Origin of the sequence: Nonomuraea sp. NPDC050643 (assembly GCF_040654715.1) — a bacterium.
Taxonomy (GTDB): Bacteria; Actinomycetota; Actinomycetes; order Streptosporangiales; family Streptosporangiaceae; genus Nonomuraea.
The window spans coordinates 1-57,671 of record NZ_JBFAIM010000080.1 but is presented as its reverse complement, the minus strand read 5'-3'; the positions used below and the strand labels follow the sequence as shown (position 1 = coordinate 57,671).

Below are 57,671 nucleotides of genomic sequence, written 5' to 3'. Positions count from 1 at the left end.
GAGGGCCGCGCCCAGGCTCACGCGGGCCCGCCCGGCCGTCAGCGTGGCCACCCAGTCGGTGAACGCGGCCACCTCGTCGTCCCCCACCGCGACGGCGAAGGTGACCTCGCCCGCGTACGTCACCTCGCGCACCGCGTGACGCGAGGCGCGCAGGTCGTTCTCCACCCGCCCGGCCTGGTCGTGCGCCACCGCGACGTGGACGAGCCTGGCCGGGACCATCCGCACCGGCTCGGCCCGGTCGAGGGTCTCGGTGACGGCGGAGCCGTAGGCGCGCACCAGCCCGCCCGCGCCCAGCAGGGTGCCGCCGAAATAGCGCGTCACCACCGCCACCACATCGCTGAACCCCCGCCCGACCAGCGCCTGCACCATGGGCGTGCCCGCGGTGCCGCCCGGCTCGCCGTCGTCGTCGCCCTTCTGGACGCGCTCCCCGATCACGTAGGCGGTGCAGTTGTGGGTGGCGCCCGGATGCTCGCGGCGGCGCCCGGCGATGAAGGCCGCCGCCTCCTCGACCGTGCGCGCCGGGGACAGGGCACAGATGAAGCGCGAACGCCGCGCCTCGGTCTCGTGCTCGACGACAGTGGTGAGAGTGAGGTACGGCGCAGGCACATTCGACAGGGTATGCCCTTGCCGCCGGAACTCTGGGAGCTACCATCTCGTCATTCCATAAGGACCTACGGGAGGGTCACATGGACACTGCGAACGACGTGATGCCCTATGTCACGGCAGCGATCAACGCGTACGGGGCCGGCGTTCTGGCCAAGACCAGCGAACTCGCGGCGAACACCGACGTGGCCCGCGGCTCGCGCATCCTGCAGCGGCTCTTCGGCCGCGGCGACACCTACTCCAGGCAGGTGATCGGGCGCGTGGCGGGCGCCAAGCCGGACGACGAGCCGAGCCGGGCCGAGCTGAGGCTGGCGATCGTGGCGGCGTTCCAGGCCGACCCCCACCTCAACCGCGAGGTGGCCGCGATGCTGCCGCGCGTGGCGGTGACCGCCTCGGGGGACCGCTCGGTGGCGGTGGGGGGTGACAACAGCGGCGTGATCATCACCGGGGACAACAACAGGGTCGAGTCGGCCCGCTGACTCCGGGCCCGGCGAATGCACGGGCGAACTGCACGGGGGGCCTTACATGGCTGTGCGGGACGCACATGCGGGCGGGGACGGGCCCGGCATACGGTTCACCGCATGAGCTATCGCGTCGCCATGGACATCGGCGGCACCTTCACCGACGTCGTCTGTTACGACGAGCGGTCGGGTGCCGTCACGGCCTCGAAGGCGCCCACGACTCCGGGGGATCTGGCCGAGGGCGTGTTCGCCGCGCTGGAGCGGGTCGTGGACGATCCCGCGGCCATCTCGTTCTTCGTGCACGGCACCACGCAGGGACTCAACGCGCTGCTGGAGCGCAAGGGCGCCCGCGTGCTGCTGCTGGCGAGCCGGGGCGGCCGGGACGTCTACCAGATCGCCAGGGGCAACCGGGATCGCATGTTCGACCTGCGCTACCGCAAGCCCGCGCCGCTGGTGCCGCGCCAGGACGTGATGGAGGCCGGCGGCCGGCTGGACTACCGGGGGCGGGAACTGACGCCGCTCGACGAGGAGTCGGTGCGGGCGGCGGCGCGGCGGGCGCGCGCGGAGGGCTTCGACGCGGTGGCCGTGTGCCTGCTGTTCGCCTTCGCCGACCCGGCGCACGAGATCAGGGCGGGCGAGATCCTGCGGGCCGAACTGGGCGATGACGTGCTGGTCGTGCTGTCGCACGAGGTGGCGCGGGAGTGGCGCGAGTTCGAACGGACCTCCTCGGCGGTGCTGGAGGCGTACACGGGGCCGGTGGTGCGCCGTTACCTGGCCCGGATCGAGCGGCGCTTCGCCGAGCGGGGGCTGGGCGTGCCGGTGCACGTGATGCAGTCGTCGGGCGGGCTGGTCAACGCCTCGTACGCGATGCGCAGGCCGCTGCAGACGCTGCTGTCGGGGCCGGTCGGCGGGACGATGGGCGGCGTGGCCGCGGCGCGGCTGCTGGGCCGGGACAACGTCATCTGCGTCGACATGGGCGGCACCTCGTTCGACGTGTCGCTCGTCGTGAACGGGCGGCCCGACGTCAGCGCCGAGGCGCGCATCGAGGGTCACCCGGTGCTGATGCCGATCGTGAACCTGCACACGATCGGCGCGGGCGGCGGCTCGATCGCCTACGCCGAGGCGGGCGCGCTGCGGGTGGGGCCCGAGTCGGCCGGGGCGGTGCCGGGGCCGGCCTGCTACGGCAGGGGCGGCACGCGGGCGACCGTCACCGACGCGAACGTGGTGCTGGGCCGGGTGGATCCGGCGTGGTTCGCGGGCGGGCTGATGACGCTGGACGCCGAGGCGGCCGGCGCGGCGGTGGCGGAGCTGGCCGAGGAGCTGGACCTCGATCCGCTGCTGCTGGCCGAGGGGATCTGCGACGTGGCCAACGCCAAGATGGCGCAGGCGATCCGCACGCTGACCGTGGAGCACGGGGTGGAGCCGCGGGAGTTCGCGCTGGTGGCGTTCGGGGGCGCGGGGGCGATGCACGCCGCGTTCATCGCCAGGGAGCTGGGGATCTCCGAGGTGGTCGTGCCGCGGTTCCCGGGGGCGTTCTCCGCGTGGGGGATGCTGGAGGCGGACGTGCGGCGGGATCTGACGCATCCGTACTTCCGGCCGCAGGGGGCGCTGGACGGCACCGACATGTCCGGAAATCTTCTGACACTTGAGCGTGAGTCGCTCGCCGCACTCTCCGGGCAGGGCGTGCCGGAGGAGCGGCGGCGGGTGGAGCACGCCGTGGACATGCGCTACGAGGGCCAGGACTACACGCTCACCATCCCGCTCCGCGACGCGGCCGAGCCGGCGGAGCCGGGGTTCCTCGCGGCCATCGGGGCCCGCTACGCCGAGGCGCACACGAGCCGCTACGGGCACGCCACGCCCGAGGCGCCGGTGGAGTTCGTGATGCTGCGCAGCACCGGGTTCGGCTCGTTCCCGCGGACCGCCGCCGCGGCCGTGGACGCCCCCGTGGAGGCGGCGCCGGACGTACGGGATGTGATCTTCGACGGAGAGGTGCACCGGACGCCCGTGCTGCGCCGCTCCGGTCTGGCCGGCGAGCTGGCCGGGCCCGCGATCGTGGTGGAGGAGACCGCGACCACGGTCGTCCCGCCCGGCTGCCTGGTCACCGTGGACGACAACGGCTTCCTCCTCCTGAAGGTGAACACGTGATCGACCCCGTCACCACCGAGATCATCCGGTGCGCCCTGCTGCAGGCCGCCGAGGACATGAACACCACCCTCATCCGCAGCTCCTACACCCCCGTCATCTACGAGGCCAAGGACTGCGCGGTCGCGCTGCTCGACCGCGACCACGACGTGCTGGGCCAGTCGTCGGGGCTGCCGATCTTCCTGGGCAACCTGGAGGTGTGCACCCGCGAGACCGAGCGCCTGTACGGGCGGGAGGTGTGGCGCGAGGGCGACGTGTGGGTGCTCAACGACTCCTACATCGGCGGCACCCACCTCAACGACGTCACCGTCTACGGGCCGATCTTCGTGGACGGCGAACTGACCGGGTTCGCGGCGTCGCGGGCGCACTGGCTGGACGTCGGCTCCAAGGACCCGGGCGGCTCGATGGACTCCACGTCGATCTTCCAGGAGGGCCTGCGGATGGGCCCGGTCAAGGTGTACGAGGGCGGCGCGCCCTGCCGCGACCTGCACGAGGTGATCGCCCGCAACGTCCGCTTCCCGCACGCCACGCTCGGCGACATGCGGGCCCAGGTGAGCTGCGCCATGACCGGCCAGCGCCGGCTCAAGGAGATCGTCTCCCGGTGGGGCCTGGAGACGGTCATGGCGGCCCGCGACCAGATCTTCGCCCAGACCGAGCGCATGGAGCGGGCGGCCATCGCGGCCGTCCCCGACGGCGTGTACGAGGCGTCCGGGTTCCTCGACAACGACGGCATCGACCTGGCCACGCCGCTGCCGGTGAAGGTGACGGTCGCGGTGTCGGGCGAGTCGATGCACGTCGACCTGACCGAGTGCGCCGACCAGGCGCTCGGCCCGGTCAACTGCGGGGCGGCGCAGGCGGTGGCCGCCGTGCGGGTCGGGTACAAGCTGCTCGTCTCCGGCGACGTGCCGCTGAACGGGGGCTCGTTCCGGCCGCTGACGGTCGAGACGCGCCCCGGCTCGATGCTGGCCGCCGAGTCGCCCGCGGCCTGCCAGTACTACTACTCGCATCTGGGGCTGCTCATCGATCTGGTGGTCAGGGCGCTGGCCCCGGTGCTGCCGGACAAGGCGGCGGCGGCCTCGTACGGGGACTCGATGATCGTGCAGTTCACCGGCACGGACCCGCGTACCGGCAAGCTGTACGTCTCCCAGGAGGCCACGGTCGGCGGCTGGGGCGCCTGGGAGGGCGGCGACGGCGAGACCTGCCTGATCAACAACGTCAACGGCGCGCTGCGGGACATGCCGATCGAGGTGCTGGAGACGCTGTTCCCGGTGCGCGTGACCCGCTACGAGATCCGCCCGGACACCGGCGGGGCCGGTCGGTGGCGAGGCGGCAACGGGGTGGTGCGCGAGTACGAGTTCTGCGGCGACACCTCGCTGTCGCTGTGGTTCGAACGCTCGGTCACCCCGGCGTGGGGCCTGGCGGGCGGCCTGGCGGGCGCTCCCCCGCGCGTCACGCTCAACCCGGGCACCGCGGACGAGCGGGAGATGCTCAAGGTCAACGCGCTGCCGGTCAGGGCCGGGGACGTGCTGCGCTGCGAGTCGGGCGGGGGCGGCGGCTACGGCCCCGCCGAGCACCGCTCCCCCGAGGCCACGGCCGCAGACCTGGTCCAGGGCATGATCACTCCCTGAGGGCGGCGGGGCGGCCGCGCAGCCGGTCCATCTCGCGCCATTCGGGGCGCAGGCCGGTCAGGCTCGTGGTGACGGCGTAGGCGGCCCCGCACGCCGGCAGCACCGGCGCCAGCCCGGCGGCCGTCACCACCACCCCCGCCAGCAGGCCGCCCAGCGGGATCCCGGCCCAGGCCAGCGAGGTCTGCAGGGCGCCCACCCGGCCCAGCAGACGCCGGGGCACCCGCTCGTACGTGATCGCCCCCAGGATCGGGTTCAGGAACCCGCCGGCGAACCCGCTCACCGCGAACACCGCCACGATCGCCCACAGCGGCAGGTCGGCCATCAGCACCAGGAACCGCGGCGGCCCGGCGATGAGGAACGCCACGAAGAACACCGGCCGGCGCCGCATCCGGTGCGCCACGGCCGCCGCGACCAGCCCGCCGCCGACCGCGGTCAGCCCCATCACGCTGCTGTTCAGCCCGAGCACGGCGGCCCCGTGGCCGGACTCCTTGGCCCACACCGGCGCGAGCACCTGGCTGAAGGCGGCGTCGAGCAGGTTCGTCACGCCGATCATGACGATCACGGTGAGCAGCAGCCGCTCGCCCCGCAGGAACGCCAGCCCCTGGCCGAACCGCCGCCAGTAGCCGTCGTTCTCCTCCTCCTGCCCATCCTCCAGCTCGGCGGCGCGGCGGCCCATGCCGCGCGGCAGCGCCCACGTGACGACCACGGAGCCGAGCGCGAAGCACACCGCGCTGACGCCCAGGCTCGCCATCGGCCCGAGCACCCCCACGGCCACGCCGCCGGCGGCCGGCCCCACCGTCTGCGCCAGCCGCTCGGTCACGCCCATGAGGCCGGTGGCCCGCTCCAGCGGCATCCGCGCCCGTTCGGCCGCCTCGGGGACCATGACCTCCTTCGCCAGGTCGCCGGGGCCGCGGGCGGCGCCGATCACCGCGACCAGGGGGACGAGCGCGCCCAGCGGCAGCAGGCCGAGCGCGTGCAGCAGGACCACGGTCCCGGCCGCCGCGGCGCTCACCACGTCGCAGGCCCACGAGATCCGGCGCGGCCCCGCACGGTCGATGATCGGCCCGGCCAGCGCCTTGACCAGCACGTACGGCGCCATCTCCGCGAACGCCACCAGCCCGGTCTGCGCCGCGCTGCCGGTGGACTCCAGCACGAACCAGGGCAGCGCGATGGCCGACACCCGTGTCCCGGTCAGCGACACCGCGATCGCGCCGAGCACGCCGGTCAGGGCGCGTGACATCACGGCTCCTCGGGCGGCTCGGGCAGGAGCTCGGTGATGAGCGAGACCCGTGCCGCGCCGTCGGGGGCCGGCTCGCCGGGCACGTCGCGCCGGTAGCGCGCGATCACCTCGCCCAGCTCCTCGCGCAGCCGCCGGCCCTCCTCCGGCGTCAGGCGCAGCGCGAAGGAGCTGAGGTCGAGCATGTCCCGCCACGCCTTGGGCATGGTCAGCATCTCGTTCAGCGCCCGCTGGGTGCGCATGTTGTAGAGGGCGGCGACCGACTGCATGTAGGCCAGCACCGCCTCCGGCTCGCTCTCGGTCAGCTCGTCGCCGGTCAGGCGGGTGGTGTGGTGCACCGAGCGCCACCAGCGCTCGCGCGCGTTGCCGCGCTCGGCGTCCTCCTCCACGAATCCGGCGGCGCCGAGCCTGCGCAGGTGGTAGCTGGCCGTGCCGGAGTTGACGCCGAGCCGCTCGGCCAGGCGGGTGGCGGTGGACGGGCCGTGCTTGCGCAGCAGATCGACGAGCTGCACACGGACGGGGTGGGCCAGGGCCCGCAGCCCTTTCGCGTCGAGGACGACGGTTCTGTCGGGTGGGGTCATGCCTCCGAGACTAAACTGCAAACAGTTCTTCGCAAAGACTTCTTCGCGAAGAACTGTTTGCAGTCCTGGCGTCACCCGATCGGCGAAGAAGATCCCGGATCGATCGCGGGTCGGCCACAATGATCACCACCGGACGGGGGCGCTCGGGGATTCACGCCCCCGTATCGATCCTTCTGACAAGGGGAATCACCATGCGTCAATTACGTGTGCGCCTGCTCGCCGGCGCCGCCCTCACCGCGGCGGTCATCGGGGGCGCCGTTCTCATGCCGGTGCCGCCCGCCGCCGCCTCCCGGGTGGAGGCCACCTGCGCCAACACGGCCGACGACGCCGGGACGCTGCAGGCGGCGATCGACTCCTCCAAGGAGGGCGACGAGATCGTCTTCAAGGGTCCGTGCCTGATCAACGCCACGATCAGCCTCGCGGACATGCGCACGTACCGGGGGGACTCCAAGGCCGGCACCGTGCTCAGGCAGGCCGACGGCGCGAACCTGCCCGCCGTGCTCGCCTCCGAGGGCTGGCTGAAGAACACCGACTCCAGCGGCGACACCATCCGCGTCGAGAAGCTCACCATCGACGGCAACCGCGACAACAACACCGGCACCGTCGGCCTGCTGCTGCGCTCGTGGAACACCCGCGTCTACGACCTGGACATCTACAGCACGCCGTCCGACGGCATCCGCATCAGCAACCCGTCGCGGAACGGCACGATGTTGCGGAACACGATGGTGAACAGCATCATCAGCGACGTCTACATCGAGGGCGCGGCCGAGGCCGGGCTGCGGGTGATCGACCCGGGCAACTCGGTCACCGACTGGACGTTCCAGCGCTCCTGGATCGGCTTCAGCGGCACGCACGCCATCCAGAGCGACAACGCGGCCGGGTGGACGTTCAGCGACCTGCACCTGTACGCGACGCCGAAGAACGCCATCGACGCGCGCCGCTGCTTCGGCACCTCGATCCACAACAACTACATCGAGGACTTCGGCGCCGAGAGCACCGCGGGCCAGACCTACTACGGCGTCCGCTGCGACCTGCAGGGCGAGGCCGGTACGACGATCACGGCCAACCGGATCCACAAGTTCCTGCCGCCGCCGAACGCGCTGGCCGAGCTGCGCGCGGCCCGCAGGCAGGGCTCGGCGCCGCCGGAGCGCAAGGCGGCCGTCACCGGGCCGCTGCCGGAGGACGTCGACTTCGTGTACCTGGCGCTGGACGCGGTCAACTACGGCAAGGGGCACGCGGCGATCAGCGGCAACACGATCCTCGGGCACGGCACCAAGCGTGAGACCGGCCTGCTGCTCGACAGGGGCGACGGGGACGGCGAGGCGATGTCCGTGGCCTCGACCGGCAACCTGATCGACGACGTCGGGGTGCCCCGCAGGATCGGCAAGGGAGTGCGGGTCACCCGGGGCCACTGATCCGGCGACCGCCCGTCCGGCCGGTGGCGGGACGGGCGGTGGCGGGGGCGCGGTCAGGTCTCCGAGGCCGGCCGGCCGTCGGGCAGCACGTCGCGCAGGAGGCGGCGGTGGCCCGGGCGGCGCTTCCACTCGCGCGGGTAGCCGAGGGAGACCTCCTCGAAGCGGATGCCGTCGTACCAGGTGACGCGGGGGATGTGCAGGTGCCCGTAGATCATGGCGGCCGTGGGGTGGCGGCGGTGCCAGTCGCGCGTGGCCGTGGTGCCGCACCACTGGGCGAACTCGGGGTAGCGCAGGATGTCGGTCGGCTCGCGGACGAGGGGGTAGTGGTTGACGAACACCAGTGGCACGTCGTCCAGCTCCGCCAGCCGCCGCTCCGTGAGCTCCACGCGGGCGCGGCACCAGGCGTCGCGGGTGGGGTAGGGGTCGGGGTGCAGCATGAACTCGTCGGTGCAGATCACGCCCGTGCTGTGGGCGTAGGCCAGGGCGCTCTCCTTGGTGTGGTGGCCCGCGGGGAGGAAGGTGTAGTCGTACAGGAGGAAGAGCGGGACGATCCTGACCGGGCCGCCCGCGCCCTGCCATAACGGGTAGTCGTCCTCCGGGGTGAGGACGCCCAGCTCCCGGCACAGGCGCACCAGATGCTCGTAGCGGGCCACGCCGCGCAGATCGGGCGTCTCATCCTTCATGCTCCACAGCTCGTGGTTGCCCGGCACCCAGACGACCCGCTCGAAGCGGGCTGCCAGCAGGCGCAGCGCCCAGGTGATGTCCGCCAGCCGCTCGCCGACGTCTCCCGCGACCAGCAGCCAGTCGCCGGGGGTGATCGGTTTGAGCTGCTCCACGATGGCCCTGTTCTCGGGGTGGGCGACGTGCAGGTCGCTGACCGCCAGCAGTCGGCTCTCGGGCAACGGGGTCTCCTTCCGGGCTTGATGACGAGCATGCCATGCGGGGCTCAGCGGAGCATCACGTGGCAGGCGAGCTGGAGGGCCAGGCGGGTGGCGGCGTCGTCGAGGTCGAAGCCGGTGGCCTTGACGCGGTCGAGGCGCGTGGTGATCGTGTTGCGGTGCACGCCCAGCCGTTCGGCCGCCTTCAGCGAGCCGCCCTCGTCGAGGACGGCGGCCAGCGTCTCCAGCAGCGTGCCGTCCCGGTCGATCGCCAGCAGCGGGCGCAGCACGACGGCGGCGGGCGCCCGCAGCACGCCCGTGGGCAGGGCGCCGAGCAGCTCGGCCGGGCCCATCCGGTCGGCGCGGGCCACCGTTCCCGCGCCCGCCACGTACGCCGCCGCCTCCGCCCCGAGCAGCGACTCCCCCACGGCCCGCACCCCCTCGACCGGTGCGCCCACGCCCGCGGCGCACCGCCACGGCATGGTCGGCAGGCAGCGCTCCAGGCGCTCGACCAGCTCGGCGGGCTCGAGCGACGACCAGCCCGCCCAGCCGCCGGCACGGGCGAGCACGGGGACGTGGCCGAGGGCGGCGATGATGAGCGCCTGCGCCGTCGAGGCGTCGCCGGGGTCCGTGACGGGACGGATCTGGTACGCGGTGAGCGGCCCGTCCACCGGCCACCCCAGCGCCACGGCGGCCACCCGTACTCCGCCGGCCGTCTCCTCCTCGCCGGGGGCCGGCTCGACGTCCGAGAACGAGGTGGAGGCTTCGGCCAGCACGCGTTCGGCCACGGAGGACCGCAGGGCGAAGTCGAGGCAGGCGCGCAGCCGCTCCCGGGCGGCCCAGGCGGTCAGCGGCGCCACCGCCAGGCCCAGCACCGTACGCACCACCGACGGCCACCCGGGCGAGCGCGACGAACCGGCGGCCACCAGCGTGCCCAGCACCCCGCCCTCCTGGTCGGGCACCTCCACCACCGCCGACCACCGCCCGCCCTTCCCCGACGACAGGCTCCACCCTTCGTCTGTCGACGACCCGGCACCCGCCGAAGCCCCGTCAACCGCTGAAGGCCCGTCAACCGCTGAAGGCCGATCGCCTGTGGCGTCGCGGCGGCCGGCCAGATGGCGGCCGTAGGGGTCGAGGAAGGCGACCGAGGTGCCCGGCAGCTCCGTGTTCAGCACCCCCAGCACCCGCCGCGCCGACAGGTCCGTCTCGGCGAGCCGGGTGGCGCAGCGGGCGACGAGCTGGGTGCGGGCCGCGTCCGGGCGGGAGGCGGCCGAGGCGACCCGGACCGCGACGATCAGCGGATCCTCGTCCACGAAGATCAGCGTGACGCCGAGCCGCTCCGCCAGCACCTCGCCGGAGCCCTCGCTCAGCCCGCCCGACGGCGCGATCACGCAGGCCGCCGCCTGCTCCCAGGCCCGGCGCATGGCCATCTCCACCGCCCACCCGCCGCCGGCCGCCGTCCCGGTCAGCACCACGGCGGTGTGCGGGGCCACCGTCCCGAACACCGCCGGCTCGTCCACGATCCGGACCCCGCGCACCGGGTTCTCGCCCGTGCCGTACATCCGCGCCCCGGCCAGCGGGCCCGCGTTGACCAGCTCGGCCACCGTGACCGGCGCCTCCCACGCCGGCGACCGCACCCCGCTCACAGCGGGAACCCGAACGCGCGCGGCCCGCCCAGGGCCAGGCCGCGCTCCGTGTGCCACACCGGCGCCGCCTTCACCACCATGATGTCCACCTCCAGGCCGGGCTCCGCCTTGTCGACGTCCACCACCATCCCGTCGCCGGTGGAGATCATGCAGATCTGGTCCGGCACCGTCGCCACCACCGCCCCGTCCGCCAGGGCCAGGACGATCTCGTTGTGCGCCTCCAGCCGCAGCAGCCGCCGCAGCCCGTCCGGCTCGCGCAGGACGATGCTCGACGGCAGTGACGGCAGCGCCAGGTCGGCGCCGTGCCCCGTGCTCCCCTCCACGGCCAGGATCTGCCCCCTGCACAGGGTCCGCACACCGTACGGCGCCGCCGCCGACCTCGGCGCCCCCGGTACGCCCGCCCGCATCAGCATGCTCACCGTCCCCGGCACCAGCGCCCGCGCCAGGTCCCGCGCCGCCATCGGATAGCACGCCGCCACCCCCCACCCTCCGACCGACAGCACCACGGGACGCAGCAGCTCCTCCACCCGCCCCGCCGCCGTCTCCAGCAGCACCAGCTCCCCCGACGCGCCCGCCAGCGCCAGCGGTACCGGGCTCAACCCGCCCAGCGTGTACGTCGTCTGCTCCACCAGCGGGAACACCCGCCCCGTGCCGTCCCCGTCGACCAGCGGCACCCCCAGCCCCGCCGCCGCGATGAACGGCACCAGCGCGTTCTCCGCCGCCAGGTTCAGCGCCACCACGGCCCCGGCCCGCTCCCCCAGCCTGCGCTCCAGCGCCCGCACGGCCCGCACCGGCTCGTCCCCGGCCGGCACCTGCTCGCTCAGCGCCGTCGTCGAGCCCGCCAGGGTGACCGCCACGCAGAGCGTCCCCGGCGCCAGGTCCCCGGCCGCCACCAGCTCGACGCCCTGGCCGGCGACCGACCGGGCCCAGTCCAGCGTCAGGTTGTACGACGACTCCGCGGCCCCCGTCGCGAACAACCGCGCCCCTGCCGAGAACAGCTCCAGCTCCTCCGCCCCGATCGACCCGCTCACGCCGTGTCCCCCTCCGCCGTCACCCGCACCCGGTACAGCCCGTCCGGCAGGTACGACAGCGGGTTCAGCGTGGTCTCCGCGATCCTGGCCGACCCCGGGGCGGCGCCCGCGCTGACCACCCGGGTGAGCGCCTCGTCCTTGGCGTCCCGCAGCACCCGGTCCAGCTCGGCCCGCCCCCGGGCCTGCACGATCCGCTCCACCCGCGCCTCCGGCCGGCCGAGCGCGGCCCCGTAGGCCGCCCAGTAGGCCGCCCAGTAAGCGGACCCGTAAGCGGACCCGTAAGCGGACCCGTAAGCGGACCCGTAAGCCGCCGGGACGTCATCGGGCACCGCGCCGGCGAGGGCCCGCCCGCGCGCCAGGCTGGCCGTGGCCCCGTGGTCGCAGGTCAGCGGGTACCTGCGGAAGTAGGTGGCCGACACCAGCCCGCTCCCCGACCTGGCGAAGTAGGCGGGCACCCCGGGCAGCTCTCTGGCCACCTCGTCCGCGATCCGCCCCGCCGCGGCCCCGAGTGCCGCGTTGCGGATCGCGTCCGCCTCCCGCTCCCGCAGCCCCGGCTGCCCGAACTCGTACGACAGCGTGATGCGCGCTCCCGGCACCTCGGCCGCGACGATCGCCGCCACCGCCAGCTCGTGCTCGGCCAGCATGGGCGACCCCGTGGCGGTCACGGCGAAGTCCGCGAGCCCGCACGTGGCCGCGAACCGCCGTACGGCCCCGGTGTCCAGCGGGGCCAGCGGCCGCCCGGTGACGCTGTGGCCGCCCCGCACGATGGTGGCCACCCCCGGGCGGACGACCGGTCGCAGCGCGTCGGGGCACGGGCCGCCGACGCGGATGGCGGCCACGGGGGCCGTGGGCGCCCCGGTCAGGTCGACCGCCACGCAGGCCCGCGCGGCCGTACGGGCGGCGCCCCGGGCCACCGGCCAGACCGGCACGCCGTCGCCGACCGCCACCAGCACCGGCGCGGGCTCTGCGAGGGCGACGCCGAGGATCACTCCAGTTCGCGCCCTTCGGTCTCCGGCAGCGGCACGGCCAGCAGCGCCGTCGCCACCATGAACGCGTTGATGATCAGCATGGTAGCCGTGAACCCGGTCGCGCCGGCCAGCAGCGCGCCCACCGCCGACGGCGCCGCCGTGGTGGCCACGAGCTGCGCGGCGGTGGCCCACGAGTAGCCGGTGCCGCGCAGGGCGGTCGGGTAGAACTCGCCGTTCCAGGTGTTCCAGACGCCCCACGCGCCCAGGCTGAAGAACGACAGGATGAAGTTGCCCAGGTAGAGGCCGGTCATCGAGTCGGCGGTGGCGAACCAGAGGCCGCCGACCGCCGCCGCGACGACGTACACGAGGAAGACCCTCTTGCGCCCGAACCGGCCGGTGAGCAGGGACGCGCTCACGTAGCCGGGGATCATCATGAGCGCGCTCAGCGCGGCGAAGCCGAGCGAGGCCGACAGCGTCAGGCCCTTGTCCTGCAGCAGCGTGGGCAGCCACGTCTGCAGGCCCCAGTAGCCCCAGTTGAAGACGAAGTTGAGCAGCAGCATGAGCACGGTGATCCGGGCCAGTCCGCCGCGGAACAGGTCGAGCGGCCGTCCGACCCGCTTGCTCGCCACCGTGTACGTGGCGTCGGCGTCCGGGCTGCCCAGCTCGCGCAGCACGGCCCGCGCCTCCTCCTGGCGGTCGCGGGCGGCCAGCCAGTACGGCGACTCCGGCACCCACGCCCTGATCGCGAACGCCCACAGCCCCGCCACCGCGCTGGCGATCACCACCACGTGCCAGCCGAGGTCGCCCAGCGTCACCGACGCCCCGATCGCGGCCAGCATGCCGATCGGCCACCCGATCGACAGGTACACCGCCGCCCGCCCGCGATGCCGGGTCGGCAGCAGTTCGAGGAAGTACGGGAACGTGATCGTGTACACGCCCGCCAGCGCCACCCCCGAGGCCACCCTCAGCGCCACCAGCACCGCCACGTGGGGCGCGAACGCCGAGGCGAACGCGATCACCCCGTACGCCAGCAACGACCAGAACGCGACCGGCTTGCGCCCGAAGCGGTCGGCCACCGGCCCCCACACCAGCACGCCCGGGATCATGCCGAACGCGACCGCCGACAGCACGACGCCGATGCCCGCCTCCCCGATCCCGAGCGCGCCGCCCAGGTCGCCGGAGACGTAGACGAGGGCGAGCTGCTCCCACGACTCGATGACGAACGCGACGAAGAGGGCGAGGGCGATGAGCACGTGCCTGCGGGTGAACGGCATGCGGTCGAACGCCGCCCCGATGGGCATCGTTCGCGAGTCGACGGCGGTCATGGTGGCTCCTCGGAGAGGGCGGAAGTTGGCCGCACCTTATGGCGCTCCTCCGGCGGCGCGTCTGTGCGGACCGCCCTGAACCGGCCCCTCACGCTGTGCCGACCGCCCTGACGCGCGGGCCGGGCCCACGCGGAGCGCCCTGGGGCACGCCCTGGCGTGCGCCCGCGGATCCCGCGGGGCGCACGCCCCGAGCACCTGTGACCGGCGCCCGTGACAGGCGCCCGGGTAATAACGGTCCCGGGGGTCTTCCCGGCCAGGCGTTCACGTGTTGAGCCACCGCCGCAGCGCCTTGACGGCCAGGAGGATGGCCGTCTTGTTCGCGTTCGTGTCGCGCAGCAGGTCGACCATGACGAAGTCGTGCACCATCCCGGCCAGCCGCACCGCGGTCACGTCGTTGCCGGTCTCGCGCAGGCGGCCCGCGTACGCCTCGCCCTCGTCGCGCAGCACGTCGGCCTCGCCGTTGATGACCAGCGCGGGCGGCAGGCCGCGCAGCTCCTCGTCCGTGGCCCGCAGGGGCGAGGCGTGGCTTTCGGCCCGCTGGGCGGGGTCGGTGGTGTACTGGTCCCAGAACCACTTCATGCCGTCGCGGTTGAGGTAGTAGCCGGTGGCGAAGCGCTGGTAGGAGCCGGTGTCGAAGGCCGCGTCGGTCACCGGGTAGAACAGGAGCTGGCCGCGCAGCCGGACGTCGCCGCGCTCCTTGGCCATGAGGGTCAGCACGATCGCCATGTTGCCGCCCACCGAGTCGCCGGCCACCACCGTCCGGCCGGGGTCGAGGCCCTTGTCGCGGCCGTGTTCCATGACCCACCGGGCGACGGCGTAGTTCTGCTCGATCTGGGTGGGATACCGGGCCTCGGGCGCGCGGTCGTACTCGGGGAAGACGACGGCGGCGCCGGTGCGCGTGGCCAGCTCGCGGACGAGCCGGTCGTGGGTGCGGGCCGAGCCGAAGACCCAGCCGGCGCCGTGGATGTAGAGGATCACCGGCAGGGTCGTCGTGGCGCCGTCGGGCTTGACGATGCGCACGCGTACGCTGCCGGTCGGGCCGCCCGGCACCTCGATCCACTCCTCGTCGATCTCCGGCTTGGGCACGTTCGGATCGGACTGGAGCTTCTCCAGCACCTCGCGGCCCTGCTCGGGCGGCAGTTCATAGATGAAGGGGTGTCCCGCGGTGGCGTCGGCGAACTGCTGGGCCGCCCGCTCCAGCACGACCTTCTCCATGGCACTCCTCCCCCGTTGCCCGCAGGGGTTCCTGCCCTCCCTATCACCCGGCTGACCAGGTCTTTCGTCAAATGTCGGCCAAGCTCACTCGCGTTCCAGCTCGTGCGTGAGCTGCTCCAGCTCCGCCCCGCCCGCCATGAGCGCGGTCAGCTCCTGGGTGGTGATGTCGGCCTTGGCGTACTCGCCCAGGGTCGTGCCGCGGTTGAGCAGCAGGAACCGGTCCCCGACCGGGTAGGCGTGATGGGGGTTGTGGGTGATGAAGATGACGCCGAGACCCCGGTCCCGGGCGCGGGCGATGTAGCGCAGCACCACCCCCGCCTGTTTGACCCCGAGGGCCGAGGTGGGCTCGTCGAGGATCAGCACGCGGGCGCCGAAGTAGACGGCCCTGGCGATCGCCACCGACTGCCGTTCGCCGCCCGACAGGGTGCCGACCGGCTGGTCCACGTCGCGGATGTCGATGCCCATGGCCCGCAGCTCCTCGCGGGCCACCCGCCGGGCCTTGGCCACGTCGAAGGCCTTCAGCCCCGGCAGCAGGCCCTTGCGGGGCTCGGAGCCGAGGAAGAAGTTCCGCCAGACGGACATGAGCGGGATCATCGCCAGGTCCTGGTAGACGGTGGCGATGCCACGGTCGAGCGCGTCCCTGGGGCTGCTGAGGCGCACCTCCTTGCCGTCCACCAGGTACGCGCCCGTGTCGTGCTGGTGCACCCCCGAAAGGATCTTGATGAGCGTGGACTTGCCCGCGCCGTTGTCGCCGAGCACGCAGGTGACCTGCCCGGCCGCGACGCCCATGGACACCTCGCGCAGCGCCAGCACCGAACCGAACGTCTTGCCGATGCCGCGGGTCTCGAGGATCAATGCTTCACCTCCTCGGCGTACCGCCTGACCAGGCGGTTGGCCAGCGTGGCCAGCAGCAGCATCCCGCCCAGGAAGAACTTGAACCAGTCGGCGTCCCAGCCCAGGAACACGATGCCCTTGTCGGCCATGCCGAAGATGACGGCTCCGATGGCGGCTCCGATGGCGGAGCCGTACCCGCCGGTGAGCAGGCAGCCGCCGATGACGGCGGCGATGATGTAGATGAACTCCTGGCCGATGCCGATGTTGGCCTGCACGGACGTGTAGCGCAGGGCCAGGATGGAGCCGACCAGCCAGGCGGCGACGGCCGTCGTCATGAACAGGGCGATCTTCGTACGGGCGGCGGGCACGCCCACCGCGCGGGCGGCCTGCTCGTTGCCACCCACCGCGAAGATCCAGTTCCCGGCCCTCGAGCGCATGAGCACCCAGGTGGCCACGGCGGTGACGAGGATCCACCACAGGATCGCCACCCGGAACGACGAGCCGCCGATCTCGATCGTCCCGGCGAAGATCGCGCTCGCGCCCTCGAACCCCTCGGCCCGACGCAGGCCGCTGACCTGCACGGTCCCGGTGATGGCCTTGGTGACGCCGAGGTTGAGGCCCTGCAGCATGAGGAACGTGCCCAGCGTGACGATGAAGCTGGGCAGCTTCGTGCGGGTGACGACGAGCCCGTTGGCGAACCCGACGGCCAGCGCGACCACCAGCCCGGCCGCCATCGCCAGCCACACGCTGAACCCGAAGCGGGTGGCCAGCGTGACGAGGATCAGCCCGCTGGTGCCGGTGAGCACGCCCGCCGACAGGTCGAACTCGCCGCCGATCATGAGCAGCGCGACCGCGACCGCCATGATGCCGAGCGTGGCGGCCGGGTCGAGCCAGTTGGCGATGCCGTCCATCGACCGGAAGACCGCCGACTGCGAGGCGAAGAAGGCGAACACGACCACGAGCCCGACCACCGCGCCGAGCTCGGGCCTGATCAGCAGACGGCGGGCCAGCCCGACGTTGGCCACCCGCTCGTCGGCCGCAACCGTCATCTGGTGCCCGCCTCGGCCAGCTTGGCCACCTGCTCGGCGTTGTCCTTGGTCACGAAGCCGGGCCCGGTGTTGACGGGCAGCCCGCCGCCGACGGTGTTGAGGTTGGCCTTGTACAGGTTGAGGAACGTGATCGGCAGGTAGCCCTGCAGGTACTGCTGCTGGTCCACGGCGAACAGCACCTCGCCGTCGTTGATCGCGGTCACCACGTCGGCCGACAGGTCGAACGTGGCCAGCTTGGCCTGCGAGCCGGCGTCCTTGATGGCGTCCCTGGCGGCGATCGCGACGGCCGGGTTGAGCGACAGCACGCCGTTGACCTGCTGGTCGGACTGGAGCTTGGCGGCGACCTTGGAGGTGACGTCGGCCAGGTTGCTCACGTCCACCTGCAGCCGCTCGACCGTGCCGCCCAGCGTCTGCTCGGCGCCCTTGCAGCGCTGGTCGAGGCCGACATTGCCGGCCTCGTGGATGACGCACAGGAGCTTGGTGACGCCGGCGGCCTTGAGCTGCTCGCCCGCGCCGCGCCCGGCCACGTCCTCCGACTGGCCGACGTGGGTGATGGCGCCGAACGCCTTGGAGGAGTCGGCGCCGGAGTTGATCGTCACGACCGGGATCTTCGCCGCGACGGCCTTGCCGATGGCCTCCTTCAGCGCGTCGGGGTTGGCCATGGAGACGACGATGCCGTCCACCTTCTCGGTGACGGCCTGGTCGATGAGCTGCGACTGCTTGGCCGGGTCGCCGTCTCCTTGGTAGGCGACCTGCGCGCCGTACTGCTTGCCCGCGGCCTCGGCGCCGTTCTTGACCACGTCCCAGAAGGAGTCGCCGGCCGCCCCGTGGGTGATGACCGAGAACCGGGCGCCGCTCCCCGCCGCGGGGGCCGCGGACGAGGCGGCGGGCGGGGCGCTCTCCGCGCTCTGCTGCCCGCCCGACGAGCAGCCGGTGACGGCCAGCGCACCCAGCAGAACCAGAACGATCGGGGTACGTCTCATAGGACACCTCCAAGACCAACGGGCTTGGCCTGGTTCTACCGCAATATCATCTGTTTGTATAGACATGCTGACTTATGCCCGGCACGTTCACCCCTCGTTCACAGCGAACGACGATCGTGAGGAGATGCCCGTGCGTGCCTTCTTATCCACCGTCCTCCTGCTTGTCACCCCCCTCGCGCCGGTGTCCGGCGTCGCGACCGTCACGGCCGCCGCCGAGACACCGCCCCTGTACGACGACGAGGCGGGCGGCCACGCCAACGGCGACGACCCGGCGATCTGGGTCCACCCGGCCAAGCCCGGCAGGAGCATCGTGATCACCACCGCCAAGGAAGGCGGCCTGTACGTCTACTCCCTGACGGGAGCCCAGCTCCAGCACCTGCCCGCGCAGCCGCCGCCCGGCCCGGACCACGAACCGGGCCGGCTCAACAACGTCGATCTCGTCCGCGGCTTCCGCCTGTCCACCGGCGCCAGGGTGGACCTCGCGGTGGCCTCCGACCGGGGCCGCGACCAACTCCGCGTGTACGCCATCGACCCCGTCAAGGCCGCCGCCGGACGGCCCCCGCTGACCGACGTCACCGACCCGTCCGTGCCCTTCGTCTTCAACGCCACCCAGGACGAGGTGGACGAGGCGGCGACCGCGTACGGGCTGGCCGTCAGCGGCACCCGCGTCCTGGTCAGCCGCCGCCACCGGACCACGGTCGGCCTGCTCCAGCTCGCCGCCGCCCCCGGCGGCACGGTCACCTACCGGCGTGTCCGCACGCTCGACCTGCCCGCGGCCTTCCCCCTCCCCGACGGCACCACCTGGACGCCCTGCGGCGAACCCGGCGAACTGCCCCAGGTCGAGGGCATGGTCGTGGACCGCGCCCGCGGCGTCCTGTACGCGGCACAGGAGGACGTCGGCGTCTGGCGCCTGCGCGCCGACCTGGCGGGCAGGCCGGCGCTGATGGACAAGGTCAGGGAGTACGGCAGGCAGGACACCTACGACCCGGCGACCGAGGAGTGCGTACCCGGCCAGGACCGCGGCCACGGCGGCCGCCACCTGTCGGCCGACGCCGAGGGCCTGACCATCTACGAGGACGGCGACGACGGCTACCTGCTGGCCTCCAGCCAGGGCGACGACACCTTCGCCGCGTACGACCGCGACGACAACGAGCACATCGCCCAGTTCCGGGTCGCGCCGGGCGCCAGGGCGGACGGGGCCGAGATCAGCGACGGCGCGACGGTCACCAGCGCCGCACTCGGCGGCGCCTTCCCGAAGGGACTCCTGGTCGTCCACGACGGCGCCGACACCCCCGGGGACGGCGACCGTGAGGTGACGAACTTCAAGCTCGTGGACTGGCGGCTGGTCGAGAACGCACTCGACTGACACCTGACCCACGGACACAACGCTTTCCGGCCACGGGGACGGGCTGCTCCGCTCTCCGTGGCCTTATACCGTTCGACCGGTGAAGAGTCGATTCCGAGGCATAGAACGCATCCAGCCGTGAGCCGCGGTGGGCGAGTCTGCGGTGGGAACGGTCGATCTCCAGCCACTCCTCGGCGATCTTGACGATCGCCTCGCGTTCCCACGGCAGCAGGGCGTGCAGCGCGACGTCGGGGCCGGCTTGGCGTCGTCGAGACGGCCGAGCACGGCGCGGGCCTGCCAGCGCAGCACGCGTACGTGATCCAGGCCCGGCGTGGCCACCGCCCGGCGCACCGACCAGCCGCTCCGCCGCGCCGCGAAGCTGATAGGTGTTTCGGACCGGAACCGGTTCATGAACTCTGACTCGGAAGGCTCCCACGACGAAGTGAGGGCCGCGTCCCTCAGACAACGATCTCAGTACTCGACGTAACGTTTGGTTCTCTGGTTGCTGCCGGGGCACCTCTGGCGGTTATTGCTCGGCCCCCTGTGATGTTCGGGGGCCTTGGCATCAACCCTGACGCCATAGAACGGTTCGCCGCATACACGGCAGCAACTGACGTCCATCGCGGCCTCCTGGGTCTGTCCGGGAGTGGGCCGGCGGGAATGTCCCTGTCACCGCGGATGTGTCCCCAGCTATGCGAGCGATGAAGCTTACTCGGTGGTCTGGGGCGCGATCTGTGAGATGCGCTGGTGGGATAGGCGAAGGGCCCTTCCGGCGTCGCGTGTGCTCCAGCCTTGGTCCGTGAGTAGGCGGGCGGCGTGCCGGACGGCGTCCCGCTCGTCCTGCCCGGCTTGAGCGCGGGCGATACGGGCTGCCGTGACGGTTTCCAGCGCAGCGGCGGCGTCCGGGTCGTCAGGAATGAGGTGGACGCCGACGGTGCCGATCTCAGCCTGAAGTACGTCGATCACGGCCTTGATCGCATTCATCTCCGCGTCCGTCCACGTGACTCCCTGGGCCCGGACGGCATGACCTGCGGGGAGGTCGTGCACGACGACGTTCCACACCCCGTCACCGCGGCTGGCGGTGGCGGGATAGCTGGTGTACCGGGCACTGGATTGCTCATCCGGAGGCTCGACGATGTCAGGCTCGTCGAAGATCTCCTCGAAGTGCGTCGTCATGCACGGCAGCCTAAGACCGCCCCACCTGCGCGTCTAGCAACCTAGACAACTCGTGTCCAACTCTATTGCCGCACGTCAACGGCGTGGCACGACATGTCCGGGACATGTCGGGTCGGTCGAAGCAGTGGGTCGTCAGCGGACGGACAGCCTGCGGTCACCGTCACCAGGTGGCGGTGGATCTTCTTCCTGTCGGCAGGCGCCGAGCGCAGCACTTCGACGCCCAGCACGGCTTCCAGGGTGTCGTCGTGCTGGCGTTGTCTGGCGGGCCCCGGACCGGAGTTCCTGATATGCGTGGCGCGGCTCGAGCGTGAAGATGACCCGACCGTGTACCGGCAGGTGCGCGTCACCCTCCTCAGCTGCCCGCCGCCCGTGGAGGGGCCTCGCCACGGCGGCGTACAGGTTCGGGCGCGTGGAACTTCCGTGATCTCCAGAATCGTACGCCCGGGTCTTCCGGTTGAGGATCCCCTACAGAAACAACCTCATCATGCTGCCGTTTTGCCCGCTCCTATACCTTGGGGTCTGGTGGGTGGTCGCCGAGGCCGATGAAGCTCTCAAGGATCGGGATTCGCCATGCATGACCAGCGAGCTGCGGGAGAGGTCGTCACCGAGACGTTCGACTACGACGGTGGTCGGCAGGTCACGGTGTACATCCCGCCAGATCCGCCCCAGGCAGTCGTGTTCGCTGGTGACGGTCAGGTGATCTCGCAATGGGGCGGAGTCCTTGAGGCGGCCGACGTATCGTCCACGATGATCGTCGGTGTACACCGCCTGGCCGATGAGATGCTGCGGCTCCATGAGTACTCACCGGGCTTCGACCAGGAACGGTTCACGGCACACGAGCAGTTCTTCGTTGAGGACGTCCGCCGATGGGCGCGCTCGCGATTCGGAGTCGTGCTCCCCATCGAACGCACCGCGGTGTTCGGTGTCTCGGCGGGTGGAGAGTTCGCGCTCGCGATGGGGCTTCGGCACCCGGACGTCTTCGGTGCGGTCTTTTGCGCCTCGCCGGGCGCGGGTTTCCGGCCGCCCGGCGTGATGTCGGGTTCGATTCCGCGCGCGTACCTCGTCGCCGGCACGCTGGAGCCGTTCTTCCTTGAGAACGCGACCCGGTGGGCGGTCGCGCTGCGCGACGCGGGTGCGGACGTTGTCATGACGGAGCGGGTCGGGTCGCACGGCGGTGCGTTCTGGCGTGACGAGTTCCCGCTGATGGTGGCGTGGGCGTTTGGACCGTGAAGCAGCGCGATGTGCGGTCGGCCGTGCATGCGACGGGTCGGGCCAGACTTGGAGGCGGTATGGAGAAGGCCGACGCGGACGCGGCCATCGGGGGGTTCGCCGGTTCCCCGCAGCGGCCGAGCGAACTGCTCCTCAGCAGGTACGACCGGACGGGACCGCTCCGCGTCCTCGGCCGCACCGCCCAGCTTTCGGTGCGGGCGGCGACCGAGGTCACCCCTCTGCTCACCCCGTGCGCGACGATCCTGATCTGGTGGTGGAGATCCTGGTAGACACGGCCAAGGACGGGCACCGGCACCGGGCACCCCGTCCGCTACCTGCGACGCCGCGCACCGATCTTGATCCCGCGCAGTGGACGCACATCGGCGCAGGTCGCAACCTGGTCGAGTTCGGCGCCCACGGGTCTCGGCGGCCACGGGATCGAGCCGTTCCACCTCGACGTCACCGGGGCGCGAGTAGGGACGACCTGCCCGTTGGACTTCGATGAGCTGCCGTTGAGGAAGGCGTCTTCGGAGGATCCGGAGGAAGCCAGATCATGTCCCCTGGCCTTGGCAGCACGTCGTTGCCAGGCATCGAGGGGTTCTGAGCGAGACCGGAAGTCCGTCCTAGGGACGCACCACAAGTACATGACCGCGAAGGCCGTAGTCGTGCGAGACGCGGACGTCGAGGCGTGATCGATCCTGCCCTGGCGGAGCTGCCCAACGACCTGGCCACGGCCGCGTAAGGACACCGACCATTGATCAGATGACCCCTGCTCTCGGCCTGGCCCGGCACCCGCCGGCCAGGGCGAGCCTCGCTCGAGCCTGGTGACGCATCCCTCAGCAGAACCGGGCGGCCGGCCGCAGAACATCGAATGTGAGTATGAGGGTACTCATGTGCTCGCCCACCGAGACATCGGACGCTGGATGACGTCTGGCCACCCGCAAATGCGCCCTGTCACGATGGGAGATCTGCCATGTCTCGCTTCCTCCTGCTTGCCTGGAAAGCCTGGGAGGTCCTGTTAAGCCGAAGGCGATGGACGGCCGCGGGCGCGGCTACGGCTGTTCTCCTCACGTCGATGGTGGCGTTGAGCAGCCCGGCCCGCGCGGACACGGGGGTGACCGTCACGGTGAGCGTGGACTATCTCAAGCAGATCGAGAGTCCGGATGGCACCGGAGACTTCTATTCGGTCGTCAGCATCGACGGCGAGACCTTCCCGCGCAGTCCGCGCATCGAGGACGACGAATTCGAGCCGAAAGGCACCCCGGAAGCGCCGAACGGCTGGGTCTTCTCCAAGAACGTGACCCTGTCGGGCAACAACACCACCGTCCCCGTCGTGATCCAGATCTGGGACTACGACAGCGGTGCTGGCGGCGGTGACGACCATGTGGACGTGAGCCCCAAGGACCGTAACGTCGACGTCGACCTCAGCTACGACATCGTCACCGACCGGTGGACATCGTCCGACGACCTCACCTGGAACGTTCCGTGCCTCCGCGGCACGACCCCGGTGGGCCAGAGTTGCGCAACGGGCGACGGCGACGCCGACTTCCCTGACGTCAACGACGGCGCGGCGACCCGGATCGGTTTCACCGTCTCCTCCACGGTGACCAGCAGCAGCGACAGCGACGGCGACGGGCTGAGTGACCTGGCCGAGCTCAACGGGATCCGCAATCCCGACGGCTCGATGGCGCTCGACCTGCCGGCGTTCGGCGCCAACCCGCGGCACAAGGACATCTTCCTCGAGCTCGACTCCACCACCGGGCAACAGCCGACCAAGGCCGACATCCTGGCCATGAAGGCGGCCATGAACGCGGCGCCGGTGACGAACCCGGACGGGGTCGACGGCATCCATCTATGGGTGGATACCGGTCCACTGGTCGACACGACCGCGCGTAAGGGCGCGGCGACCGGCACGTGCGCGGACGGCATCGACAACGGCGGCGACGGCCGGATCGACGGCGCCGACGGCGACTGCAGGTACCTGGACGGCAGCGCCGAGGACCCCTCGGGCACCATGTGCGCGGCCACCGACACCGGCGACCGGACCTGCCTGGTGGGCGACAACCTCGGCGGCGGCGGTATGGTCGGCGCGCTGAACAACTGCGGCGTCGACGCCACTTTCGGGACGGCGATCAGCAACACCACCAACTTCGCGGCCGCACGACGGGGTGTCTTCCGCTACGCGATCAGCACCTCGAGCGCCGCCACGTGCACCATCGGTGGGCAGGCGAGCACCGACAACCGGTCCTTCATCGACTACAACCACGACGGAGGGACGCTGCTGCACGAGCTGGGCCACACCCTCGGCCTGGAGCACGGCGGATTCGAGATCGTCAACTGCAAGCCCAACTACGTGAGCGTGCTCAACTACGACCTGCAAGGCGGCATCCCGCGTGTCGGCGGCGGCCGCATCCTCGACTACTCGCCGCCGCGGATCGCGCTCAACGGATCCTCTCGCGGCAAGGTGCCCGGGCAGCTCGTTGAGACCGCCCTCAACGAGGGCGCCTCGCTCGACTCCACCGACCCGCGCAACCGCTTCGCGTTCGTCAACGGACGTGACCAACTGCCGGGTACGCCGGGAGTCCAGGGCCGTAAGGTCACCGAGGACCTCAACCGTAACCCCGACTGGAGCGGCGACGGCGCGAACGTACAGAACCCGGTCGTCCCCGCCGTGAACATCAACACCGCCGGCCCCAACGGCCGCCCGCGCAACTGCGCGACCAACACCTCAAGGGCCGACTCCCTGCAAGGCTTCAACGACTGGGCGAAGGTCGCCGTCTCCATCCCGTTCCCGGGCTTCCGCGGCCTGCCGCGGCAGGCGAGCGACCAGCCGCCGCCCGACCCCCAGCCGCTGGACGACCCGGACCTGCCGACGCGGGACGAGTTGGAGCAGGGCTGGGTCGACCTCAACACCACCGACCTCGGCGTGACCATCTCCGGTAGCCCCGATCCGGTACGCGGCGGCCAGACACTGACCTGGACGGTCACCGCCACCAACCACGGCCCCAACCCGGCCAGTTCGCCCCAGGTGGACGTCACCCTGCCCGCCGAGGTGACTTACGCGGGCAGCAGCATCCCCTGCGACCACACCGGGCTGAAAGTGCACTGCGTCCTTGACGAGCTGACCTGGAACGAGGCCAAGGCGTTCACCATCAGGGCGCAGGTCCCCGACGACGTCGTCCACACCGGCGCCGGCTGCACGATCACCGCCACGGCAGTCGTCGACAACCTCGCCGGACCCGACCTCGACTCCGCCAACGACACCGCCAAGGCCGACACCACGGTGCTGGTGACGACCAAGCTGGTGATCAACGGTCCGGCCAACGTCGCCAACGACTCGCCCGCCACCCTGCGCGCCACTCTCACCGATGCCAAGGGCAACCCCGTCAAGGACCGTACGGTCACCTTGACGCTCGGCAGCGGCGCGACGGCCCAGTCATGCACGGCGGTCACCAACGCCAGTGGCGTCGCGCAGTGCGTGATCGCCGGCGTGGCCCAGCCCGCGACGGCCACCAGCACCCCGCTGACGGCCACCTTCGCCGCCGACGGCTGCTACCTGCCCTCCGACGCCGCCGGTAGGGCGAAACTGCTCTACTACACGGGCCACTCGTACGCGCTGTCGGTGAAGCCGCCGCTGCTCGCGCAGACCGTCGTGGCCGACACCGGCGAGGTCTCCACGGCGGCCGCCTCGACCAGGCAGAAGACGACCGCCTCGGTCAACCTGCTGCTGGCCAGTGCCACCGGGCTGACGGCGAGTGTGGTGACCGGCGGCGGCGTGTCGACCGGCCAGGCCACAACGGGCACGGTCACGGTGGGCCTGCCGGGGCTTCCCGTCATCCGGGCCACCGAGGTCCGCGCGACGTCGGCCAGCACCTGCCAGATCGGCGCGTACACGGCCGACTCGACGGGCACGGTCACCCTCGGGACGCTGACCATCGGCGGCGTGTCCCACACGGTCGGCACGATCGCCCCCAACAGCGTCATCCGCGCGGGGGCCCTGACCATCACCATGAACGAGCAGACCCCGGTGCCGGGAGCGTCGGCTGGGATGCAGGTCAACGCCATGCACGTCAGCGCCCCCGGCATCGCCGACGTCGTGGTGTCGTCGGCCAGGAGCGGCGTCCACAACTGTCCGTGACCATCCGTGACCATCCGTGACCATCCGTGAAGCGTGAACTCTGGCCCTGCCGTCGGGCCAGAGTTCACGCGTTCATCCTGGCGACCCCGGCGCGCGAGACAGCAGTGAGGACGCTGATGCCGACTCCACCCTTCCGATCATTCTCACGGGACCTTGCAATCGCTCGGGGTTAATGCTCAATAACGAAGCCGTGCATGCATATGCAAGCCATCACGAGTGGGATCCCGATGAGGGGGCGAGAGCAGGATGGTCGCCTTGTAGACCTGCTACTACAACCGGCTTCACAGAATGCCCCGGTTTTGGGCTTCTGCGCTGAAACCGCACGTAGGTGCCCATGGGCATGGGTGCTGGGGGTAGGAGGGTGGGCTCGAGGGCACGGAAGGTAAGCATGTCCTCGACAGGGTTCCTCACGTGGTCATTTACCCTGATCATCTTTCCGTGAGCGCCAGTATCCGCACCGCCTGCTCATGACGTTCTCGGCTCGTCCATGCTTGCCTCCGCGACGATCTCCAGGTCGACCGTACGGCCGTCGGGGTCGGTGAGACGGTGTCGGCCGGGCGGCAACTCCAGGGCGCCCACGTGCTCGGGCAGTCGGAAACCCACGCGGAGACTGCCGGTGGCGGGTCGGCGCTCGGTGGCCTGGTAGAGCTCGAACACCATACTGCCGAGTTCGGCCGCATGGTGTTCGGGACCGTTGCCATGCTGCTCACTCTGCAAGGGCAGGCCAAGGTTGGCGTAGAAGTCGGCGCACTCGTCCAGACGGTCGGTATAGATGACGATAAGCGTGGCGTGCATGATTCTCCGAATGTCGGGGCGATGGCGGTGAACGAGCGCCTGTCTCAGCACACCTGTTCGTCGTGGTCTGCAGCGAGCATCCGACCGACGCGCTCGGCGCGGCCTGCCGTGCGCTGCAACTCTTCCCTAGCCGGCGGGGTCGCCTCGCCCCGGTTCTGGCGGAGGCGGGCGCTGGCGTTCGCGGCTCGCCACCGGCAGCGGATGGCGACGGCGTGGTCCGCGGCTGTGCGGCGCAGGTGGTGAACGGCCTCGTCGCGACGGGCCGATGTGCTCGCGCCGGGGCCGGACCGCTGCGCGTCCTGGCCGACCTATGCCGGGAACGCCGTGTCAGGATCGTCTCCGCACGTGACCTGCTCGGCCTCGACCACGCCCCGGAACCCTCGGGGGTCCAAAGCGCTGCACCAGACTGTTGAGCGTGTGGTGTTCTGGCATGACGAGCATCAAAAGCTCGCCGTCATCGGCGGCGGCCTCACCTTCATCGGCAGTATGAACATGCTCCCCCACGAGTGGGGCGGCGGGCGGCATAACGACGGGCACCCCGGCAGCCCGGCGCCGCAGCCTCGCCGACTTGGTGGCTGCAGTTCTCGCACACGTGGGAGCCGCCCCCGGCCTGCCACTCCAGCCGCCATAGCCCACGCCCGGGGCAGCGCCAGAGCGTCCGGCCGGGCTCGGGCCCAGCCGTGGATGTGCTCAGCAATCCTTCGCCATAGAGCTGTCAGCGATTACCGTTGCCGTCTTGATCGGCTCTCCGAAAGTCCGGACAATGTCCGGTTGCGGCCCTGTCTAAGCGCATTTCTGCGGGCGAAAATCTGAAGACGTCAGAAAATACAACGGTCCACCGACGAAAACCGGAGAAAACCATGCGAACGAAGATCATGCGGATGGCGGCAGTGGCCGCTGCTACGACCGTAACGGCACTGGCCATGAACGCCTCCCCCGCACAGGCACATCAGATTAGAGTGGCAAATGATATCGTTCAAGGAACTCTCAGCGCCGACCACCGTACCTTAGAGGTCTGTAGGCTCATAGAAGGCGGAGGGATCACAGGCGGCTGGATCACATTGCGATACGCCAACCCGTCCGGCCCCGGCGAGTCGCTCATACGAGCCGACTCCCCAATTCACTCAGGCATTTGTATACGATACAGCCCTTCACCGGTAAATCTTGCGAATCTCAGGGCCTGCTATTCCGGTTCAACCGGGAACCACTGTGGACCATGGAGGGACGCCTGAACATACGTAATTCGAGTGCGCGGCCTCGCGTGGATGGCTGCGCGCCCAAAGATGCGAACCAGGCGTTCAACGGGCGCGTCTGGTCATTATCCTGGCTCAGGAGGAGGCCCGCGCTTTCCAGCACGACCACATCGGATCGGAGCACATCCTGCTGGGCTTCATCCAAGAGAACGATGGCACAGCGGCCAGGGTGCTGAAAGACATGGGGGTCTCCTTGGAGGAGACGTGCTGCGTCATCGAGGAGGTCATCGCGGGCAGGTCGCGCCCAGCCATCCCCGAGTCCGTGGCGGGCATGTCCGAGAGGACGCGGCGGTCGAGCGGGTGGAGCCTGTTTCGTTCACGCCGCGAGCCAGGAAAGTGCTGAGGCTGTCACTCAGCGAAGCGCTGCGAGTCAGGTTCTGCTGAAGTTACGTCTCGGACGGCGAACCCACCTGCGCGAACGCCGTCCCAGAACCTATGTCCGGGACGTCCCTGCGGCTCGGCGGCCCACGCCAGCCGTATTCCGGTGGCACCCGGTCGAGAGCAGCCCACACGCACGGGGGCACGGGGCTCACTCGCCATGGTGCTCGCCGCGATCAGCATGCTGTTGCTCAAGTGCCGGCTCTCTCGGGATCCATCCGGACCCCGAGAGAGGTGAACAACTCCAGTTGGTCGAAGTAGAACTGGTGGCTGACGATGAGGTCGCCGTCCATGGCGGCCGTGTTGCACGCGCGCACCACGACGCTTTGGCCGGTCGCGTCGAGTGTGCCACCGCCGGGAAGGAGAAACGGGCCGAGGTGGGTGCCGGTCAGCGTCCACTCGATCAGTGTCACACTTCCCGTGGTGATCTTTCTCCAGGGCGTGGCACGTACGTTCGGGAAGCCTTCGAACATCTGCTCGTAGTAGGTGGCGATCTGGTCGTGTCCCTCGGCCATGCCTCCCGGCGCCACGAGGACCGCCTGCGGGCTGTAGAGCCGCAATATCCCTTCGAGCGTGTGCTGATTGATGGCGTCGGTCAGCGCATCGCTGATCTCCCCGTCCCCCGTCATCGCCCCTCCTCGATCCCCGTAGGAGCGACGCTACAGAGTCACCGGCGCCGGCCTCGGCAGCAGGAGCGACAGACACGCTCATCCTTGCGGCAAGGGTTCCTCATCGGACTGTCGGGCCGTGTGGTCGCGGGGATGAAGGAAGAGAAGGACTGTGAAGCGGGCCAGGATCGTGCGACACGCGGTGAGCGCGGCGCGCCTGCATGCTCGTCAACTCCTGGAGCGGCCCGCCCTGCGCACTCGCCGTTCGTTACCGGTGGCGGTTCCGTGCCTTCAGCCGATGGTGTCGTCCGGTCGCGGCCGAGCAGCGCGGCGACCGGCAGGGCCGCTGCCAGGCCGCTGATCCGCACCGCTACGAGCCGCCCGACATCGCCGCCATCGGGAAACGTACAGGTCGAGATGGTTGCGGCTTTTGCCCTGCTTGGGCGCCTTCGTCGGCAGCCACAGGTGCGGCGCCTCGCCGTCGTGCTCCATCTCGGACCGAGCGCCGCCGAGCAGAACGCCGCCATCCTCCGAGCGTCGTGCACGTCCAGAGAGCCCACTGCGCGAACCGACTCGTCCCAGAGGCGGCCACCTTCCCGCTCACGTTCACCGATCTCCTCGGGCACGGCCGTGGGCACTCTGGCCGTCCTGGCCGTCATCTCGGCAGAGCGCGGCCCGCACGGCCAACCGCCAGCCCCGCATGACCTGAGCCAGGTGGTCGTCCTTGATCCCCGCCGAGCTGCTCTTCGTGATGCGAATGCGCGATACCGGCGAACATGCGCAGGAGTCAGCGGCACCGGCGGCGCCAAGCGAGGGCCGCGCCTCGCAACCTGATCACTTGTGCCCTTTGCCGCCGCCTTTGCTGGGCGAGCGGAGCTTGTGCCCGTGTGTGACCTTGCCGCTCTTGCCGCTCTTGCCGTTCTTGCCGGTGGTCTTCTTCGCCTGGCCCGGCGGCAGAGCGTCCGTCACCGCGGAAGCGCGGGCGGGCCGTTCGTCCTGGTGCGGGGTGGCCGGAGTGCCGCGTTTGATGGACACGGGCTGCGCCTGCAGGTGCGCGGTGGGCGGGGTCGGCGTCGACGTGACAGCCGTGTCGGCCAGGGGCCGCTCGGCAGCGGGCGGGCCGGCCGGCTGACCTGGCCAGGTGGTGGCAGCCAGCACGCCTGCGATCAGGACGGTCACCGCCGCCGCGGGCCGCGTGTACGTGGCCCAGGGCCGGCGGCTGGCCGGATCGGCAGCGAGCCGGACGGCCGCGGGGGCTGGGGAGGCGGCAGCCGAAGGGCCGTCTCCGGTCAGAGAGGCGGTGGCGGGCTGGGACGGCGGCAGCGCCGGGGCGGGCACGGTCTCACGCGGGGCCACCGGGGCGAGGGCGCCGGTGCCCGGCAGTTGCTCGATGGGCGGGACGGCGATGCGATGCAGGTGTGCTCGGGCGTCGCGGGGGCCGGTGCGGTGGGCCGGGTCCTTGGCCAGCAGCCCGGTGATGAGTGGCGCCAATGGGCCGGCGTGTTCGAAGGGGGCCGGGTCGGCGGTGAGCACGGCGCTGATGGTGGCCAGAGCGCTGCCCCGCTCGAATGGGCAGCGGCCCTCGACCGCGGTGTACAGGGTGACGCCCAGCGACCACAGGTCGCTGGGCGGGGTCGGGGCCGCGCCCCGGGCGCGTTCGGGCGCGATATAGGCCGGGGTGCCGACCACGATGCCCGTCTCGGTGAGGCTCGTCCGGGCCGGTTGTTCCAGACTGGTGGCCAGGCCGAAATCGGTCAGTACGGCGTGCCGGCCGTCGTCGTCCAGAAGGATGTTGGCGGGCTTGACGTCGCGATGCACGATGCCGGCGGTGTGGGCCGCCTGCAGCGCTTCCAGTACCTGAAGGCCGATCCTGGCCACGGCGGCCGACGGCAGGGGTCCTCGTTCGGCCAGCACGTCGGCGAGGGTGGGGGCGCGAACCAACTGCAGCACGATCCACGGCCGTTCGTCGGCCACCACCACGTCGTAGACCGCCGCAATGTGCGGATGAGACAGCCGGGCGGCCAGGCGGGCCTCGCTCATCGTGCGGCCCAGCAGCGCTTCACGCTCGGGCTGCGGCCGCTGGCCCAAGGTGATCTCCTTGACGGCGACCGGGCGATCGAGCAGCTCGTCGTGGCCGCGCCAGACTCTGCCCATGCCGCCCCGGCCCAGCTCGGCGTGTAGCCGGTAGCGGCCGGCCAGCAACCACCCCTGATATCCCTCCGAAACCGACATAGCACGCGACCTACCCGATCATCGCTCCCCCAAGCACCCCTGTTTGCGCCCTGCCTGGGTCACGGCCGTCCGCCCGGGCCGCGCAGGCAGGGGATCGAGGGCCACCTGCACGTGATCCCGTTCGACGCCCGTCTTCTGATCGCCCAGGGCGTCCTGGACCCACGGCTGTTCGACGTCACGAAACTGCCGGCCTGGCGCTACGGCGGCTCGCCGGGCTCGGCATGTCCACCCTCCAGGTCCCCAAGAAGAACGCCGCCCAGAGGCGGAAGGCCTCCCGGGCGGTCCCCGGGCGTTGACGGCCGGCAAGGGCAGGCTCTGCCTGGACGACCTGCGCTCCTGGACAGGACTCCGCGATCCTGGCGGGCATGTGGTGGGCCGCCACCGAGGTCAAGGCCAAGGTCGTCAACCTCAGCCTGGGCGCCCTCGACACCCCGGAGCTCGACCCCGTCGAACAGGCGGTGAACACGCTGTCCGAACAGACCCGCACGCTGTTCGTCGTCGCCACGGGCAACGACGGCCGCCAGGCCCCGGTCTCCAGCCCCGGCAGCGCCGACGCCACCCTGGCCGTGGGGCGCGGCCGACGACGAGGACCAGGTCGCCTCCTTCTCCTCCAAGGGCCCACGCGAGGGCGACCACACGACCAACCCGGACATCACGGCCCCCGGCGTGGACATCATGGCCGTCCAGGCGGGCACGTGGGGTGCAGCGGCACCTCGATGGCCGCGCCGCACGTGGCCGGCGCTGCGGCGATCATGGCCCAGCGGCATCCCGACTGGACCGGACGGCAGCTCAAGGCCGCCCTCATGGGCAGCGCGGCAGCCACGCCGGGCGCGACACCGTACGAGCAGGGCACCGGACGGGTGGACCTCCTGCGAACCCTGGCCCAGCAGGTCCTGGTCGAGCCCGCCGGTCTGTGGGCCGCCTTCCCCTGGGACGGCGAAGGCGAGCGGGTCTCGACCAAGACGATCACGTACGCCAACTCCGGCGACACCCCCGTCACCCTGGAACTGGGCACGAAGGGCGGGGAGGTGCCGAAGCTGCCGCAGGAACGCCTCCAGGTGCCGGCCCACGGCACGGCGTCACTCACGCTGTACGACCTGGTCGACGAACGCGCCGACGGGCTTGCCGCCGACATGGGGCAGCGAGCCCGGCGCGCGGAACTGGCAAAGGTGGAGGCGACATTCCTCGCTTCCGGTGTCGCGGCGCAGGGGCGGCCGTACTTCGCCCCCAGGTTCGGCGACAAGCCTGGCGGATTCCAGGCGACGCGCCCCAAGACGTGACGCTCCCCGGCACCGTGACCCACTACCCCGCTCCGGGGCTCACCTGGGTGAGCGCGTTCGACACGGGCACGTCCTCGATGGGGGACGCGGCGGTCCGGGTGGAACACAACTCCGGCGCGACCCAGGCCAAGGTGATCTCGCTCAGGCTGGAGATGCCCTGCGACGACGGCACCACCTGGCACCCCGTGCCGAGCGTCCGGAGCGGGTCTGGCTGGATGGCAACCGTGTTCAACCCGCGTACGGCCGGATTCGTCTCCCTGAGGGCCACGGCGACGGACGCGTCGGGGACGACGGTCAAGCAGACCGTCATCCGCGGCCACGCCGTGATCTCGTAGCCGTACGCGGGCCGGTCGGACAGGATCGCGAGGACGGTGCCCTCCAGCGTTGCCTTGAGCATCTCCGTCACATGCTTGCCCATGGAAACACCCTCTTCAGCTACTCGGTGGTGCCAACTAACCGGTACACAGCAACACTGAATTGCTGAGGTGCACGCCGGAACGGCAAGAGGATGAACGCGGGCGACCTGCATCCCCTTGGCCGGCTTCGTCTCTGACGGGTTGGTCGCGCGGCTGTACCCGCTCGGCTCGATGTCCGCGCCTCGTGAACCGGCCGCGCCGCGCTCAATAGGGCCGGCGTGGCCTACTTCGCGCCCCTACCTGATGACCGAGCGCAACGGGTCTCGACTTCACGGTGTGCGAGCCCAAGGCGCTCGGCCCCGTCTACTCAGCCGGCTTGGCCTGCTTGGCCGACCCGGCCTGCCCGCCACAGAACGCCGCCTTGACGAGCCCGTCCAGCATCTTCGGATACTGGGCGATGTCGAATGCGGCGTCGCCGGCGGTCAGCGAGGCGGTCAGGGTCTTGCTGCCGTCGGGCGTGCTGTACATCAGCGCCGCGTAGCCCGCTGGCGGGTTGCCGTTGTGGTTGAGGACGGTGCCGCAGGTCGGGCCCAGGTCCTGCACGAACATCCCGAGGCCGTAGTGGCCGTAGAGGGGGTCGCTCTTCGGGTGCGGCTTGCGCATCTCGGCCAGCAGCTTGGCCGGCAGGAGCTTGCCGCCGTTCAGCGCGGAGAAGAACGTGTGGAGATCCTTGGTGGTCGAGAGCATGTCACCGGCACCGGCCACCAGGGAGAGGTTCTGGCGGGAGACGTCGATCACCTTCCACTGACCGGCGTCCTGGTAGCGGAAGTAGCCATGGGCGTACGGCCTGGGCAACTGCGTCCGGTTGCCCGGCACCATGGTGCCCTTCAATCCGAGCGGCCCCAGGATCCGCCGCTTCAGCTCCGCGTCGAACGAGCGGCCGGTGACCTTCTCGATCAGCAGCCTGGCCAGTGTGTAGTTGGTGTTGGAGTAGCTCCAGCCCGTCCCCGGTTCAAACCGCGACGGCTTGGACAACGCGAACCGCACCAGTTCCTCCGGCCGGTACGAGTGGAACCGGTTGTCCAGCCATTCCTTGCCCGTCGCGGGAAGCCCCGGAACCCATGTCCCATCGGGGTCGAGGTCGCCGGTGTAGTTGAACAATCCGCTGGTGTGCTGCAGCAACATCCGCACCGTGATCCGCCGGTCCAGCCCGAGCTTGGGCAGGTAGCCGGCCACCGGGGCGTCCAGCCCGATCTTGCCCTCGCCCACCAGCTGCAACGCCACGGTCGCGTGGAAGGTCTTGGTGACGCTGCCCACCCAGAAATGCCCGTTCGCCGGTGGCTTCGCGTTCGCGCCCAGCTTGCGTGCCCCGGCGCTGCCGACCCACTCGCCCCGCTCATCGTTCACGCGCACCTGCACCCCGAGGAAACCGGCATCGACGAACGTCTGGATGACTTTTCGCAGCTCCGGGCGATCCTGCCCGGCGGCGGCCTTCGACATGGCCGCGCTGCTGTCCACGGCGTATGCACTCGCCGTGGCCACTGCGGGTGTGAACGCCCCGGCCAGCAGCGCGGCCGCCAGCGCCGTGACCGCCACTGGCCGCAACGCTCTCGGTGTCCGGCCCCTGTTGTTCTTGGCGCTGTGAGGGGATGTACTCATGGCCGATCCTCATTTCGCGATAGTACGTGTTTTGTGTGAGTCGAAAGCTATGTTGCATTCGAAAAACCGTCAATCGCAAAAACACGTTCTTCCCAGGTAGATGGCCACATATTGGAGCAATGAGCTGAGCGCGAATGCAAGACCTTGTTGCAATGGCTGGCGGCGAAGGCAATACTGGCGACATGCCAGGAGGACGATTGACCCAGCAGGACCGCGAGCGCATCGCGTCCGGGCTCGCCGACAAGCTCTCCTACGGTGAGATCGCCAGGCGGCTCGACCGGCCGACCTCGACGATCACCCGGGAGATCGCACGCAACGGCGGCCCCGCCGGCTACCGGCCCCAGCAGGCACACCAGGCGACGATCCAGCGGGCCCGGCGCGGCGCACTGGCATCGCCGGAAACGGTCATACCTCCGGTCGCCACGATGGAACAGGAGATCCTCGAGAGGGCGGTCAGAGCGGGGATGCCGAGGACGGCCGCGCGCGTGCACCACGACCTGGTGCTGTCCGAGGACGGCAGGCGCACCGCGGCCGAGCTGACCCACAGGCTGAAGGTCAGCCCGGCCTCCGTCTCCGTGGCCGTGAACTTCCTGGTTCAGCAGGGATTCGTCCGTCGCGAACGCGATCCGCAGCGGCGTCGCGACATCTACGTGATCGACGACGACGCCTGGTACCACGCGATCATGATCAGCGAGCGGCAGACGCTCCAGACGGCGCGAGCCACGATGGCGGTGGCCGAGACGTACGGGCTCGACAGCCCCGTGGGACAACGGCTGGCCAAGACGGCGGCCTACCTGGAACGCGTCAGCCTGGACATCATGGAATCAGCCACCCGCTGGCGCACCCTCCTGACATGACGGTTCCCGCTGATCGCCACCGACCCACCCCACCGGGCCATCCATAACCCCAACGCCGACCTGCAGATCCCGCCGGCGCACGCTGCCGGGACATTTACTCGCTGGTCGCCAAGAGCAAGATCAAAAGTGCGGCACCACCGGCCTCGCGCGCCGCGGTGGACTCTTCCCAGATCAGGGCGTTAGAAGGGGGCGCAGACCGGCCCTTCCCCGATCGACCGAGGGTGGGCCGGCACTGGAGAAGTTGCCGCAGGAGGTGGGCCGCGGGGATCGGGCGGCGTTCGAGCAGATGTATGAGGCGATGGCGGCCCGGGTGTTCGGACTGGTGCTGCGCGATCGGGCCCAAAGCGAGGAAGTGTTGTGGAGGTGTGGCGCAGCGCCGCTCGCTTCGATCCGGGCATGGGGTCAGAGCTGGCGTAGGTGTTGACGATCGCGCACCGCCGGGCGATCGACCGGGTGCGCGCGGCGCAGGCCGGCCTGGATCGGGAGCAGCGGGCAGGCACCTGTTGCTGAGAGATAAGTGCTGTGGCTCAAGGCACCTGACGATTTCGGAGTTCTTGGCCGGCTCCGGGCAAGAACTCCGAAATCGATTCGCGAACTGCCGAGGCTGAGTGCCGTGCCAGCCGCCAACGAGCCCGGGACAATGCATAAGCTGTACACCGCTTCGGGCAGTTCGAATACCGCGCACCCGACCAGGAATATCACCAAGTTCAGGGCTTGTGGGCCCAACGGTTTCGGTGGAGACAAGTGCTCATCGTGGGGCCTCCTCACTTTGGGGTGACGGTAGGCGCATGTGACGACCGGTGGACCGCTGTATCCGGTCGGGATCGAAAAACTACGGTGCTTCGCCGCCCGCCCGGATCGCAGGGAATGAACGCAACCTGCCACTTCAGCGCGCTCGGCCGCAACGGATCGGCCTGACCCCGTATGACGCCGATCTGCCGAGCAGGACCGGCCACCCCTGCAAACCTTGGCAGGCAAGTGGGGGTGGCCCGGTTGGCGACCGCGAATTCCCGAGGGATTAGAAGGAATCTCAGGATTAATTCGGAGCTACTGGTCGGAATTGCCGTCCACGTCGTGCCGGGCAGTGACCATAGGTGCCGCACCACATCGCGTACACGCGAACGACACGGCGGCGGCACGCACTTCTCCTGGCCGTCATGCTCCCCCGTCTTCTCCCATCCTCCAACTGCTGGTTCAACCGTGGCCGCCAGCCTCCCAGGTGCTGGTGAAGATGCATGGTGAGTTGCGGCCGTGTTCCGTGTCGCCTCGACCTCTGGAGGATGCTGGAAGGGTGAGCGGCGCGCGGTGCGCGGGCTGGGTGTGGTCCCGAGTGGTCGTTTGCGGGACGGCAGCACCAAGCATGTGCCCGAGCGTTGCGTGCCCGCGCCAGTCGTCCACCCGGCCCCGGGTGGACGGGTTCGACAGCGGGCGCGGAGGCAATTTGGCTGTCCCAAAGCCGGTAGTGACTCGTGCTCCCCAGCCCGTGATTAGTTGGCGTCGTCTATTAATGCGCTGAGACGGCACCCCGGCCGATCGGCCCGTGCAAGTGCTGTACTGCCTCGGCCTGCGCGGGCGCGGGGTGCCGGTGCCGAAGATCGCTGCCAAGCCGGTCATCCTCACCGGCAAGCACAATGGCCGCAACCCCTCCCTGGCCAGCGTCTACCGCGTCCTGGGCGCCGACGACGAGGACTGACGGCGGGGGCTTTCAGCGTTCGGGCAGACCGACGCGTCGTCAACACCTGGTGAACCGGCACACGGCACTCCACAGACGACGGCCCTACAGCGGCCACGCGGGAGATATGTACGGCAAGGGCTCCGTCACCGGCCGACGGTGTCGGCCGGTGACGGAGCCGGGCAGAAGCGGTCCCGCGTCGGCAGTGCCCCGGTGGCAAGGAAGGTGTTCGTCGCCTCGTCGGCGCAGCCGCCCAGTCCGAGCACGCCGTGGCCGCCCTGGTCGACGGTGATCATGGCGGCCCGCCGTCCGAGCGTGGCGCGCAGGCCGCGTGCGTTGCGCAGGGACGTGGCCGGATCGCTGGTGTTCCGCAGGATCAGCACATTGCGCGGCCCGTTGCCGGTGACCGTATCCGGCGGCTCCACCGGCCGGGTCGGCCACGCCGTGCACGGCCAGAGGTTCGGCAGCGTGCCCGCCGTCACGGGCGACACCTGCCGGCCGGCCGCGAACCGCCGGGCGTGCAACGCCATGTCGCGCGGCGTCATTGCAGAGCACGGCGTAGAGGGCGGCGATGCGGTTGTCCGCCGGTACGTCCGCTGTCCCGGCTCGGTCGCCGGCCGTGGCACCCCCGGCGGACCTCAGCCGGGGCAGGCGCGCCACGGCGGCGTCCACGGCTGATCTCGCGCAGCGCGTTGCCGTCGAGCTCCGGGCCGCCCGGATTCGGCAGGGGCCGCTCGTCCAGGGCCGCGGTCAGCCGGTCGTAGGTATGCCGCGCCTCGTCCGGTCTCGCGCCGAGGTGGTAGACGGCGTCCGCTCGGCTGCGAAGGCGAGGAAGTCGGGCAGGCGCAGCGCGACCGCCTCGTTCCAGGTCCGAAACATGTCCCGCCACACCAGGCCCGGATCGACGGCGCTGTCCAGCACGATCCGGTCGCTGCGGCCGGGGAACAGCGAGAGGTGGACGGCTCCCAGGTAGGTGCCGTGGTAGGAGAGTTTCGGCTCGCCGAGCGCGGCTCGGACGCGGTCCATGTCCCGGGCGGTGTTGGCCATGGTGATGAACCGGAGCACATCGCCGGAGTGCTCGGCGCACGCGGCGGCGGTGGTTCGCGCGAAGGTGACATTGCGCTGGATGCCGCCGTCCGGCGCCGGGTAGGGCAGCACATGCGACCGGGGGTCGCGGGGGCGATCCCGCAGGTGACCGGGGTGCTGTGGCCGATTTCTCGTGGATCGAACCCGATCAGGTCGTACTGATCCAGGACCTGCGGCGGCAGCGCGGTCGCCAGCGCGATGAGCAGGTCGAGGCCTTGATCGTCGAGGTTGGACAGTAGGATCCCGCGGCGCGTCCAGGGCTGCGCGGTCGCGATGCGGGAGACCGTGATCTCGATGGTCCGCCCGCGCGGGGCGCGGTAGTCCAGCGGCACCCGCAGCGTCGCGCACTGCCGGCGAGGATCGCGCGGGACGCCGGATTCCACCGGCGGGCACTCGCCCCAGACCGGGGCCGCCGCTCCCTTGGCCGGCCCGGCGGCTTCGGCTCCGCCTCCGGCGTGCCGATCCGGGCCTCGGCCGACATGGCCGCGCCTGCCGTCGTGGTGGTCACCGTCGCCGCGGCGATGAACATTGACAGCGTTGATCGCAGGCTTGATCGCACTGACACTCCTTGTTCTTGGGAACAGATGCCTTCTTGATGACAAGCGAATCGGCACTGCCGGGTGCACGAGCCCTTTGCTCGGAATGGTTTCGTGGGGCACTTCAGTCGAAGATGCAGCGCGACCGGCCGTGGGGCCGGGTCCATTCGCATAAGCCATGCCGGTGATGACAGCTGCTCTTTCCGAGCACGCACGTACGGGATCGCATGGGCGATCTGCCGGCGCGGGTGCTTCCGCGGCCGTTCGATGGGGGTTCAGCTACTTCGGATGATGTTCTACTGCTCGTCGAGAAAAACTTCTTCGATCGTCAGGTCGAACACCTTGGCGAGGCGGAAGGCGACGGGAAGGCTCGGGTCGAACTTGCCTTTTTCGATCGCGATGATCGTCTGCCTCGACACGCTGATCCGCTGAGCCAGATCAGCCTGTGTCCAGTCGCGTTCGGCCCGGAGTTCCGTGATGCGGTTCTTCATCGGTATCTGATCATGCCGGCGGCGAAGGCGATCATGAAGACGACTCCCATGAGCGCGGGCAGGACTGCAGTGTTGACGTCGTAAGTGATGAGGCCGGCGGTGTCCGCGACGACATAGGCGAATCCGCCGACCCACCCTGCCCCGAGGGAGATCGCCAGAGCCTCCTGTATGACCTTGCGATGCAACTCATCGACTCTCTGAAGAAAGCGAGTGAAGGCGACGATCCATCCGATGCCGACGGCCAGGTTGACGGCGACCGCGGCCCAGCTTGCCACCGGTCGCTGAGGGTCCCACAAGAGGTCGGGACCGAACTTGGCCAAGGCGAGGGTCGCCGTCCAGGCGAGTGTCCAGAGTACGAGCCGGACGGTTGCCTTGGTCGACTCCCGGTAGTCCCCGGTTGTGGTGTGTGCTTGCACGGGTCGCCTCCTGAGGCGAGAAGTAAAGGACACTTGACACGGTAGGAGGGGGCCGCCGTGATGTCAAGTGTCCTTTACTTCGGCCGGGCCGATCCCTGGTCAGGGCACCATGGGACGGCCATTAGCTCGGTATGGACCGCCTCGCGACGTAGCGCCAGGCGGTTCTGGTGCCGATGGCGAAGCCCGCGGCCAGACGCGCGTAGGTGTCGCCATTGCGTACGTGGGCCAGGACCAGCAGGGCTTGCTGGGACGAGTCCATGCGCCGAGTGGCGTCAAACTCGTTGTCCGTGGCCGGCGAAGTCGTCCCTGTGTCATCGAAGCCGGCCCAGCCAGGTCGGGTGCCGACGATCGGTGGCAGGACCATCCGGTCCGTCGTGCCACTCAATCGGGCCTGCCCAGGTTCAAGGGAGCTGACGCCGGGCCGTCGTCCGACCTGCTCGCCATGCCCGCCGACGATGTCCAGGCTGCCGTCTTACGCGCCGGCCGACCGGCCTACGCCCTCCCGGACGACACCCTGATCCCGATCGACCGACGAACGGCCGTACTACTCCGGCAAACACCGATGCCACGGCGTGAATGTTCAGGTCCCGACCGATCCGGCCGGCCGACTCGCACGGGCCCCACCTGCGCCGCTCGGTGCCACGCCCGACCTGACCGCAGCACACGCCACCGACCTGATCGACGCAGGGGAGATCAAGGCACGGGCGGCAGCATCCGCACGCCGTTCAAAGGCCATCGGCTGCGGCCGCCGTTGCCGCGCCATCAGCGCCCGGCCAACCGCGCGCGCTCGACTGACGCCCGACCTGCGGATACAACGCTCTCTGTCCACGGGGACGGGGCTTGCTCCGCCCTTCGTGGCCCATACCGTTCGACCTGCGAAGATTCGCGAGTCGCTTCCTTCGCACATCGATGGGCCCATGGACGAACTCATCGAGCGACGGCTTCAGTGCTGCTCTCGAGGCCCGTCGCCGGGCTCGCGTCACGCGACCCATACGCGGGCCCTGACAGACAGGGTGTCGTTCCTGAGAGGGCAGAGGCCCCTGTTGTGACAGATAGTAATCAAATGACTACTCTCTGTATATAATTTCTCTTGAGGCGGCAAGGCCACCAAGGCCATGCATCACCCACCCACTCAACAGAGCCGCCCGGAGGGAACCATGGCAGAGACCGTCAGCTCCATCGACGCCGAGATCATCACCGCAACCGACGACAGCAGCCTCCCCTACCTCGTCGGCACGGACGGCTACGTCTACCTGGGCCTGGCCGGACGCGAATTCCTCTGCAACACCACCGGCAACGACTTCGAATCAGGAAACGACACGCACTACATCTACGGCGACGGCGCCAACGTCACGGAGCCCGAGCTGAACGACCCCCGCAACCCCGCCCTGAACATCAGCGACCTCGATCACACTCCCGCCTACATCCGCTTCGCCCCCCTGGCCAGCGACCCCAAGGACCACTGGCTCCTGGAGCGCGTCGATGTCACGGTGACCGGCAACAACGGCAGCAAGGTCCAGTACAGCATCCTCGCCGGAAGCGACCGCCTCTGGCTCTCCGCCGACTCCGGCCTCACCGTGCATCTGAAGAAGATCTAGATTCGCTCCGAGATATCAGCGAAGCGATCACTCGTCATAGCGCGGAGACGCCATTGGCGAAGTAGACAAGGCAGAAAGGGCCCGTGACCACCAACCTGATCACGGGGCCCTTCATGTGTCGGGGGACGTATGCCTCTGGACGCATACAACGAGTTGGCCATCGCTCTGGTGCGTGGCGCCGAGAAGGTGGCGGCCGCGTTCGCCGACGCCATCCTGTCTCCCGCCTGAGGAGGAGGCGTGACGTCGTTACAAAGTCTCCGCGAGCATGAAGCCGTAGTAGGCCACCCCCGCTGAGCAGCAGGCACACCGCAGTCCCGGCCACGGTCGGCCCGACGTCACCGCTCCCGCCACCACTCCCGCCACCGCTACGACCGCGAAGGCGGCAGCTCCGTACATGTGGGTGAGGCGATCTGGAGGGGCGATCACGCAGTTGATGATCGCATGATGGCCGCCGCATGACCCTTATGTGTCGCCCTGGATACTCCGTTGCCCAAGGGTCGGGTGCAACGAAGCACATTCAACGAGGTCGTCACCACCGCAGGCTAGGCTGCCGGGCATTAAGGAAGGCCGAGAAGCAAGGGAATTCGCCCTGTCCGTCCTGCAGCGATGAATGAGACTGTAAGGGCAACTCGACCTGTTGGAGGAGATCGTGGCGCACTCGGAACTGAACACGGACATGGTCCTCGCCGCCATCCGGGACCACGGAGCCGCAGCCTATGACGTCCTGGTCAAGAAGTTCCCGTCGGACGCGGTGATCGCAGGGTTCACGGACGCGGCCAGGTCGGGTTTCACCACCTTCGGCGTAGCGGTACACCTGGCGGAGCTGACGGACAAGGGGAGCAAGCGTCTCGCAGGATAAGTCTGCGGAGCCCGGTGGTCGCAGGTCGCTAGAAATGCCACCTGCATCAACACGGCGCCGACACCCTGAACGCGAAAGCGGCTCCCCGCCACGAACGGAGAGCCGCCTCGACCCCACTGCCTTCCTCGCCCACCACCAGTCCCACCCAGTGGTCTTCCCAAAGCGTACTCAGGGGGAGGCCGAAATGCCGCACGATTCACTCCGCTCCAGCCGACTGTTCCGACGAGGGCCGGCGCTAATGTTCCCGCGGCGAGCACACCGCGGCGTCAAAGGCCCTCCGCAAGCGCCGCCGGGCTGGGAGGCGCACCTTTCGAGCAAGAGCGGCGGCCGGGTACCTCGTTTCCCGGACATACCGGCGGTATACCGCGTGCCCCTAGCGTGGCTCTTCGTCAAGCCAGCAATTCCGACAGGAATAGTCCGGTATCACGAGGAGAGACATGTCCGGGAGAATGCGAGCAGTGCTCAGTGCGTCAGCGTTGGCGGCCACGATGATGGCTTTGACCGTCACGCCGGCGTCGGCGGACCTGCTGTACAAGTGCAAGACGGAATCGGGCGCCACGGTGTGCGTCGGGCGAGACTCGGCCAAGAACACGGTCTGGGGCAGCGTCTACTACAAGGACTCCAAGGGCAAGTGCGTGGCCGGCGACCTGGTGGTCTTCAGGCCCAAGAAGCCGAACATCGTCAGCAGTTCCCTCAAGCTCGGCAGCACCTCGTGCGGTACGACGTACAAGCGGGTGTCGGCCAAGGGGATCGGCAAGGGCCAGTACATCACGGCCTTCAGAATTGGCGGGGACATGTTCGCCGAACTCGCGTCGGTCTCCTACACGTGGAGCAAGTGACGCACCCCACCACCCGGGCCGGAGACGTGCTCCGGCTTTGCGCGCGATCTGCGACGTGCGGCCACCAGGAGTTCGTGATCTTGTCGTGAGACAGGTGAGGCTTTCAGCGCCTCACCTTGCGCGCCCGAGGTGGTGGTGTCGCGATGCTAGGGTCCCGTCCATGACTCGAGAACGATCAACGGGACCGGCGGGCTTCGTGTAGCGCGCCAGGAGACACCTGGCGGTGCTACCTGGGGAGCCCCATGTCCCGCGGGCTCGCCGGCGCGTGCGTCTCAGGCTCGAAGCGATCCGCCGCCTCGCCAACGCCGCGACGGACGGCCGCTTCGCCGCCGACCTTGAGGGCGACTTTGAGGTCGGCCCCGCGCGGCACCGGCGCAACGCCCTCTGGCAGTACTGACCTGAGTTGTTCAGTCCAGGTCGGCGGTCTTGCTGAACAACTCCCGCCTGGTTCCAATGAGAAGTCCGGACCGGCGGTGCCCGGGCGAACACGCCGGCATTCCGCCTCGGGGGGACCGGTCCGGCCTTTCCTGGGCGCACGCCGACGCGGCCTCCGGCCGGCGCGTGCGTCGATCGGTCAGCTACGGAGGGACCCTCCTTGTCCTTACGCATTCCTTCACGGCTCCACCGCTTCTTAGCCGCCTTCACCGCGTCGGTCCTCATCGTCGCGGCGATGGGCGGCCCGGCCCGTGCCGACTTCAATCCCATCGGCACCGAGCCCGTCGCCCCCTACGCCCAGCCCGCGGACGCGGCCCTGCCCCAGCGGGGCTGCACCACGACGCTGGCCGACCCCAAGAACGCCAGTGGCAGCATCCAGGCGGTCCAGGTGATCTATGCCTGGCACACGGGCAACGGCAACAACTACGAGGACTACGTCGAGCGGATCGCCAAGATCGTCGACCGGATGGACTGGCTGCTCGACGAGTCGACGAACTACGACCAGCACATCAACCTCAGTTGCCGGACGGGGCACAACACCGGCACCTACACCGGCTACGCCCACGCGCTCGTGGTGCCGGAGCAGATCGAGAACGCCGTGATCGACGGCGAGACCGATCCGTTCGTCATCGCCGACGATCTGGCGGCGGCGGGTTACGACAGCGGCAACCGCAGATATCTGGTGTTCGAGGACTTCAACGGGACGGCGACGGCCCACTGCGGTCCCGTCTGCGTCGCGACCACCGACGACTGGGACAGCGGCACCATGATGCACGAGCTGATCCACCTGCACGACGTGGACCACGCCAAGGTCAGCGAGGTGCCCAACTCCTTCTCGCTCAACGACGTGATGATCAGCCAGTACAACGACTGGCAGATCGACCAGGAGTTCAACACCTACTACGACCCGAGCGAGACCTCGGCGCTGTTCCACACCTCCAGCTATCCGGACACCCGCAGGGTCAACCTCGCCGCCTTCCCGCCGTTCACTACGCCGACCTGCTGTGACGTGGGGTACAGCAACGACGCGCTGACGGCCCAGGAACGGACGATCGAGGCCGACGCGCCGTACGGGTATCCGACGGGGTTCACCGTCTCCGGCGGCGGCTGGATGCAGGTCACCCCGCCCGGACCGGACGGCCAGGTGTCGGCCCGCTACTACGACGGCCGTCGCTCGCTGACCATGAACGTCCAGGCGCACGCCGAGGGCCTCGTGTCGGTCAGCCGCAGGCCGCCGGTGACGGCCGGGCAGCGGTACAAGTTCTTCGCCCGCCTGACGACCGGCACCTCCGGCACCGTCAAGCTACGGCTGTCCTGGTACAACGGCTCGAACACGCTGATCTCCGCGAGTGACAGCGCGGCCTACTCCCTGTCGGCCGCCTGGCAGGAGTATTCCGTCTCGGCGATCGCCCCGGCGGGCGCGGCCACCGCGCAGCTCTCCGTGGTCAGCCCGGCGGGCCAGACCTTCGCCTACGTGCTCGACAGCCTGCAACTCAACCACTGCAACAACGGCCGCACCACCGACGGCTGCCGTCTCAACGGCTGACGGCGGACCGGCGCCGGCAGGCCCGGCCCCACGGGGCCGGCCGGGCCACCGGCGCCGGTCGTGCCACCGGCCGGTCGTGCCGCTCGGGCCGGCCCGGCCGTGCCGCTCTCGGGGTGCGGCACGGTGGCGCGTCATGGACGACGTCCTGGCGGGCGGCGGATCGACCGGGCCACCGCCGACCGCACGCTGGGGTACGAGCCGGCCCGCCACCACCTGGCGTTCGTGGTCGCCTGGACACCCCGGCCCCGTAAAATCCGGACGTACTACCCTGAATCCCCGTGGCACACCTGCGCATCGCCCTGGCCCAGACCAACCCCGTCACCGGCGACCTCCCGGCCAACACCGCCAAGCTGCTCGACCGGACGCGCCAGGCCGCCGCCGGCGGCGCGCACCTGGTGGTCTTCACCGAGATGTTCCTCACCGGCTATCCCGTGGAGGACCTGGCGCTGCGCTCCTCCTTCGTGGACGCCTCGATCGCGGCGCTGGAGCAGGCGGCGGTCCGGCTGGCCGAGGAAGGGCTCGGCGAGGTCGCCGTGGTCGTCGGTCACCTCGACCGGGCCCGAAGCGGGACCGGTCGCACGCCACGCCCCGGCCTGCCCGCGGGCGCGCCGCTGGACGCCGCCGCCCTGCTCCACCGGGGCGCGGTCGTCACCCGTACGGCCAAGCACCATCTGCAGAACTACGGGGTCTTCGACGAGCGCCGCTACTTCGTCCGCGGCGACCGGCTGCCCATCTTCCGGCTGCACGGGGTCGACGTGGCGGTCGCGATCTGCGAGGACCTGTGGCAGGAGGGCGGCCCCGTGACGGTGGCCGGCCAGGCGGGCGCCGGGCTGCTGGTCGTGCCGAACGCGTCGCCGTACGAGCGGGGCAAGGACGACGCCCGGCTGGAGCTCGTGGCCCGGCGGGCGCGGGAGGCGGGCTGCGCGCTGGCCTACGTCAACCAGGTCGGCGGGCAGGACGAGCTGGTCTTCGACGGCGCCTCGATCGTGGTCGGCGCCGACGGCGAGCTCGTCGCGCGGGCCGCGCAGTTCCGCGAGGAGCTGCTGCTGGTGGACCTGGACCTGCCGGCCGGCGGCGCGGAGCCGGGCCGGACGGTCCACGACGCGGGCGACGGCTCGGCGATCACCGTGGACCGGTTCGTGCTCTCCGGCGAGCCCGTGACGATCGGCTCCCCCGTCGCTCCCCCGATCGCGCCGCGGCTGGACGACCTGGCCGGGGTCTACGCGGCGCTGGTGCTCGCGGTGCGCGACTACGTGGCCAAGAACGGCTTCGAGTCCGTCGTCCTGGCCCTGTCGGGAGGCATCGACTCGGCCCTGACCGCCACCATCGCCTCCGACGCCATCGGCCCCGAGCGGGTGCACGTCGTGCTGATGCCCTCGCGCCACTCCTCCGGGCACTCCGTCACCGACGCCGAGGAGCTGGTACGCCGCCAGGGCGTCACCGCGCACCTGGCGCCGATCAACGGCATCGTCACCGCCTTCGAGAAGGAGATCGACCTCACCGGAGCGGCGGCGGAGAACCTCCAGGCCCGGGTACGCGGCATGGCGCTGATGGGGCTCTCCAACGAGCACGGGCACCTGGTGCTCACCACCGGGAACAAGAGCGAGCTGGCCACCGGCTACTCCACCCTCTACGGCGACTCGGCGGGCGGCTTCGCGCCGATCAAGGACGTGCCCAAGACCATGGTCTGGGCGCTGGCGCGCTGGCGTAACAGCCACACCGACGACTGGTTCCGCATGGACGTGGCCCGGCCGGTCCCGGAGCACTCCATCACCAAGGAACCCAGCGCCGAGCTGCGCCCCGATCAGTGCGACACCGACTCGCTGCCGCCGTACGAGGTGCTGGACCCGCTGCTGGACGACTACGTCGAGAACGACCTGGGCCCGGCCGGGCTGATCGCCGCCGGCCACGACCCCGCCCTGGTGGCGCGGGTGATCAGGCTGGTGGACCTGGCCGAGCACAAGCGGCGCCGGCACCCGCCCGGACCCAAGATCACCCCGAAGAACTTCGGCCGCGACCGCCGCCTGCCCGTCACCAACCGCTGGAGCGAGACCACCTGACCCGGCCGCCCGCACCCGCCACGCTCCAGGGGCGCGGGGTCAGCGCTCGCCTGACGACCGGCGCTGGCCGAACGTGAGCCTTCTGCGGGCGCGCTGCCCGGCGGCGACCTGCCGATCGATACCCGCCTCCAGCCGGCTCAGCGCCGCCGCGCGCCGATCCATGGCGCTGGCCATGCGGTCGGTCACGGCCGCCCGGCGGTCCGCGGCGGCGGCCCGCCGGTCCTCGGCGCTGAGCAGACGCTCCTGGCTCATCTCCTGGTCGGCGGCCAGCCGGGAATCGCGCAGCACCATCAGCAACTCCCGCAGCGCGGCCCTGTCCTTGCGGTTCTGGGCGCGGTCGGCCGCCGCGAGCACCCGTTCGGCGGCCAGCAGCCGCAACTCCTGGCCGATCCCGTCGTCGTGATCGGCGTTGTCGCGATCGCCGTCGTGATCCGCCAGGCGGCGCTGACGCTCGGCGTCCGCGTGGTCCCGCCGCTCGGCCGCCCGGTCACGCGACTCCGCCGCCCACAGCAGGTCATGCAGGCCCCGATCGTGTTCGTCGTCACCCTGCCGCCGCGCGCTGATGTGCTGCCCGCGTTCCTCGGCGAGTTCGTCGCGCCGCTCAGCGGCCCGATCCCGCTGTTGTGCGGCCTCGTCGCGGGCCGCCGCCGCCCGATCACGTTCCCGGTTGTGCCTGTCCCGGCGCTGCGCGGCCCGGTCCCGCCAGTCCGGATCTCCGGGCCGCTGCTCCCTCTCGCTCATCAGTCCCACCGCCCTCACACACGACGCAACCCTGGCGGGATGTCCGACATGAGCCCCGGGCCGAACTCACCCATACTCCAACGATGGCGGCCCCCGCACCACCACGCGGCAGGTACGTGGCCGTGACCGGAACGGCGTTTGCGCGGTGCCAGGTGCGTTGCTAGTCTCTGAGGCGATCTCTCACCGTCGGGCATCAGCCTCGCCAACCAGCTTCTTCGCGTTCGATGACACGGAGAAGGTGGGAGTCACACACCACGGCCTGAAAAGGTGCTCTGCGATGGTTGTGACAGTTCGGCGAGCAATTCCGCCGTCCGCTTTCCCGAGATCGAATCGCCCGATGCCCTCCGCTGCATCGCGCTCCGCCACTCCCGCTCCCGCAGGGCCTGGGAATCGGCCGAGATCCGCGGCCCGGCGCCAGTGCGCCCGGTCCGCCGTCTGAGCCCTCCCCTAGGCAAGTCCTCCCACCTGTAGGAGTTCGACCGACGTGTCGGCATTCCCTCACGCCGAAACGCCGGCCACGCGACGTCCGTGGCTGGTTCTCGGCATCCTCTGTATCGGCTTCTTCATGTCACTGCTGGACGGGGCCATCGTCAACATCGCCGTCCCGGTCCTGATCAGCGACATTCACGCCTCGTACGACCAGGTCCTGTGGGTCGTCGACGCCTACCTGCTGGTCTTCTCGGTGCTACTCATCACCACGGGGCGCCTCGGCGACGTCCTCGGGTACCGGCGCCTCTTCCTGATCGGCATCTCCGTCTTCACCGTCGCCTCCGCCCTGTGCGGCCTCTCGGACTCGCCGGCTCAGCTTCTCGCCGCGCGGGTGCTGCAGGGCGTGGGCGCGGCGATTCTGTTCCCGCAGGTGATCTCGTCGATTCTGGCGATCTTTCCGCCGTGGCAGCGCGGGCGCGCGTTCGGGGCCTTCGGCGCGATCGCCGGTTTCGCGCCGATCGTGGGCCCCATCGCCGGCGGTTTCCTGCTCACCCATCTCGGCTGGCGCTGGATCTTCTTCGTCAATGTGCCGATCGGGCTGATCACCGCGATCCTGGCCCTCGCGTACGTTCCCGGCATGCGCGCCGAGCGCGCGCACAAGCTCGACCTGGTCGGGGTGGCCCTGGCCACGGCGGGACTGAGCGGTGTCACCTTCGGACTGATCGAGGGTGAACGCTACGACTGGGGGACGATCAGCGGGCCGATCGGCATCCCGTCGATCATCCTCACCGGGGTTCTGCTGCTGGTGCTGTTCGTCGTCTGGCAGGGCGTCCAGCGCGGCGAACCGCTGATGCCGCTGGAACTGTTCACCTCCGGGCGCGGCTTCCCGGCCGGGAACTGGATCGGGTTCGTCTTCCAGCTCGGCATGATCGGCATCGCCCTGGTGCTCGTCATCTACCTGCAGACGGCGCGCGGATACTCGCCGTTGCAGACCGGGCTGGTGCTGCTGCCCAACGCCGTTCTCGCGGCGATCGGTTCGGCCCTGGCCGGCCGCCTGTCGGACAGGATCGGCGGCAGGTACGTCCTCATGGCGGGCCTGGCCACGCTCGCGCTCGGCCTGGTGGTCCTGGTCATGACGGCGGGCGCGGACTCCGGCGTGTGGCACCTGCTACCCGGGCTGGTGATCATCGGCCTCGGGAGCGGCGCGACGTTCGTACCGCTGCAGCACGTCACGATGGAAGGAGTCGAGCCGCGCCTCGCGGGCGCCGCGTCCGGCGTCTCCAGCACCATCCGGCAGGCCGGTGGGGTGCTCGGCACCGCGCTTCTGGGCGCCCTCCTGTCCGCCTCTCTGACCTCGGCCCTCCGGGACGAGGCGGAGCGGCGGGCGAGCGGGCTGCCCGCCGGACTGCGCTCGCGGTTCGTCGAGACCACGGTCGCCGGGGGTACCCACTTCAGCCCGCCGCCGGCGCCGCGCGGCCTGCCGGCCGCGCAGACCGTGCTCTTCGAACGGGCCGGTCACGAGGCGTTCGCGGCGGCGTACGTGTCCGCGATGCAGGTGACGCTGCTGGCCTCGGCCGCGATGCTGGTCGTGGCCGCTCTGTGCTGCTTCGCCGTCAAAGGACGCGGCACCGAGGGCTGACGAGCGCCCCCAGGCCCGATCACCGGCCCCGCCGGAGGGCTCAGCTCCGCTCCTGGATCCGGATCAGGTTGCCCGCGGGGTCGCGGACGGCGCAGTCGCGCACCCCGTACGGCTGCTCGGCCGGCTCCTGGACGATGTCGGCGTCGCCCTCCTGCAACCGCGCGAACAGGGCGCCGAGGTCGGCGGTCGCCAGGACGATGCCGGCGTAGGTGCCCTTCGCCATCATCTCGGTGATGGTGCGGCGCTCGTCGTCGGTGACACCGGGGTCGGCGGCCGGCGGTTCGAGCACGATGGACGTGCCGGGCTGGTCGGCCGGGCCGACCGTGATCCAGCGCATCCCCTCGTAGCCGACGTCGTTGCGGACCTCGAAGCCGAGGACGTCGCGGTAGAAGGCCAGGGAGGCGTCCGGGTCGTCGTGCGGAAGGAAGCTCGCGTGAATGGTGATGTCCATGGTGGTCAGGCTAGATTCGGCTGGGTAAGCGGCGCTTCTCGATTCCTGATCGGTCTGGTCACCTGTTTCGCCACGCACGACGGCATGCCCGCCGTCGCGCGTGCCGCCTGGCGCCGGTAGACGCTGGGCGGCACGCCGACCAGCTCGGTGAAGCGGGTGCTGAAGGTGCCCAGCGACGAGCAGCCGACCGCGAAGCAGACCTCGGTGACGCTGAGGTCGCCGCGGCGCAGCAGCGCCATCGCGCGCTCGATGCGGCGGGTCATCAGGTAGCCGTAAGGGGACTCGCCGTAGGCGCGGCGGAACTCGCGGCTGAGGTGCCCGGCCGACATGTGCACGCCACGGGCGAGCGCCTCGACGTCCAGCGGCTGCGCGTACTCCCGGTCGATCCGGTCGCGCACGCGGCGCAGCCGCGCGAGGTCGCGCAGGTGTTGCTCCGAGGGTGGTCTGCTGGTCACATGCGAATCGTACGTCGCTCCGGAGTCGGTAGGCGTCTCCATGGTTGCCCCGGATCCTGCATGCCCGCTCCGGAGCCGCCCCGCCCCCGCGCCCGTTCCGGCGGGCCGGTGCCCGGCGTCAGTCCGCAGGCCGGGCGCTCTCGCCCAAGGCGTCCAGTCTGGCCTGCACGTGCTCGGCCTTGTCGGTGCGATGCTGCTCCCGGTAGATGGCGAGCGCCTGCCCCCACGCGTCGGCGGCGTCGGAGCGACGCTCGAGGGCGTGGTACGCCTCGCCGAGCCGGGCGAGGGTCTCGGCCTCCTGGCTGGTGTTGCCGGTCTCACGCCGCGACGCCAGGGTCTGCTGGAAATACTCGACGGCCTGGGCGTGACGACCGGTGTGGTGGGCGATGTAACCGAGGCTGTCGAGCGTCGCCGCCTCGCCGCACGGGTCGTCGTGCCGCCGGAGCAGGGCCAGCGCCTGCTCGCAGTGCCGCTGGGCGTCGGCGAAGTTCCCGAGCAGGGCCTGGCCCCAGCCCAGGGAGTTGAGCACGTTGGCCACCCCCAGGGGGTCGTCGACGATCTTGTACAGGCGCAGCGCGTGCCCGAAATGGATCTTCGCCTGCTCGAACTCGCCCCGGATGCCCCAGGCCAGCGCGAGCGTATGGCGGACCTGAGCCTGGCCGCCGATGTCCCCGGCCCGCTCGTAGAGAGCCAGGGCCTCGGCGAAACGGGCATGGGCCTCCGCGTCGTGCCCGGCCCGGGAGCACGCACGGCCGAGCAACTGCTGAACGTGGGCATGGGCGCCCAGGTCGTTCAGTTCGGCGACGGCTTCCGACGCCATACGCCAGGTCGCGACGCACTGCTGAAGCAGGTTCTGGCTCAGGTGGAAGGTGTCGAAGGTCCAGGCGAGCTGCCATACGACGCCGCGGAACCCGTACTCGGCGGCCAGCCGCTGAAGGGCGGGCAGGCCGTGGTGCTCGACCTTGAACCAGGCCAGGGCCGCCGCCGCGTCCGCCGGGGTGTGCGGGAGGCAGCCGGGAGCGGGCGCGTCCGGTTTGATGCCGCTCCGGCGCTGCGGGGAGAGCAGATGGTCGGCCGCGTACGAGGTGTGGAGGTAGAAGTCCACCAGGCGGTGCACGGCGGCGGTGCGGTCGCCCGCGCTCAGGTCGGCGCCCGCGCGTTCGATGGCGTACAGGCGGACGAGGTCGTGCATCCGATACCGGCCGGCGACGTGCTGATGCAGCAGATGTGCGGTCTCCAGGGTGCGCAGCAGTGTGCGGGTGCGCGCCACCGGGTGTCCGATCAGGCTGGCCGCGGCCGGCAGGCTGATGTCCGGCCCCGGCGCCAGGGCCAGGTGGGCGAAGGCCTCCGCCGCCTGAGGGGCCAGCACGTGGTAGGAGGAGCCGAAGATCTCCCGCAGGTCGGTGCTGGACTCCTCGGTCTGCAGGGCGTCCAGCCGGGTGGTCTCTCCTCGCAGGTCCTCGGCCAGCGTGGCGAGGGGCAGACCGGCGTCGATGATGGCTCGTGAGGAGACGATGCCCAGGGCCAGCGGCAGTCCGGCGCAGGCCTTGATGATGTCGTCCGCCGCCTCCTGCTCGGCCGCCAGCCGGTCCTGACCGAGGCGGCCTTCCAGCAACCGGCCGGCCTCGGCGTCGGAGAGCGGCGCCAGCCGCAGCAGATGGGCGCCCTCGGTCGTGATCAGGCCGGTGAGCGCGGTCCTGCTGGTCACCAGCGTGAGGCCGGCAGGCGAAGGGGAGATCAGCGGACGTACCTGGTCCGGCTCCCGGGCGTTGTCCAGGAGGACGAGCATCCGCCGGCCGGTCAGCAGGGTCCGGTAGAGGCCGATCTGCTCTTCGAAGGTGGCGGGGATCTGCGGGTGGGAGGGCTGCAGCAAGCCCAGCAGGATCCGTACCGCCTCCGTCGCGGGCATGGGCGTCGCGGCGGGGCTGAACCCCCGCAGGTCCACGTAGAGCTGGCCGTCCGGGAAGTGGCCGCGTACCCGGTGGGCCCAGTGCACGGCGAGCGACGTCTTCCCGACGCCGCCCGCGCCGCTGATCACGCAGGTCCTGGCGCTGCGCAGCGGTGCCAGGTCCGCGATCGGGAGGAGCCCGTCCAGGTCGGCCAGGTCGGCTTCCCGGCCGCTGAAGTGGTTGACGTCCGACGGGAGCTGGCACAGCGGCGGCGCGGGCTCGTCCGCCGGCGCGGCGCCGGCCAGGAGAGCGGTGTGGAGCTGCTGGAGTTCCTCGCCCGGCTCCACGCCCAGCTCCTCGACGAGCACCGAGCGAGCGTGCCGGAAGGACTCGAGGGCCTTGTCGCGCTGGCCCGCGCGCGCATACGCGAGCATGAGCAGCCGCCAGGCGCGCTCGTTCAGCGGCTGTTCGGCGAGGAACGGGCGGAGGTCCTCGATCACTTCCTTGGGCCGGCCGAGGGCGAGTTTCACCTCGGCCCAGTCGAGCCTGGCCACGGCGTGGCGCTCTTCCCATTCGATGACCCTGGTGAGCATCGAACCGGAGAGCTCGGTGCCTTCGGCCGGCCTGCCCGACCAGGTCGCGAAGGCTCTTTCGAACTGCCGGTCCGCGGCGTGGAACTCGCCCTTCCCGGCGTCACCGCGCGCCTGCCGGATCGCCTGCTCGAACCGCAGGAGATCCACCTGCTCGACGTCGGCCTGCAGGATGTACCCGGTCTCCTTCGTGAGGAGCAGGGGGCCGGACGGCAGCGCCCTGCGTAACTGGGCGATGTAGGTCTGCAGGTTCTTGACGGCCGACGCGGGAGGGTCCTCCCACAGCGCCGCCACCAGCCGTTCCCTGGACACCAGCACGTTGACGTTGAGCAGCAGGCTGGCCAGCACCGCGCGTTGTTTGCCGCTGAGATGAATCTGCCGTCCGTCGGGCCCCCACACCTGAACCGGCCCCAGAACCTTGACCATCACGTCGACCAAGCGCTGTCTCCTTTTCGTGACAATCCGTCGCCGCAAGACTGCCATCGGCCGATCCGGCCGATCCGGCCAGTCCATTCGGACCGGCCGGGCTTCGGCGGCCTGAACGGCGGCTCGATCGGGAGCGCGGCTCTTCGCCGACGATCCGGCGCGCATGGCCTGCGGCGTGAACGTGAGTGACGGACATCCGAACGAAAAATCACGATAGCGAGCCTGCGGCGCGGCGTGCGGCAAATGGCCGTTCCGGTGCGGATCAACGCCTCAGTGCTCCTCGTGGGCGTGGATCGCCGGGATACCGGCCGCCGCCCACGCAGCGCTCCTGGTCGATGCTCACCCTCATGACCGCTCCCAGGTGACCGGGAGCCGCCACACCCCGTAGACCATCGCGCTGTCGCGGAGCGGGACCTCCTCCGGCGGCACGGCCAGGCGCAACGTGGGGAAGCGCTCGAACAACGCCCGGTAGCCGATGCGCATCTCGATCCGGGCGAGCTGCTGCCCCAGGCACTGGTGGACTCCGTGCCCGAAGGCAAGGTGCTGTCTGGCGTCGGCGCGGTCGAGCCGCAGCGCGTCGGGGTCGGCGAAACGCGCCGGGTCGCGGTTGACCGCGGGCAGCCCCATGACCACGGTCTCGCCCCTCCGGATGAGCCTGCCGCCCAGCTCGACGTCCTCCGTGGCGGCGCGGTTGGGCACGGCCAGATGGATGATGGTCAGGTAGCGCAGCAACTCCTCGACCGCGCTGTCGGTCATCGAGGCGTCGGCTCGGAAGGCGTCGAGCTGCCCGGGGTTCCGCAGGAGGGCGAACGTGCCGAGGGCGAGCATGTTCGCGGTGGTCTCGTGCCCGGCGACCAGGAGCAGCAGGGCGATGTTGGTCAGTTCCTCGTCGTTCAGGTCGCTTTCGGTGATCAGGTGGCTGAGCAGGTCGTCGGCGGGGGTGGCGCGCTTGTGCCGTACCAGGTCGGCCAGATAGCCGGCCAGGTCGCCCAGGGCGGTGAGCGCCTGGGCCTGGGAGTTGTCCATGTCGACGACCACCACGGTCTGCTCCTGGAAGAACGCGTGGTCGTCGTACGGGACGCCGAGCAGTTCGCAGATCACCAGGGAGGGGACCGGGAGCGCGAACGCCTGGACGAGGTCGGCGGGCGGGCCGGCCGCGGCCATGGCGTCGAGTTGCTCGGTGACGATCTGGGTGATGCGCGGCTCGAGGTGCCGCATCCTGCGGACGGTGAAGTGGCCGGTGAGCAGGCGCCGGTACCTGGTGTGCTCAGGCGGGTCCATGACGGCGAACCAGCCGGGCGCGGGCGACTCGTCCTTACCGCCGGGACGGACGTTCGGGCGGGGTAGCGGGGAGTGGCGCAGTTCGGGCCGGGCGGTGAAGCGGGGGTCGGCCAGGATCGTACGGGCGAGGTCGTAGCCGGTCACGAGCCAGCCGACATGCCCGTCGGGGAAGGCCAGGCGGGCCAGCGGCTGGTCGGCACGTTGACGAGTCAGCCCGGGAGGCGGAGCAAACGGACAACCGGGGTCACGCCGCATGGGCAGGGTCACCGGGGTGTCGGAGGTCTGATCGGTCATGGGGTCTCCTTGAGAGTGATTCGTTCGAACGCCATGGGGACACCGGAGGCCCATTGCCTGGGTCCGGATCCGGGCGTGGGTCCGGGTCCTGGGGTCCAGGGGTTCCGCAGGTCGAGAGTCCAGCGAGCCAGCGGGTTCGCGGGCCGGAGGTCCGGCGGGATTGTGCCGGGATCAGGGCGTTGGCGCGGTGGCGGTGGCGTCGTCCGCGCTGCCATCCAGGCCGCGACCACGCCATAGTCCGTGCTGACGCTGGTCAGGGCACCGGCTGCCAGCGAGCCGGCCAGGATGGCGAACTCAATGGCGAGCGTGGCTCGTACGGTGATGCGGGCGGCGATCCGATCGGCCCGGCTCGACCCGACGATGACGCCCGCCAGCAACGGGAGCAACCGCAGTCCGCTGCCCATGGCGTCGGCGCCCAGAACCGCCTGGAAATACTGCGGGACGGCGAACAACAGCCCGAAGAAGACGAACCCGGCCAGGGTCTGCAGGAGCGCGCCACCGGTGAAGTGGCGGGAGCGGAACAGTCCGAGGTCCAGCAGCGGCCGGCCGGAGGGACGGTTGGTGAGGTGTAGCTGCCAGAGTACGAAGGCGATCAGCAGCGACGTCCCACCGGCCATCGCCAGCAACGGACCGGTCGCGGTCCAGCCGTCCTGTCCGGCCCGGGTCAGGCCGAACGTCAGCAGCACCAGGCCGGCGCTGGAGGTCACGACGCCGAGCGGATCCAGGCCGGGGCGGGCCACCGCTCCGGGACTCCGGCAGCAAGATGATCGCCGCGATGATCGACAGGACGATCACCGGCAGGTTGATCAGGAAGGTCCAGCCCCACCAGTGCCGGCTGAGGATCCAACCGCCGAGGATCGGCCCGAGCGGCATGGCGAGAAAGTTGGCCGCCGCCCAGATCCCGACCGCCCGCGAGCGCTCGGCGGTGGGGAACAGCACGGTCAGGGTCGACAGCACGAGCGGGACCACAAAGCCCGCCGCCAGGCCGAGCAGCGCCTGAGCGGCCACGAACACACCGCCCGAAGGCGCGTACGCCGCGATCACCGAACCTGCACCATAGACCGCCAGCGCGCCGACCAGCATCTTCTTGCGGCCGTAACGATCGCCGAGCGCCCCCGCCGGCAGGAGCCCGGCGGCCAGCGCCAGCAGGAACACCGCGACGAACCACTGCAGGTCCGAGGCCGAGGCGTGGAGGGCCACGGCCAGAGTGGGCGACGCCAGGTTCAGCATCGTGGCCGGAAGACCGACGGCGAGCACTGCGAGGTTGAGTGCCCCAGCGCCCACCACCTACGTGTGTCACGAAATCTCATGACTGGCCCTCACCTTCCACGCGGAGGAATCAACAGAACTGACAGTAGTCTCTCTTTTGATAGTAAGCCATCGTTTTCTCTGCGGCAGAATGGGACCATGAGCACCAGCGGGCTACGCGAACGCAAGAAGGCCAGGACAAGGGAGGCCATCCTGCGCGAAGCGTTCCGGCTCTTCCGCGAGCGCGGCTACAACGCGACCACCACCGAGCAGATCGCCGAGGCCGCCGAGGTCTCCCCCGCCACCTTCTTCCGCTACTTCCCGACGAAGGAAGACCTGGTCACGCTCGATCGCTTCCCACCACTCATCGAAGCCCTCCACGCCCAACCGCCGGGCGACCCGGTCACCGTCCTGCGCGACGCGTTCCGCATGGCGTTCGCCTCACTGACCCCTGAGGAGATCGCGGCGGGCCACGCGCGCGAGGTGTTCGCGGTGACCGTCCCCGAACTCGTGGCGGCCAACCTGCGCAAGGGCTCCACCTTCTTGCGGGAGATCTACACGCTCCTGGCGGATCGGGCGGGCTGCGACGCGGACGACCCCCGAATGCGCAACGCCATCGGCGCCGTCTTCGGAATCGTGGCCATGACCTGGCTGCAATGGGCCCAGGACCCCGACATGGACGGCCCGGCCGAGATCGACCAAGCACTGGCACACCTACAGTCGGGCCTGCCTTTGTAAACCCCATGGGGAGAGGCCGGCCATCCACCGCGCGCGAAGGTGCCGTCGTGCCCGCGCACAGGTGCTCTCACGCCAGCGTAAAGATGGACTCGGATCGGCATGGAGATGGTCTCGCCAGGGTGAAAGTGGTCTCGTACCGGCGTAGGTGGTCGTGCACCGGTTGTCGGCGGCATCGGGCCGCGGCCGTCCGGCCGCCCCGGGATGATCGCGTCAGCGCGGCGCGCAGGTGCGCCTCGGCTGGGAAACCTGATCGCGCCAACCTCATATGCAGGAGCGTTCCAGGCAGGGACAGCCATCGCGCTGCCTCGGGTGCGAGAACATTCCGGCTGAGACTGCCGACCGCGCCAGCCCGAAAGGCGGACGATCAGAGGTCAGCAAGCCAGAGGCCAGCGCGTCAAAGGCGAGCGCGTCAAAGGCGAGCGGGTCAGAGGTGGACGGGTAAGTCGTGGGAGGTGGGGGTGGGGTTTTGGGCTGCTGTGAAGGTGAATGTGGCGTTGTCGTCTTCGCCTTCGATGGCCACCTTCACCACCTGGCCGGGCCGGAGCTCACCGTAAAGGATCTTCTCCGACAGCGAGTCCTCCAGCTCACGCTGGATCGTCCGGCGCAACGGCCGAGCACCCATCACCGGGTCGTAACCCCGATCCGCCAGCAACTGCTTGGCCTCGGGCGA

Annotated in this window: 49 protein-coding genes and 5 pseudogenes (1 of these 54 running past the window's edge); 23 read left to right on the top strand and 31 right to left on the bottom strand. The window is 70.4% G+C overall.

The window, feature by feature from the left end; translation table 11 throughout:
- On the bottom strand, positions 1-606 hold the 5' portion of the coding sequence (locus AB0I15_RS56915; RefSeq protein WP_358116792.1) for a YigZ family protein. 15 nt of this gene lie to the left of the window's left edge; only the first 606 of its 621 coding nucleotides appear in the window; it begins with the start codon at positions 604-606; its stop codon lies off the left edge, out of view.
- Positions 607-686: 80 nt separating this feature from the next.
- Between AB0I15_RS56915 and AB0I15_RS56910 the strand changes: the two genes are divergently transcribed.
- The 3 genes from AB0I15_RS56910 to AB0I15_RS56900 all read left to right on the top strand — a co-directional run bounded on the left by AB0I15_RS56910 (position 687) and on the right by AB0I15_RS56900 (position 4,834).
- The gene (locus AB0I15_RS56910; protein WP_358116790.1) at positions 687-1,082 is read left to right on the top strand and encodes a hypothetical protein; all 396 of its coding nucleotides are present in this window, start codon (positions 687-689) and stop codon (positions 1,080-1,082) included.
- 102 nt (positions 1,083-1,184) lie between these two features.
- Positions 1,185-3,209 carry a hydantoinase/oxoprolinase family protein gene (locus AB0I15_RS56905; protein ID WP_358116787.1) on the top strand — a complete coding sequence of 675 codons (2,025 nt, stop codon included), beginning with the start codon at positions 1,185-1,187 and terminating at the stop codon, positions 3,207-3,209.
- Positions 3,206-4,834, top strand: coding sequence for a hydantoinase B/oxoprolinase family protein (locus AB0I15_RS56900; protein WP_358116785.1), 1,629 nt, complete (start codon positions 3,206-3,208; stop codon positions 4,832-4,834). Before AB0I15_RS56905 ends, AB0I15_RS56900 begins: the two co-directional genes overlap by 4 nt.
- Here AB0I15_RS56900 and AB0I15_RS56895 read toward each other — a convergent pair.
- The gene (locus tag AB0I15_RS56895) at positions 4,824-6,074 is read right to left on the bottom strand and encodes an MFS transporter (RefSeq protein ID WP_358116783.1); all 1,251 of its coding nucleotides are present in this window, start codon (positions 6,072-6,074) and stop codon (positions 4,824-4,826) included. The genes AB0I15_RS56900 and AB0I15_RS56895 overlap by 11 nt on opposite strands.
- On the bottom strand, positions 6,074-6,652 hold the full coding sequence (locus tag AB0I15_RS56890; protein WP_358116780.1) for a helix-turn-helix domain-containing protein: 579 nt from the start codon (positions 6,650-6,652) through the stop codon (positions 6,074-6,076). Before AB0I15_RS56890 ends, AB0I15_RS56895 begins: the two co-directional genes overlap by 1 nt.
- Positions 6,653-6,843: 191 nt before the next feature.
- On the opposite strand from AB0I15_RS56890, the gene AB0I15_RS56885 reads away from it, so the two are divergent.
- Positions 6,844-8,067, top strand: a complete 1,224-nt coding sequence (locus AB0I15_RS56885; RefSeq protein WP_358116778.1) for a hypothetical protein — start codon at positions 6,844-6,846, stop codon at positions 8,065-8,067.
- A gap of 53 nt (positions 8,068-8,120) precedes the next feature.
- Here AB0I15_RS56885 and AB0I15_RS56880 read toward each other — a convergent pair whose 3' ends face one another.
- The 9 genes from AB0I15_RS56880 to AB0I15_RS56840 all read right to left on the bottom strand — a co-directional run bounded on the left by AB0I15_RS56880 (position 8,121) and on the right by AB0I15_RS56840 (position 17,996).
- On the bottom strand, positions 8,121-8,969 hold the full coding sequence (locus AB0I15_RS56880) for a metallophosphoesterase (protein WP_358116775.1): 849 nt from the start codon (positions 8,967-8,969) through the stop codon (positions 8,121-8,123).
- 44 nt (positions 8,970-9,013) lie between these two features.
- Entirely contained in the window at positions 9,014-10,591 is a 1,578-nt protein-coding gene (locus AB0I15_RS56875) for a helix-turn-helix domain-containing protein (RefSeq protein ID WP_358116772.1), read from the bottom strand.
- Entirely contained in the window at positions 10,588-11,622 is a 1,035-nt protein-coding gene (locus AB0I15_RS56870) for a DUF917 domain-containing protein (protein WP_358116770.1), read from the bottom strand. Before AB0I15_RS56870 ends, AB0I15_RS56875 begins: the two co-directional genes overlap by 4 nt.
- On the bottom strand, positions 11,619-12,611 hold the full coding sequence (locus AB0I15_RS56865) for a hypothetical protein (RefSeq protein ID WP_358116767.1): 993 nt from the start codon (positions 12,609-12,611) through the stop codon (positions 11,619-11,621). The genes AB0I15_RS56870 and AB0I15_RS56865 overlap by 4 nt, the downstream gene beginning before the upstream one ends.
- Positions 12,608-13,915, bottom strand: a complete 1,308-nt coding sequence (locus AB0I15_RS56860) for an MFS transporter (RefSeq protein WP_358116764.1) — start codon at positions 13,913-13,915, stop codon at positions 12,608-12,610. Before AB0I15_RS56860 ends, AB0I15_RS56865 begins: the two co-directional genes overlap by 4 nt.
- A gap of 261 nt (positions 13,916-14,176) precedes the next feature.
- The gene (locus AB0I15_RS56855) at positions 14,177-15,130 is read right to left on the bottom strand and encodes an alpha/beta hydrolase (protein WP_358116761.1); all 954 of its coding nucleotides are present in this window, start codon (positions 15,128-15,130) and stop codon (positions 14,177-14,179) included.
- An 84-nt stretch (positions 15,131-15,214) separates the two neighbouring features.
- Entirely contained in the window at positions 15,215-15,985 is a 771-nt protein-coding gene (locus AB0I15_RS56850; RefSeq protein WP_358116758.1) for an ATP-binding cassette domain-containing protein, read from the bottom strand.
- Positions 15,982-17,013: an ABC transporter permease gene (locus AB0I15_RS56845; RefSeq protein ID WP_358116755.1), complete on the bottom strand. Its 1,032-nt coding sequence runs from the start codon at positions 17,011-17,013 to the stop codon at positions 15,982-15,984. The genes AB0I15_RS56850 and AB0I15_RS56845 overlap by 4 nt, the downstream gene beginning before the upstream one ends.
- Positions 17,010-17,996, bottom strand: a complete 987-nt coding sequence (locus AB0I15_RS56840; protein WP_358116753.1) for a sugar ABC transporter substrate-binding protein — start codon at positions 17,994-17,996, stop codon at positions 17,010-17,012. The genes AB0I15_RS56845 and AB0I15_RS56840 overlap by 4 nt, the downstream gene beginning before the upstream one ends.
- Before the next feature lie 130 nt (positions 17,997-18,126).
- Between AB0I15_RS56840 and AB0I15_RS56835 the strand changes: the two genes are divergently transcribed.
- Positions 18,127-19,362 carry a phytase gene (locus tag AB0I15_RS56835; RefSeq protein WP_358116750.1) on the top strand — a complete coding sequence of 412 codons (1,236 nt, stop codon included), beginning with the start codon at positions 18,127-18,129 and terminating at the stop codon, positions 19,360-19,362.
- 687 nt (positions 19,363-20,049) lie between these two features.
- On the opposite strand, the gene AB0I15_RS56830 is transcribed toward AB0I15_RS56835, so the two are convergent.
- Positions 20,050-20,517 carry a hypothetical protein gene (locus AB0I15_RS56830; protein WP_358116747.1) on the bottom strand — a complete coding sequence of 156 codons (468 nt, stop codon included), beginning with the start codon at positions 20,515-20,517 and terminating at the stop codon, positions 20,050-20,052.
- 570 nt (positions 20,518-21,087) lie between these two features.
- Between AB0I15_RS56830 and AB0I15_RS56825 the strand changes: the two genes are divergently transcribed.
- From AB0I15_RS56825 to AB0I15_RS56815, 3 genes are all read left to right on the top strand, one after another.
- Positions 21,088-21,747: an alpha/beta hydrolase-fold protein gene (locus AB0I15_RS56825; protein WP_358116744.1), complete on the top strand. Its 660-nt coding sequence runs from the start codon at positions 21,088-21,090 to the stop codon at positions 21,745-21,747.
- Positions 21,748-21,806: 59 nt separating this feature from the next.
- Entirely contained in the window at positions 21,807-22,016 is a 210-nt protein-coding gene (locus AB0I15_RS56820) for a hypothetical protein (RefSeq protein WP_358116741.1), read from the top strand.
- Between the two features lie 785 nt (positions 22,017-22,801).
- The gene (locus AB0I15_RS56815) at positions 22,802-25,864 is read left to right on the top strand and encodes a choice-of-anchor P family protein (protein ID WP_358116737.1); all 3,063 of its coding nucleotides are present in this window, start codon (positions 22,802-22,804) and stop codon (positions 25,862-25,864) included.
- Between the two features lie 465 nt (positions 25,865-26,329).
- On the opposite strand, the gene AB0I15_RS56810 is transcribed toward AB0I15_RS56815, so the two are convergent.
- Positions 26,330-26,659, bottom strand: coding sequence for a glyoxalase/bleomycin resistance/dioxygenase family protein (locus AB0I15_RS56810; RefSeq protein WP_358116734.1), 330 nt, complete (start codon positions 26,657-26,659; stop codon positions 26,330-26,332).
- A gap of 1,269 nt (positions 26,660-27,928) precedes the next feature.
- Between AB0I15_RS56810 and AB0I15_RS56805 the strand changes: the two genes are divergently transcribed.
- Positions 27,929-28,255 carry a Clp protease N-terminal domain-containing protein gene (locus AB0I15_RS56805; RefSeq protein WP_358116812.1) on the top strand — a complete coding sequence of 109 codons (327 nt, stop codon included), beginning with the start codon at positions 27,929-27,931 and terminating at the stop codon, positions 28,253-28,255.
- A gap of 226 nt (positions 28,256-28,481) precedes the next feature.
- Here AB0I15_RS56805 and AB0I15_RS56800 read toward each other — a convergent pair whose 3' ends face one another.
- On the bottom strand, positions 28,482-28,919 hold the full coding sequence (locus AB0I15_RS56800) for a nuclear transport factor 2 family protein (protein ID WP_358116731.1): 438 nt from the start codon (positions 28,917-28,919) through the stop codon (positions 28,482-28,484).
- 813 nt (positions 28,920-29,732) lie between these two features.
- Positions 29,733-31,130, bottom strand: coding sequence for a protein kinase (locus tag AB0I15_RS56795; protein ID WP_358116728.1), 1,398 nt, complete (start codon positions 31,128-31,130; stop codon positions 29,733-29,735).
- A 350-nt stretch (positions 31,131-31,480) separates the two neighbouring features.
- Here AB0I15_RS56795 and AB0I15_RS56790 point away from each other — a divergent pair.
- Together AB0I15_RS56790 and AB0I15_RS56785 are read left to right on the top strand one after the other, a co-directional pair.
- Positions 31,481-31,693: pseudogene (locus AB0I15_RS56790) on the top strand (S8 family serine peptidase); the annotation flags it as partial.
- A 3-nt stretch (positions 31,694-31,696) separates the two neighbouring features.
- A complete protein-coding gene (locus AB0I15_RS56785; protein WP_358116809.1) occupies positions 31,697-32,410 on the top strand; it encodes a S8 family serine peptidase in 714 nt (237 codons plus the stop codon).
- Positions 32,411-32,432: 22 nt separating this feature from the next.
- Here AB0I15_RS56785 and AB0I15_RS56780 read toward each other — a convergent pair whose 3' ends face one another.
- Both AB0I15_RS56780 and AB0I15_RS56775 read right to left on the bottom strand, forming a co-directional pair.
- Positions 32,433-32,828 carry a hypothetical protein gene (locus AB0I15_RS56780; RefSeq protein WP_358116725.1) on the bottom strand — a complete coding sequence of 132 codons (396 nt, stop codon included), beginning with the start codon at positions 32,826-32,828 and terminating at the stop codon, positions 32,433-32,435.
- A 301-nt stretch (positions 32,829-33,129) separates the two neighbouring features.
- Positions 33,130-34,425 carry a serine hydrolase domain-containing protein gene (locus AB0I15_RS56775; protein WP_358116723.1) on the bottom strand — a complete coding sequence of 432 codons (1,296 nt, stop codon included), beginning with the start codon at positions 34,423-34,425 and terminating at the stop codon, positions 33,130-33,132.
- A 197-nt stretch (positions 34,426-34,622) separates the two neighbouring features.
- Between AB0I15_RS56775 and AB0I15_RS56770 the strand changes: the two genes are divergently transcribed.
- From AB0I15_RS56770 to AB0I15_RS56760, 3 genes and pseudogenes are all read left to right on the top strand, one after another.
- Entirely contained in the window at positions 34,623-35,282 is a 660-nt protein-coding gene (locus AB0I15_RS56770; protein ID WP_358116720.1) for a helix-turn-helix domain-containing protein, read from the top strand.
- Between the two features lie 232 nt (positions 35,283-35,514).
- A pseudogene (locus AB0I15_RS56765) lies at positions 35,515-35,777 on the top strand (sigma factor); the annotation flags it as partial.
- Between the two features lie 1,045 nt (positions 35,778-36,822).
- Complete coding sequence (locus tag AB0I15_RS56760; RefSeq protein ID WP_358116717.1) at positions 36,823-36,975, top strand: hypothetical protein; 153 nt, start codon at positions 36,823-36,825, stop codon at positions 36,973-36,975.
- Between the two features lie 125 nt (positions 36,976-37,100).
- Here the strand turns inward: AB0I15_RS56760 and AB0I15_RS56755 are convergent, their stop codons facing one another.
- The 5 genes and pseudogenes from AB0I15_RS56755 to AB0I15_RS56735 all read right to left on the bottom strand — a co-directional run.
- Entirely contained in the window at positions 37,101-37,499 is a 399-nt protein-coding gene (locus AB0I15_RS56755) for an alpha/beta hydrolase (protein ID WP_358116715.1), read from the bottom strand.
- Between the two features lie 205 nt (positions 37,500-37,704).
- The gene (locus tag AB0I15_RS56750; RefSeq protein ID WP_358116712.1) at positions 37,705-38,112 is read right to left on the bottom strand and encodes a hypothetical protein; all 408 of its coding nucleotides are present in this window, start codon (positions 38,110-38,112) and stop codon (positions 37,705-37,707) included.
- 760 nt (positions 38,113-38,872) lie between these two features.
- Entirely contained in the window at positions 38,873-39,067 is a 195-nt protein-coding gene (locus AB0I15_RS56745) for a helix-turn-helix transcriptional regulator (protein ID WP_103961967.1), read from the bottom strand.
- On the bottom strand, positions 39,064-39,483 hold the full coding sequence (locus tag AB0I15_RS56740) for a hypothetical protein (protein ID WP_358116709.1): 420 nt from the start codon (positions 39,481-39,483) through the stop codon (positions 39,064-39,066). Before AB0I15_RS56740 ends, AB0I15_RS56745 begins: the two co-directional genes overlap by 4 nt.
- 145 nt (positions 39,484-39,628) lie before the next feature.
- A pseudogene (locus AB0I15_RS56735) lies at positions 39,629-39,748 on the bottom strand (transposase family protein); the annotation flags it as partial.
- 280 nt (positions 39,749-40,028) lie between these two features.
- Here AB0I15_RS56735 and AB0I15_RS56730 point away from each other — a divergent pair.
- The 7 genes and pseudogenes from AB0I15_RS56730 to AB0I15_RS56700 all read left to right on the top strand — a co-directional run.
- A pseudogene (locus tag AB0I15_RS56730) lies at positions 40,029-40,145 on the top strand (IS5/IS1182 family transposase); the annotation flags it as partial.
- 495 nt (positions 40,146-40,640) lie between these two features.
- Positions 40,641-41,081: a hypothetical protein gene (locus AB0I15_RS56725; RefSeq protein ID WP_358116706.1), complete on the top strand. Its 441-nt coding sequence runs from the start codon at positions 40,641-40,643 to the stop codon at positions 41,079-41,081.
- A gap of 649 nt (positions 41,082-41,730) precedes the next feature.
- Positions 41,731-41,940 carry a hypothetical protein gene (locus AB0I15_RS56720; RefSeq protein ID WP_358116704.1) on the top strand — a complete coding sequence of 70 codons (210 nt, stop codon included), beginning with the start codon at positions 41,731-41,733 and terminating at the stop codon, positions 41,938-41,940.
- 497 nt (positions 41,941-42,437) lie between these two features.
- Positions 42,438-42,779, top strand: coding sequence for a hypothetical protein (locus AB0I15_RS56715; protein ID WP_358116701.1), 342 nt, complete (start codon positions 42,438-42,440; stop codon positions 42,777-42,779).
- A gap of 265 nt (positions 42,780-43,044) precedes the next feature.
- Entirely contained in the window at positions 43,045-43,176 is a 132-nt protein-coding gene (locus AB0I15_RS56710) for a hypothetical protein (RefSeq protein ID WP_358116698.1), read from the top strand.
- Positions 43,177-43,374: 198 nt separating this feature from the next.
- A complete protein-coding gene (locus tag AB0I15_RS56705) occupies positions 43,375-44,760 on the top strand; it encodes a hypothetical protein (RefSeq protein WP_358116695.1) in 1,386 nt (461 codons plus the stop codon).
- Between the two features lie 278 nt (positions 44,761-45,038).
- Positions 45,039-46,820, top strand: coding sequence for an NAD+ synthase (locus tag AB0I15_RS56700; protein ID WP_358116693.1), 1,782 nt, complete (start codon positions 45,039-45,041; stop codon positions 46,818-46,820).
- Positions 46,821-46,859: 39 nt separating this feature from the next.
- Here AB0I15_RS56700 and AB0I15_RS56695 read toward each other — a convergent pair whose 3' ends face one another.
- Positions 46,860-47,561 (bottom strand): hypothetical protein, encoded by a 702-nt coding sequence (locus AB0I15_RS56695; RefSeq protein ID WP_358116689.1) that lies wholly within the window; start codon positions 47,559-47,561, stop codon positions 46,860-46,862.
- Positions 47,562-48,045: 484 nt separating this feature from the next.
- Here AB0I15_RS56695 and AB0I15_RS56690 point away from each other — a divergent pair, with 484 nt between their 5' ends.
- Positions 48,046-49,629 (top strand): DHA2 family efflux MFS transporter permease subunit, encoded by a 1,584-nt coding sequence (locus tag AB0I15_RS56690; RefSeq protein WP_358116686.1) that lies wholly within the window; start codon positions 48,046-48,048, stop codon positions 49,627-49,629.
- A 40-nt stretch (positions 49,630-49,669) separates the two neighbouring features.
- Here AB0I15_RS56690 and AB0I15_RS56685 read toward each other — a convergent pair whose 3' ends face one another.
- The 6 genes and pseudogenes from AB0I15_RS56685 to AB0I15_RS56660 form a co-directional block, all read right to left on the bottom strand.
- On the bottom strand, positions 49,670-50,080 hold the full coding sequence (locus AB0I15_RS56685; RefSeq protein WP_358116683.1) for a VOC family protein: 411 nt from the start codon (positions 50,078-50,080) through the stop codon (positions 49,670-49,672).
- Between the two features lie 5 nt (positions 50,081-50,085).
- Positions 50,086-50,535 (bottom strand): helix-turn-helix transcriptional regulator, encoded by a 450-nt coding sequence (locus tag AB0I15_RS56680; RefSeq protein WP_358116680.1) that lies wholly within the window; start codon positions 50,533-50,535, stop codon positions 50,086-50,088.
- Positions 50,536-50,653: 118 nt separating this feature from the next.
- Positions 50,654-53,443, bottom strand: a complete 2,790-nt coding sequence (locus tag AB0I15_RS56675) for a BTAD domain-containing putative transcriptional regulator (RefSeq protein ID WP_358116806.1) — start codon at positions 53,441-53,443, stop codon at positions 50,654-50,656.
- A 342-nt stretch (positions 53,444-53,785) separates the two neighbouring features.
- A complete protein-coding gene (locus tag AB0I15_RS56670; protein ID WP_358116677.1) occupies positions 53,786-55,015 on the bottom strand; it encodes a cytochrome P450 in 1,230 nt (409 codons plus the stop codon).
- The gene (locus AB0I15_RS56665) at positions 55,012-55,722 is read right to left on the bottom strand and encodes a hypothetical protein (protein ID WP_358116813.1); all 711 of its coding nucleotides are present in this window, start codon (positions 55,720-55,722) and stop codon (positions 55,012-55,014) included. The genes AB0I15_RS56670 and AB0I15_RS56665 overlap by 4 nt, the downstream gene beginning before the upstream one ends.
- A 64-nt stretch (positions 55,723-55,786) precedes the next feature.
- Positions 55,787-56,245 (bottom strand): annotated as a pseudogene (locus tag AB0I15_RS56660) (MFS transporter); the annotation flags it as partial.
- A 177-nt stretch (positions 56,246-56,422) separates the two neighbouring features.
- Here AB0I15_RS56660 and AB0I15_RS56655 point away from each other — a divergent pair.
- On the top strand, positions 56,423-57,001 hold the full coding sequence (locus tag AB0I15_RS56655; protein WP_358116674.1) for a TetR family transcriptional regulator: 579 nt from the start codon (positions 56,423-56,425) through the stop codon (positions 56,999-57,001).
- Between the two features lie 424 nt (positions 57,002-57,425).
- Here the strand turns inward: AB0I15_RS56655 and AB0I15_RS56650 are convergent.
- Positions 57,426-57,671 (bottom strand): hypothetical protein (locus AB0I15_RS56650; RefSeq protein WP_358116672.1); only part of this gene is annotated, 246 nt, incomplete at its 5' end.

What these genes read in the sequence shown, in the direction of transcription:
- AB0I15_RS56855 (WP_358116761.1), bottom strand. Translation starts at nt 15,130, where the DNA reads ATGGAGAAGGTCGTGCTGGAGCGGGCGGCCCAGCAGTTCGCCGACGCC.
- AB0I15_RS56860 (WP_358116764.1), bottom strand. Translation starts at nt 13,915, where the DNA reads ATGACCGCCGTCGACTCGCGAACGATGCCCATCGGGGCGGCGTTCGAC.
- AB0I15_RS56905 (WP_358116787.1), top strand. Translation starts at nt 1,185, where the DNA reads ATGAGCTATCGCGTCGCCATGGACATCGGCGGCACCTTCACCGACGTC.
- AB0I15_RS56780 (WP_358116725.1), bottom strand. Translation starts at nt 32,828, where the DNA reads ATGGGCAAGCATGTGACGGAGATGCTCAAGGCAACGCTGGAGGGCACC.
- AB0I15_RS56695 (WP_358116689.1), bottom strand. Translation starts at nt 47,561, where the DNA reads ATGAGCGAGAGGGAGCAGCGGCCCGGAGATCCGGACTGGCGGGACCGG.
- AB0I15_RS56885 (WP_358116778.1), top strand. Translation starts at nt 6,844, where the DNA reads ATGCGTCAATTACGTGTGCGCCTGCTCGCCGGCGCCGCCCTCACCGCG.
- AB0I15_RS56820 (WP_358116741.1), top strand. Translation starts at nt 21,807, where the DNA reads ATGGAGAAGGCCGACGCGGACGCGGCCATCGGGGGGTTCGCCGGTTCC.
- AB0I15_RS56890 (WP_358116780.1), bottom strand. Translation starts at nt 6,652, where the DNA reads ATGACCCCACCCGACAGAACCGTCGTCCTCGACGCGAAAGGGCTGCGG.
- AB0I15_RS56845 (WP_358116755.1), bottom strand. Translation starts at nt 17,013, where the DNA reads ATGACGGTTGCGGCCGACGAGCGGGTGGCCAACGTCGGGCTGGCCCGC.
- AB0I15_RS56795 (WP_358116728.1), bottom strand. Translation starts at nt 31,130, where the DNA reads ATGTCGGTTTCGGAGGGATATCAGGGGTGGTTGCTGGCCGGCCGCTAC.
- AB0I15_RS56840 (WP_358116753.1), bottom strand. Translation starts at nt 17,996, where the DNA reads ATGAGACGTACCCCGATCGTTCTGGTTCTGCTGGGTGCGCTGGCCGTC.
- AB0I15_RS56895 (WP_358116783.1), bottom strand. Translation starts at nt 6,074, where the DNA reads ATGTCACGCGCCCTGACCGGCGTGCTCGGCGCGATCGCGGTGTCGCTG.
- AB0I15_RS56685 (WP_358116683.1), bottom strand. Translation starts at nt 50,080, where the DNA reads ATGGACATCACCATTCACGCGAGCTTCCTTCCGCACGACGACCCGGAC.
- AB0I15_RS56655 (WP_358116674.1), top strand. Translation starts at nt 56,423, where the DNA reads ATGAGCACCAGCGGGCTACGCGAACGCAAGAAGGCCAGGACAAGGGAG.
- AB0I15_RS56830 (WP_358116747.1), bottom strand. Translation starts at nt 20,517, where the DNA reads ATGACGACGCACTTCGAGGAGATCTTCGACGAGCCTGACATCGTCGAG.
- AB0I15_RS56670 (WP_358116677.1), bottom strand. Translation starts at nt 55,015, where the DNA reads ATGACCGATCAGACCTCCGACACCCCGGTGACCCTGCCCATGCGGCGT.
- AB0I15_RS56815 (WP_358116737.1), top strand. Translation starts at nt 22,802, where the DNA reads ATGGTGGCGTTGAGCAGCCCGGCCCGCGCGGACACGGGGGTGACCGTC.
- AB0I15_RS56910 (WP_358116790.1), top strand. Translation starts at nt 687, where the DNA reads ATGGACACTGCGAACGACGTGATGCCCTATGTCACGGCAGCGATCAAC.
- AB0I15_RS56825 (WP_358116744.1), top strand. Translation starts at nt 21,088, where the DNA reads ATGCATGACCAGCGAGCTGCGGGAGAGGTCGTCACCGAGACGTTCGAC.
- AB0I15_RS56755 (WP_358116715.1), bottom strand. Translation starts at nt 37,499, where the DNA reads ATGACGCCGCGCGACATGGCGTTGCACGCCCGGCGGTTCGCGGCCGGC.
- AB0I15_RS56800 (WP_358116731.1), bottom strand. Translation starts at nt 28,919, where the DNA reads ATGACGGGGGACGGGGAGATCAGCGATGCGCTGACCGACGCCATCAAT.
- AB0I15_RS56810 (WP_358116734.1), bottom strand. Translation starts at nt 26,659, where the DNA reads ATGCACGCCACGCTTATCGTCATCTATACCGACCGTCTGGACGAGTGC.
- AB0I15_RS56745 (WP_103961967.1), bottom strand. Translation starts at nt 39,067, where the DNA reads ATGAAGAACCGCATCACGGAACTCCGGGCCGAACGCGACTGGACACAG.
- AB0I15_RS56725 (WP_358116706.1), top strand. Translation starts at nt 40,641, where the DNA reads ATGGCAGAGACCGTCAGCTCCATCGACGCCGAGATCATCACCGCAACC.
- AB0I15_RS56775 (WP_358116723.1), bottom strand. Translation starts at nt 34,425, where the DNA reads ATGAGTACATCCCCTCACAGCGCCAAGAACAACAGGGGCCGGACACCG.